Source organism: Novosphingobium sp. B 225, assembly GCF_002198665.1.
Taxonomy (GTDB): domain Bacteria; phylum Pseudomonadota; class Alphaproteobacteria; order Sphingomonadales; family Sphingomonadaceae; genus Novosphingobium.
Window position 1 is genome coordinate 1 of the sequence record NZ_MWLM01000055.1, and the last position, 49,875, is coordinate 49,875.

At 64.1% G+C, this 49,875-nt stretch carries 50 protein-coding genes and 1 tRNA gene; 22 read left to right on the top strand and 29 right to left on the bottom strand.

What is annotated here, in order from left to right:
• On the top strand, positions 1-390 hold a 390-nt coding region (locus MNBBLIKP_RS09570), incomplete at its 5' end, for a TrmH family RNA methyltransferase (protein WP_140420570.1).
• Between the two features lie 12 nt (positions 391-402).
• On the opposite strand, the gene MNBBLIKP_RS09575 is transcribed toward MNBBLIKP_RS09570, so the two are convergent.
• Positions 403-786, bottom strand: a complete 384-nt coding sequence (locus MNBBLIKP_RS09575; protein ID WP_140420571.1) for a hypothetical protein — start codon at positions 784-786, stop codon at positions 403-405.
• A 307-nt stretch (positions 787-1,093) separates the two neighbouring features.
• On the opposite strand from MNBBLIKP_RS09575, the gene MNBBLIKP_RS09580 reads away from it, so the two are divergent.
• Both MNBBLIKP_RS09580 and MNBBLIKP_RS09585 read left to right on the top strand, forming a co-directional pair.
• Entirely contained in the window at positions 1,094-1,480 is a 387-nt protein-coding gene (locus MNBBLIKP_RS09580; RefSeq protein ID WP_088309881.1) for a BlaI/MecI/CopY family transcriptional regulator, read from the top strand.
• Positions 1,477-3,042 carry a M56 family metallopeptidase gene (locus MNBBLIKP_RS09585; RefSeq protein WP_088309883.1) on the top strand — a complete coding sequence of 522 codons (1,566 nt, stop codon included), beginning with the start codon at positions 1,477-1,479 and terminating at the stop codon, positions 3,040-3,042. The genes MNBBLIKP_RS09580 and MNBBLIKP_RS09585 overlap by 4 nt, the downstream gene beginning before the upstream one ends.
• Before the next feature lie 64 nt (positions 3,043-3,106).
• On the opposite strand, the gene MNBBLIKP_RS09590 is transcribed toward MNBBLIKP_RS09585, so the two are convergent.
• Together MNBBLIKP_RS09590 and ypfJ are read right to left on the bottom strand one after the other, a co-directional pair.
• Complete coding sequence (locus tag MNBBLIKP_RS09590) at positions 3,107-4,255, bottom strand: alpha-hydroxy acid oxidase (RefSeq protein ID WP_088309884.1); 1,149 nt, start codon at positions 4,253-4,255, stop codon at positions 3,107-3,109.
• 40 nt (positions 4,256-4,295) lie between these two features.
• Entirely contained in the window at positions 4,296-5,180 is an 885-nt protein-coding gene (gene ypfJ, locus MNBBLIKP_RS09595) for a KPN_02809 family neutral zinc metallopeptidase (RefSeq protein WP_088309886.1), read from the bottom strand.
• Between the two features lie 88 nt (positions 5,181-5,268).
• Here ypfJ and MNBBLIKP_RS09600 point away from each other — a divergent pair, with 88 nt between their 5' ends.
• The 3 genes from MNBBLIKP_RS09600 (at position 5,269) to guaB (ending at position 9,161) form a co-directional block, all read left to right on the top strand.
• On the top strand, positions 5,269-6,024 hold the full coding sequence (locus MNBBLIKP_RS09600; protein ID WP_088309973.1) for a 3-hydroxybutyrate dehydrogenase: 756 nt from the start codon (positions 5,269-5,271) through the stop codon (positions 6,022-6,024).
• Positions 6,025-6,152: 128 nt separating this feature from the next.
• Complete coding sequence (locus MNBBLIKP_RS09605) at positions 6,153-7,628, top strand: M28 family peptidase (protein ID WP_369678914.1); 1,476 nt, start codon at positions 6,153-6,155, stop codon at positions 7,626-7,628.
• A 75-nt stretch (positions 7,629-7,703) separates the two neighbouring features.
• Entirely contained in the window at positions 7,704-9,161 is a 1,458-nt protein-coding gene (guaB, locus tag MNBBLIKP_RS09610; RefSeq protein WP_088309888.1) for an IMP dehydrogenase, read from the top strand.
• On the opposite strand, the gene MNBBLIKP_RS09615 is transcribed toward guaB, so the two are convergent.
• Genes MNBBLIKP_RS09615 through MNBBLIKP_RS09625 form a run of 3 tightly spaced genes read right to left on the bottom strand, consistent with a single transcriptional unit; the run spans position 9,158 to position 10,835 of the window.
• The gene (locus MNBBLIKP_RS09615; protein ID WP_088309890.1) at positions 9,158-9,706 is read right to left on the bottom strand and encodes a phage tail protein; all 549 of its coding nucleotides are present in this window, start codon (positions 9,704-9,706) and stop codon (positions 9,158-9,160) included. The two genes, guaB and MNBBLIKP_RS09615, sit on opposite strands and share 4 nt — an antisense overlap.
• 28 nt (positions 9,707-9,734) lie before the next feature.
• Entirely contained in the window at positions 9,735-10,271 is a 537-nt protein-coding gene (locus tag MNBBLIKP_RS09620; RefSeq protein ID WP_088309892.1) for a phage tail protein, read from the bottom strand.
• 24 nt (positions 10,272-10,295) lie between these two features.
• Complete coding sequence (locus MNBBLIKP_RS09625; RefSeq protein ID WP_088309894.1) at positions 10,296-10,835, bottom strand: phage tail protein; 540 nt, start codon at positions 10,833-10,835, stop codon at positions 10,296-10,298.
• A 131-nt stretch (positions 10,836-10,966) separates the two neighbouring features.
• Here MNBBLIKP_RS09625 and MNBBLIKP_RS09630 point away from each other — a divergent pair, with 131 nt between their 5' ends.
• Complete coding sequence (locus tag MNBBLIKP_RS09630; protein ID WP_088309896.1) at positions 10,967-12,145, top strand: RsmB/NOP family class I SAM-dependent RNA methyltransferase; 1,179 nt, start codon at positions 10,967-10,969, stop codon at positions 12,143-12,145.
• Between the two features lie 38 nt (positions 12,146-12,183).
• The gene (locus tag MNBBLIKP_RS09635; protein ID WP_140420572.1) at positions 12,184-12,690 is read left to right on the top strand and encodes a tetratricopeptide repeat protein; all 507 of its coding nucleotides are present in this window, start codon (positions 12,184-12,186) and stop codon (positions 12,688-12,690) included.
• A gap of 35 nt (positions 12,691-12,725) precedes the next feature.
• Here MNBBLIKP_RS09635 and MNBBLIKP_RS09640 read toward each other — a convergent pair whose 3' ends face one another.
• Positions 12,726-13,226, bottom strand: coding sequence for an RNA pyrophosphohydrolase (locus MNBBLIKP_RS09640; protein ID WP_088309900.1), 501 nt, complete (start codon positions 13,224-13,226; stop codon positions 12,726-12,728).
• Positions 13,227-13,296: 70 nt separating this feature from the next.
• A complete protein-coding gene (locus MNBBLIKP_RS09645) occupies positions 13,297-14,232 on the bottom strand; it encodes an alpha/beta hydrolase (RefSeq protein ID WP_088309902.1) in 936 nt (311 codons plus the stop codon).
• A 180-nt stretch (positions 14,233-14,412) separates the two neighbouring features.
• Here MNBBLIKP_RS09645 and MNBBLIKP_RS09650 point away from each other — a divergent pair, with 180 nt between their 5' ends.
• Genes MNBBLIKP_RS09650 through MNBBLIKP_RS09660 form a run of 3 tightly spaced genes read left to right on the top strand, consistent with a single transcriptional unit; the run spans position 14,413 to position 18,689 of the window.
• The gene (locus MNBBLIKP_RS09650) at positions 14,413-16,284 is read left to right on the top strand and encodes a 2-oxoacid:acceptor oxidoreductase subunit alpha (protein WP_088309904.1); all 1,872 of its coding nucleotides are present in this window, start codon (positions 14,413-14,415) and stop codon (positions 16,282-16,284) included.
• On the top strand, positions 16,281-17,297 hold the full coding sequence (locus tag MNBBLIKP_RS09655) for a 2-oxoacid:ferredoxin oxidoreductase subunit beta (RefSeq protein ID WP_088309906.1): 1,017 nt from the start codon (positions 16,281-16,283) through the stop codon (positions 17,295-17,297). Before MNBBLIKP_RS09650 ends, MNBBLIKP_RS09655 begins: the two co-directional genes overlap by 4 nt.
• A gap of 24 nt (positions 17,298-17,321) precedes the next feature.
• Positions 17,322-18,689 (top strand): cryptochrome/photolyase family protein, encoded by a 1,368-nt coding sequence (locus MNBBLIKP_RS09660; RefSeq protein ID WP_088309908.1) that lies wholly within the window; start codon positions 17,322-17,324, stop codon positions 18,687-18,689.
• On the opposite strand, the gene MNBBLIKP_RS09665 is transcribed toward MNBBLIKP_RS09660, so the two are convergent.
• From MNBBLIKP_RS09665 to infA, 7 genes are all read right to left on the bottom strand, one after another.
• Positions 18,678-19,775, bottom strand: coding sequence for a YeiH family protein (locus tag MNBBLIKP_RS09665; RefSeq protein WP_088309910.1), 1,098 nt, complete (start codon positions 19,773-19,775; stop codon positions 18,678-18,680). The genes MNBBLIKP_RS09660 and MNBBLIKP_RS09665 overlap by 12 nt on opposite strands.
• Before the next feature lie 3 nt (positions 19,776-19,778).
• Complete coding sequence (locus MNBBLIKP_RS09670) at positions 19,779-20,774, bottom strand: MBL fold metallo-hydrolase (protein ID WP_088309912.1); 996 nt, start codon at positions 20,772-20,774, stop codon at positions 19,779-19,781.
• 41 nt (positions 20,775-20,815) lie between these two features.
• Positions 20,816-20,891: transfer RNA gene (locus MNBBLIKP_RS09675), tRNA-Phe, on the bottom strand.
• Between the two features lie 86 nt (positions 20,892-20,977).
• A complete protein-coding gene (gene yacG / locus MNBBLIKP_RS18425) occupies positions 20,978-21,244 on the bottom strand; it encodes a DNA gyrase inhibitor YacG (RefSeq protein ID WP_441339271.1) in 267 nt (88 codons plus the stop codon).
• Positions 21,142-22,101 carry a ribonuclease gene (locus tag MNBBLIKP_RS09685; protein ID WP_088309916.1) on the bottom strand — a complete coding sequence of 320 codons (960 nt, stop codon included), beginning with the start codon at positions 22,099-22,101 and terminating at the stop codon, positions 21,142-21,144. Before MNBBLIKP_RS09685 ends, yacG begins: the two co-directional genes overlap by 103 nt.
• The gene (locus tag MNBBLIKP_RS09690) at positions 22,094-22,669 is read right to left on the bottom strand and encodes a Maf family protein (RefSeq protein ID WP_088309918.1); all 576 of its coding nucleotides are present in this window, start codon (positions 22,667-22,669) and stop codon (positions 22,094-22,096) included. The genes MNBBLIKP_RS09685 and MNBBLIKP_RS09690 overlap by 8 nt, the downstream gene beginning before the upstream one ends.
• Before the next feature lie 9 nt (positions 22,670-22,678).
• Positions 22,679-22,927, bottom strand: a complete 249-nt coding sequence (gene infA, locus MNBBLIKP_RS09695; RefSeq protein ID WP_088309920.1) for a translation initiation factor IF-1 — start codon at positions 22,925-22,927, stop codon at positions 22,679-22,681.
• 216 nt (positions 22,928-23,143) lie between these two features.
• On the opposite strand from infA, the gene MNBBLIKP_RS09700 reads away from it, so the two are divergent.
• On the top strand, positions 23,144-25,618 hold the full coding sequence (locus tag MNBBLIKP_RS09700; RefSeq protein ID WP_088309922.1) for a TonB-dependent receptor: 2,475 nt from the start codon (positions 23,144-23,146) through the stop codon (positions 25,616-25,618).
• Positions 25,619-25,749: 131 nt separating this feature from the next.
• Here the strand turns inward: MNBBLIKP_RS09700 and MNBBLIKP_RS09705 are convergent, their stop codons facing one another.
• The 3 genes from MNBBLIKP_RS09705 to MNBBLIKP_RS09715 form a co-directional block, all read right to left on the bottom strand.
• The gene (locus MNBBLIKP_RS09705; RefSeq protein ID WP_088309924.1) at positions 25,750-26,184 is read right to left on the bottom strand and encodes an MAPEG family protein; all 435 of its coding nucleotides are present in this window, start codon (positions 26,182-26,184) and stop codon (positions 25,750-25,752) included.
• Positions 26,181-26,627, bottom strand: coding sequence for an MAPEG family protein (locus tag MNBBLIKP_RS09710; RefSeq protein ID WP_088309926.1), 447 nt, complete (start codon positions 26,625-26,627; stop codon positions 26,181-26,183). Before MNBBLIKP_RS09710 ends, MNBBLIKP_RS09705 begins: the two co-directional genes overlap by 4 nt.
• 161 nt (positions 26,628-26,788) lie before the next feature.
• The gene (locus tag MNBBLIKP_RS09715; protein ID WP_088309928.1) at positions 26,789-27,766 is read right to left on the bottom strand and encodes a threonine ammonia-lyase; all 978 of its coding nucleotides are present in this window, start codon (positions 27,764-27,766) and stop codon (positions 26,789-26,791) included.
• A gap of 47 nt (positions 27,767-27,813) precedes the next feature.
• On the opposite strand from MNBBLIKP_RS09715, the gene MNBBLIKP_RS09720 reads away from it, so the two are divergent.
• The 5 genes from MNBBLIKP_RS09720 to MNBBLIKP_RS09740 all read left to right on the top strand — a co-directional run bounded on the left by MNBBLIKP_RS09720 (position 27,814) and on the right by MNBBLIKP_RS09740 (position 33,371).
• A complete protein-coding gene (locus tag MNBBLIKP_RS09720) occupies positions 27,814-29,025 on the top strand; it encodes a saccharopine dehydrogenase family protein (RefSeq protein WP_088309930.1) in 1,212 nt (403 codons plus the stop codon).
• Entirely contained in the window at positions 29,025-29,555 is a 531-nt protein-coding gene (locus MNBBLIKP_RS09725) for an O-acetyl-ADP-ribose deacetylase (protein ID WP_088309932.1), read from the top strand. The genes MNBBLIKP_RS09720 and MNBBLIKP_RS09725 overlap by 1 nt, the downstream gene beginning before the upstream one ends.
• A 2-nt stretch (positions 29,556-29,557) precedes the next feature.
• The gene (locus MNBBLIKP_RS09730; RefSeq protein WP_088309934.1) at positions 29,558-30,757 is read left to right on the top strand and encodes a carboxynorspermidine decarboxylase; all 1,200 of its coding nucleotides are present in this window, start codon (positions 29,558-29,560) and stop codon (positions 30,755-30,757) included.
• Between the two features lie 31 nt (positions 30,758-30,788).
• Complete coding sequence (locus tag MNBBLIKP_RS09735; protein WP_088309935.1) at positions 30,789-32,030, top strand: serine hydrolase domain-containing protein; 1,242 nt, start codon at positions 30,789-30,791, stop codon at positions 32,028-32,030.
• Between the two features lie 150 nt (positions 32,031-32,180).
• On the top strand, positions 32,181-33,371 hold the full coding sequence (locus tag MNBBLIKP_RS09740) for a type III PLP-dependent enzyme (protein WP_088309937.1): 1,191 nt from the start codon (positions 32,181-32,183) through the stop codon (positions 33,369-33,371).
• A gap of 45 nt (positions 33,372-33,416) precedes the next feature.
• On the opposite strand, the gene MNBBLIKP_RS09745 is transcribed toward MNBBLIKP_RS09740, so the two are convergent.
• From MNBBLIKP_RS09745 to murI, 6 genes are all read right to left on the bottom strand, one after another.
• A complete protein-coding gene (locus MNBBLIKP_RS09745; protein WP_088309939.1) occupies positions 33,417-34,049 on the bottom strand; it encodes a response regulator in 633 nt (210 codons plus the stop codon).
• Positions 34,046-35,695: a sensor histidine kinase gene (locus MNBBLIKP_RS09750; protein ID WP_088309941.1), complete on the bottom strand. Its 1,650-nt coding sequence runs from the start codon at positions 35,693-35,695 to the stop codon at positions 34,046-34,048. Before MNBBLIKP_RS09750 ends, MNBBLIKP_RS09745 begins: the two co-directional genes overlap by 4 nt.
• A gap of 75 nt (positions 35,696-35,770) precedes the next feature.
• Positions 35,771-37,381 (bottom strand): DUF2853 family protein, encoded by a 1,611-nt coding sequence (locus MNBBLIKP_RS09755; protein WP_088309943.1) that lies wholly within the window; start codon positions 37,379-37,381, stop codon positions 35,771-35,773.
• 134 nt (positions 37,382-37,515) lie between these two features.
• The gene (gene hemA / locus MNBBLIKP_RS09760; protein ID WP_088309945.1) at positions 37,516-38,736 is read right to left on the bottom strand and encodes a 5-aminolevulinate synthase; all 1,221 of its coding nucleotides are present in this window, start codon (positions 38,734-38,736) and stop codon (positions 37,516-37,518) included.
• A 76-nt stretch (positions 38,737-38,812) separates the two neighbouring features.
• A complete protein-coding gene (locus MNBBLIKP_RS09765) occupies positions 38,813-39,736 on the bottom strand; it encodes an MBL fold metallo-hydrolase (RefSeq protein WP_088309947.1) in 924 nt (307 codons plus the stop codon).
• Positions 39,736-40,530 carry a glutamate racemase gene (gene murI, locus MNBBLIKP_RS09770; protein ID WP_088309949.1) on the bottom strand — a complete coding sequence of 265 codons (795 nt, stop codon included), beginning with the start codon at positions 40,528-40,530 and terminating at the stop codon, positions 39,736-39,738. Before murI ends, MNBBLIKP_RS09765 begins: the two co-directional genes overlap by 1 nt.
• 80 nt (positions 40,531-40,610) lie before the next feature.
• On the opposite strand from murI, the gene plsY reads away from it, so the two are divergent.
• The 5 genes from plsY to MNBBLIKP_RS09795 all read left to right on the top strand — a co-directional run bounded on the left by plsY (position 40,611) and on the right by MNBBLIKP_RS09795 (position 45,434).
• The gene (plsY, locus tag MNBBLIKP_RS09775; RefSeq protein ID WP_088309951.1) at positions 40,611-41,192 is read left to right on the top strand and encodes a glycerol-3-phosphate 1-O-acyltransferase PlsY; all 582 of its coding nucleotides are present in this window, start codon (positions 40,611-40,613) and stop codon (positions 41,190-41,192) included.
• Between the two features lie 4 nt (positions 41,193-41,196).
• Positions 41,197-42,291 (top strand): DNA-processing protein DprA, encoded by a 1,095-nt coding sequence (gene dprA / locus MNBBLIKP_RS09780; RefSeq protein ID WP_088309953.1) that lies wholly within the window; start codon positions 41,197-41,199, stop codon positions 42,289-42,291.
• Positions 42,292-42,310: 19 nt separating this feature from the next.
• On the top strand, positions 42,311-42,658 hold the full coding sequence (locus tag MNBBLIKP_RS09785) for a hypothetical protein (RefSeq protein ID WP_088309955.1): 348 nt from the start codon (positions 42,311-42,313) through the stop codon (positions 42,656-42,658).
• 65 nt (positions 42,659-42,723) lie between these two features.
• Positions 42,724-45,255 carry a type I DNA topoisomerase gene (gene topA / locus MNBBLIKP_RS09790; protein ID WP_088309957.1) on the top strand — a complete coding sequence of 844 codons (2,532 nt, stop codon included), beginning with the start codon at positions 42,724-42,726 and terminating at the stop codon, positions 45,253-45,255.
• On the top strand, positions 45,255-45,434 hold the full coding sequence (locus tag MNBBLIKP_RS09795) for a hypothetical protein (RefSeq protein WP_088309959.1): 180 nt from the start codon (positions 45,255-45,257) through the stop codon (positions 45,432-45,434). Before topA ends, MNBBLIKP_RS09795 begins: the two co-directional genes overlap by 1 nt.
• Before the next feature lie 408 nt (positions 45,435-45,842).
• Here MNBBLIKP_RS09795 and MNBBLIKP_RS09800 read toward each other — a convergent pair whose 3' ends face one another.
• The 5 genes from MNBBLIKP_RS09800 to lepB form a co-directional block, all read right to left on the bottom strand.
• The gene (locus tag MNBBLIKP_RS09800) at positions 45,843-46,514 is read right to left on the bottom strand and encodes a spermidine synthase (protein ID WP_088309961.1); all 672 of its coding nucleotides are present in this window, start codon (positions 46,512-46,514) and stop codon (positions 45,843-45,845) included.
• The gene (locus MNBBLIKP_RS09805; RefSeq protein WP_176399729.1) at positions 46,511-47,296 is read right to left on the bottom strand and encodes an SGNH/GDSL hydrolase family protein; all 786 of its coding nucleotides are present in this window, start codon (positions 47,294-47,296) and stop codon (positions 46,511-46,513) included. Before MNBBLIKP_RS09805 ends, MNBBLIKP_RS09800 begins: the two co-directional genes overlap by 4 nt.
• Before the next feature lie 50 nt (positions 47,297-47,346).
• A complete protein-coding gene (gene era, locus MNBBLIKP_RS09810) occupies positions 47,347-48,243 on the bottom strand; it encodes a GTPase Era (protein ID WP_088309965.1) in 897 nt (298 codons plus the stop codon).
• A gap of 115 nt (positions 48,244-48,358) precedes the next feature.
• Complete coding sequence (rnc, locus tag MNBBLIKP_RS09815; protein WP_088309967.1) at positions 48,359-49,027, bottom strand: ribonuclease III; 669 nt, start codon at positions 49,025-49,027, stop codon at positions 48,359-48,361.
• Between the two features lie 4 nt (positions 49,028-49,031).
• A partial coding sequence (gene lepB, locus MNBBLIKP_RS09820) for a signal peptidase I (protein ID WP_441339272.1) occupies positions 49,032-49,875 on the bottom strand: 844 nt, incomplete at its 5' end.

Here is a 49,875-nt window from a genome sequence, read left to right on the forward strand (position 1 = left end):
GCCTGCATGGGGGTGGGGGTGGACCTGATCGAGCCGCTGGGCTTCCCCTGGGATGACAAGCGCGTGCGGCGCGCGGCGATGGACTATATCGACCATGTCGAAGTGGCGCGCCACGCCAGCTTTGCCGCGTTTCAGGCGCAATTGGGCACCGCGCGGCTGGTGCTGTTCACCACCAAGGCACAGCAATCGCCCTATGACTTTGCCTTTCAGCCTGACGATGTGCTGCTGTTTGGCAAGGAAAGTGCGGGCGTGCCTGCGCCTGTGGCGGCGGCCTGCGAAGTCCACTTGCGCCTGCCGATCCGGCGCGCGGTGCGATCGATGAATCTGGCCATGGCCGCCGGACTCGCGCTGGGTGAAGCGCTGCGGCAGACCGGCGGGCTGCCTGATTGATAGCGCCGGGGCCTATTCCTCGGCCGCGGCGCGATCGGCAAAGCAACGGGCGATGCGCGGCGGCGCGCCGATATTCCTGGCCCAGCTGCGCACATCGGCTTGCTCGCCCGGCGCAACCACGCCGCCCCAGGTGCCTTTCAGCCGCCAACCCTTGGCCTGACGCTGGAAAAAGAAGATGCCGTTTTCCGCTGCTTGCGGGGTAGCCCAGATCACGCGCCATTTGCCGTCAGTGATCGCCTGACCGATCCCGCTGGCGCGCACGTCCTGCCGGGCATGCTGGCGGATCAGCGCCGCGTCGGCCTTGCGGCTGAGGGGAGTGGCGCGGCTTTCCAGCCCGGTGCAGCTGTTGGCCTGGGCCGGTGTGGCGGCAAGCAGTGCCGCCGCAATCAGGATCATCCGCATCATCATTCTCCCAGGGATTTCGCGCGAAGATGCCGGGTGCGGGCGGGGCGCGCAAGGCGCATTTTCCTACATCGCCGCAGTGTGTCATGCTGCCGTCCGCTCTTTGACATTGTTGGATTCGCGCCGCCGTTGTGGCTGGCAGGCCCGGTGCCGGAAAACATTTTCCGTCACCCCGCGCCCAGGATGTGTTTCATCAACTAACTCCCGGCTTGGGCAAAGTTCAGAATGCCCCTTGCGTTCATCCGGGAGAAAGGATTACACCTGTAGTCGATTACTCACGTAGTTGGAGAGGGACCGAACCATGGCCGCAACGCCGCAGCCCGGAGAACGGATTACCGATGCCGAACAGGCCGTGATGGAAGCCCTGTGGGCGCGCTATCCGCTGACCGCAAACGAAGTGGCCGATGCGGTTGGCCCGGCGCGGGGGTGGTCCTTGCCAACGGTCAAGACCCTGCTCTCGCGGCTGGTTGCCAAGCAGGCCGTGGCGACCGAGCCGCAGGGCAAGCGGTTCCTTTATCGCCCGCTGGTGGCCCGCGCTGACTATGCCGCCGGAGAATCGCGGCGGCTGGTGGACCGGCTGTTCGGAGGAAGCGCGGCCGGACTGTTTGCCCATTTGGCCGAGGCTGAGGCGCTGTCTGACAGCGACCTTACCGAGATTGAGCAGTTGCTGAAGGAGCTCAGGAAATGAGCTGGCTGATCGATACCCTGTTCGCCACCGGCGCGCTGATTGCTCTGGTGCTGGTGTTGCGCCGCCCGGTTGCGCGGCTGTTCGGACCGGGCATGGCCTATGCGCTTTGGGCCTTGCCCTTGCTGCGGATGGTGCTGCCCCCGCTGTTGCTGCCCGCGCCGGAAGCCGTGGAAGTGCCGGTGGAGCAAGTGGTGCAAATAGCCGCAGAGGCAAGCCTGCCGGTGCCGTCGCCCATGGTGCAAGCCGTTCCGGTTGGGCCCGACTGGGGCATGCTGGCGCTGGCGCTGTGGCTGGCCGGTGTGGCGGTTTTCGCGCTGTGGCGGGTCTGGAGCTATCTGGCGATGCGCCGTCTGCTGCTGACAGACGCGGTGCCGGTCGGGCAGGTCGAATCGGTGCGGCTGGTGGAAAGCGCTGCAACCGCGGCGCCCGTCGCCTTCGGGGTGCGGGACAAGGTTGTCGCGCTGCCGCTGGGCTTCATGAACCGCGCCGACCGGCTGGGCCGCGACCTTGCCATCGCGCACGAGCTGGAACATCACGCCGCGCGTGATCTGGCCGTCAATCTTGCCATGCAGCCGCTGTTGGCGCTGCACTGGTTCAATCCGCTGGCCTGGCTGGGTTGGCGTGCGCTCCGCCGCGATCAGGAAGCGGCCTGCGATGCGCGCGTCATAGCCGGAGCCGGACCGGAATTACGGGCAGCCTATGGTCGCCTTATTGCCGCATTCGCTCAATCACCCCGTCTTGCGCTCGCCGCGCCCATGGCCTGTCCGGTCCTGGGGGAAGCCAGCGTGATCCACCGTTTGAGGAGCCTGACCATGTCAGACCTGAGTCCCCGCCGCCGCCTGGCCGGCCGCACCATGATTGCCGCCGCCTTGCTTGCCCTGCCGCTGACTGCCTCGGTCACTTATGCCGCTGCCGATCAGTCAGAGCCGCCCGCGCCGCCCGCCGCGCCCGAAGCTCCTGCCGCACCGACCCCGCCTGCCGCACCCTCGGCGTCTGAGGGGCCCCACCACCGGATTGTCATCGTGGAAAAGGAAGGCGGCGCATATCCTGATGACCCCAGCCTCAAGACCCGGATCATCCAGCGTGGCGGCAAGACCATCGTCTTCAAGTCCGACAAAGTGCTGACCGACGCTGAAATCGAAACCAAGATCGATCAGGCCTTCGCCAGCATTCCCGATGTGCCCGATGTGCCGCCGCCGCCTGCTCCGCCTGCCATGGCTGATTGGCCCAGCCCGAAATCGCCCCGCGTGGTGATTGTGAACCGGGACAGCAAACACCCCGCTGATCTCGCCAAGCTCAGCTTCCTTGAAGGCCGCAAGATTGACTGCGGCGGTGACCGGATGGTCAGCAAGGTTGAACGCGCGGACGGAGGCAAGGCTGAAACGATTGCGATCTGCGTCGACAAGATCGAACAGCGCGCCCTCGCTCAGGCGGCAGATGGTTTGAAGAAAGCGCGGGATCGCATCGCCGCCGACAGCAAGTTGTCCGACGAGATCCGCGAGGAAATCCTCGGAGACCTCGATCGCGAAATCGAACGGCTTTCCAGGCAAGGCAAGAGTTAGTCCCTCTGGTTCCTGGAGCGGCGGCGGGCAGGTTTTGAGCGATCCTGTCCGCCGTTTGCCGTGTTCAGCGCCAGCGCAGCCGGTCGCCGGTCAGTTCATCGACACCGTGAACGCCCATCAGTTGCATGCCGCGGCGGATTTCATCCTCAAGGATGCCGATCGCGCGTTCGACTCCATCCTGCCCGGCGGCGGCCAGGGCATAGAGGTAGAGCCGCCCGCCCGAAGCAGCCGTAGCCCCGGCGCACAGGCTTTTGAGCACATGGGTGCCGCGCCGCACGCCGCCATCGCAGACGATTTCGATCTGTCCGCCGACCGCGTCGACAATCTCACGCAGCTGGTCAAACGGCGCGCGGCTGCCGTCAAGCTGGCGGCCGCCGTGGTTGCTGATCATGATCGCGTCCGCACCGATTTCCACCGCGCGGCGGGCGTCGGCCACGCTCATCACGCCTTTGAGGCAGAACTTGCCGCCCCAGTCCTCACGCAGCTGATCGGCCATTTTCCAGTCGAGCGTCTGGTCGAGCATGGTGTTGAAATAGCCCGCAATCGAAACCGCCTCGCCGGTGCCTTCCTTCACGTGAGTGTCGAGGTTAGGCAGGGCGAATTTCTCACGCAGCAGATAATCCAGCCCCCACTTGGGCTTCATCGCATAAGACAGGAACGAGCTGAGCGTGAACTTCGGCGGCGAGGTGAAGCCGCTGCGGGCGCAGCGTTCGCGCTTGCCCGCGACGATAGTGTCCACGGTCAGCGCGATCGCATCGAACTTCGCCGCCTGGCAGCGCTCAATCATCGAGCGGTTTAGCCCGCGGTCCTTGTGGTAATAGAACTGGAACAGCTTCGGCGTCGAAATCATCGCCCCGATCTCTTCGATCGAGACCGTTGCCAGGCTGGAAATTCCGCACCACAGCCCGAACTTTTCCGCTGCGCGGGCCACGGCGCGCTCACCCTGCCAGTGGAACACGCGTTGCAGCGCGGTGGGGGAGAGGATCAGGGGCAGGGCGCTTTTGCGGCCCATGATTGTGCAGCTGGGATCGGTGTCAGAGACCCCGGCCAGCACATCGGGCACCAGATCTGCCGAAGCGAATGCGGCGGTGTTGCGGGCCTTGGTCGCCTCGTCATCGGCGCCGCCGTCGATATAGTCGAACACCGGCCAGGGCAGGCGCTGCTTGGCGAGCAGGCGGAAATCGTCGATGTTGTGGCAGTCAGTCAGGCGCATGGCCGGGGCCTAGCGCGGGTGCGCTGCCCCGGCAATATGCTTACCGGCTGCGGCGGATGTCGGCAAAGGTATCGCAGTCATCCTCATTGCCGGTTTCCATCCCCTTGCGCAGCCACTGCATGCGTTGCTGGCTGCTGCCGTGGGTAAAGGCCGCTTCCACCGGACGCCGACCTGCGGCCTTCATCAAGGTATCGTCGCCGATCTGGTGCGCCGCGTTCAGGCCGCTTTCCATGTCGCCCGGTTCAAGCCGGTCCCGGTTCTTCGCCGCCCATACCCCGGCATAGCAATCCGCCTGCAGTTCAAGCCGCACCGATAGCTGGTTGGCCTGCCGGGGGTTCTGTTCCTGCAGGGAATGTACCTGATCCGACATCCCCAGCAGGTTCTGGATGTGATGGCCATATTCATGGGCGATCACGTAATCGCGGGCGAACTGGCCGGTCGCGCCGATCTGCTGATCCATTTGCTGATAGAAATCGGTGTCGAGGTAGATCCCCCTATCGCTGGGGCAATAGAATGGCCCCATCGCGCTCTGCGCCGATCCGCAGCCGGAACTGCCGCGCTGGGAATAGAACACCAGCTTGGGCCGCTGGAACTGGATATTGGCTTGCTGGAACAGCGGCGCCCAGGTCTTGTTGAGCGAGGAGAGCGCCTTGCAGCTTTCGCGGCTGGCAGCGTCCACGGTGCAGCTTTCCGCAGCACCTCCGCCCCCGGCGGCCTCGCCACCCGGCACTTGTTCAATCTGTCCTGGCTGGCTCAGTCCGCCCAGCATCTGTGAAGGATCGACCCCGAAAACCACTGCCGCGATCAGTGCAATGACCAGCGTTCCGCAGCCCACCTGGCCCCCGCGACCGACCGAAAAGCCGCCACCTCCGCCGCGCTGATCCTCTACATCGATGGCATTGGGATCGAAATCGTCAAGACGCATGCGGCAACCCTCCGTCATGGCTGGACAAGCGGGCGCCCAGCAGCAATGGCCGCACCATAGCCACTTTTGCAACATGTTGGAGTCGGGAATGTTTCTTTCGGGCAAGCGCGCGCTGGTAACGGGTTCCACTTCGGGCATTGGCCTGGCCATCGCTCAGGCCTTGCGCGCGGAAGGCGCGGAAGTAGTCCTATCCGGGTTTGGCGATGACGCAGCGATCGCGCAGCTCTGCGCGGAATTGCAGGCGGTGCATGTTCCCGCCGATCTGTCCAACCGGGCCGGGGTGGAAACCCTGATGGCCGGGGCAGGGCCGATTGACATTCTGGTCAACAATGCGGGGATGCAACACGTGGCCCCGGTCGAGGAATTTCCGGTCGACAAATGGGACACGATCATCGCGCTGAACCTGACGGCGGCGTTCGATGCCTGCCGGTTGGCGATCCCGCATATGAAGACCGCCGGGTGGGGCCGGATCATCAACACCGCCAGCGCGCATTCGCTGACCGCCTCTCCTTTCAAGGCGGCCTATGTTTCGGCCAAGCATGGCCTTGCCGGGCTGACCAAGACGCTGGCGCTGGAACTGGCAACGTTCAACGTCACCGCAAATTGCATCAGCCCGGGCTATGTCTGGACGCCGCTTGTCGAAAACCAGATCCCCGACACTATGGCCGCGCGCGGGATGACGCGCGAACAGGTGATCCAGGATGTAATGCTGGTGCGACAGCCGACCCGCAAATTCGTGCAACCCAGCGATGTTGGTGAAATGGCCGTTTTCCTGTGCCGCGATGCCGCCGCAAACATCACCGGAACCAATATCAGCATGGACGGCGGCTGGACGGCGGAGTGACCCGGCTGCTCGCAGACTGTAACTTTCCTGCCACCACTGCAATTTAACTCGTGCGGTTCACCGCAAAGTCGCTTGTCGCGAGTCCCGCTTGCTGTAGTCATCGCGGGATGAAACGTGCGGGACGAGCGGTGAGCCGAGGAGTGCTGCGACTGGCAGCCGCGCTTGCCTTGTTCACACCCGTTGCCAGCCTGGCCAAGCCCAGCAAGGCCGATCTGGCACTGCAGGCGCAACTGCTCACCCATATCAAGGAACTGGCCAGCGACGCCTATGAAGGGCGCGAACCGGGCACTGAAGGTGAAGCCAAGACCCTGCGTTATATCGGCAAGCAGTGGTTCGATCTGGGGCTCGAATCCGGCACCAATGACCCCGGTCACAGCTGGTTCGCCCCGGTTACTCTGGTCGCAAGGGAACCCGATGGCAGCCGGGTGGCCTTCAGTCGCAAAGGGCGCCGGGTCCACATCGCGCCGGTGGCCGTGCAGGCCTTTACTTCTGGCAAGCGCAGCCTGATCGAGAATGCCCCGGTGCTGTTTGTCGGTTCGGGCAAGACCATGCCGAATCGGGCGGAACTGGCCGGAAGAGTCGCACTGTTGCTGGATGGCGGGCTGGATGGCTCTGACCGGCAAAGCGCCCTGCTGCGCGCGGGGGCATCGGCGGTGTTGACCGTGCTGGATGGGGAACGCAGCCTGGACAACGTGACAGCCCGGCGCGGCCGTTCAGGATATGCCTTGGCCAGCGATGATCTGGGCGGCGATCTTGAAGCGTTCATCAGCCGCGAAGGACTGGACGGAGTGCTGGCGGGTACGGGACAGAACGTAGCCAGCCTGCAGACCATGGCCCAGGCGGCGGATTTCGCCGCAAAGCCGGTCGATCTTGCGGTTTCGCTGGAAGCGAGCACCCGGGAAACCCGGATCAACACGCACAACCTGATCGGCAAGCTGCCGGGTAAGCGGCCTGAATCGGGCGCTGTTCTGTTGCTGTCGCACTGGGACCATTTCGGTCAGTGCGCCGAGCCTCCTGCCGAACATCTGATCTGCAACGGGGCGATCGACAATGCCAGCGGTATCGGTGTGCTGACCGAAGCCGCACGGCGGCTGCGCGGTGTGCAGCAGTTGGACCGCGACGTCTATTTCCTCGCCACAACTGGCGAGGAACTGGGCCTGCTTGGCGCCCATGCCTTTGCCGAAAACCCGCCAATCCCGCTGAAGCAGATCGTCGCCGCGTTCAACATCGATACGGTGGCAATTTCGCCTGCCGGTTCACCTTTTGCGGTGATCGGAAAGGGGATGACTCCGCTCGATGCAGGGATCGCGGCAGTGGCCAAGGCCCAAAAGAAGAAGCTGGTCGAAGGCGATGCGGCCAATGCCTATGTTCGGCGGCAGGATGGCTGGGCCTTGCTTAAACATGACGTGCCGACCGTGCTGGTTTCGACCGCCTGGTCAGATCTGGCGCGGATGGAACGCTTCATGGACAAGGACTATCACCGCCCGACCGATGTGGTGAAGCCGGGGATCGAACTGGGCGGGGCGGCCGACGACGTGAATTTCCTGGTCGCTCTGACCCGGCATTTCGCCGACGCAAAAAAGGTTCCCGGCGCAGCCAAATAGCCCTCTAGCCCAATTTGGCCACTGCGTTTACATGGGCCGCCACGAATCGATCCGCGCAAAGGCATAGTGGCACTCATGGATATCCCTCTCGGCTTGACCTTCGACGACGTTCTGCTGCGGCCGGCCGAAAGCGATATCGTGCCGTCCATGGCCGATACCCGGACCCGCCTCTCGCGTGAGATCTCGCTCAATATCCCGGTTGTCTCTTCCGCGATGGACACCGTTACCGAAGCCGACATGGCAATTGTCATGGCGCAGCTGGGCGGGATCGGGGTGCTTCATCGCAATCTGACAGTTGAAGAGCAGGTCGCTGCGGTGCGCGCGGTCAAACGGTTTGAAAGCGGCATGGTGGTCAATCCGATCACGATTACCCCGGATGCGACGCTGGGTGAAGCGCGCAGCCTGATGGAAACGAACCGGATCAGCGGGATCCCCGTGGTCGAAGCCGGTGGCAAGCTGGTCGGCATCCTGACCAACCGCGACGTGCGCTTTGCAGCCAATCCGGCGCAGCCCGTGCGCGAACTGATGACGCACGAGAACCTTGCCACGGTGCGGGTTGGGGTCAATCAGGAAGAGGCACGGCGCACGCTGCACCAGCGCCGGATCGAAAAGCTGCTGGTGGTCGACGATGCGTTCCACTGCGTTGGCCTGATCACGGTCAAGGACATCGAAAAAGCGGTCAACTATCCCGCTGCAACCAAGGACGCAGCGGGGCGGCTGCGCGTGGCAGCAGCAACCACGGTAGGCGACAAGGGCTTTGAACGCACCGAAGCGCTGCTGGCGGCGGAATGCGATGTGGTGATCATCGATACCGCCCACGGCCACAACAAGGACGTCGCGCGCTCGGTCGAACGGGTCAAGAAGCTGTCCAATTCGGCGCAAGTGATCGCGGGCAATGTCGCGACCTATGAAGCGACCCGCGCTTTGATCGATGCCGGGGCCGATGCGGTCAAGGTCGGGATCGGGCCGGGCTCGATCTGCACCACCCGCGTGGTTGCGGGCGTCGGCGTGCCCCAGCTGACCGCGATCATGGACGCAGCGCGCGCGGCGCGGGATTCGGGCGTGCCGATCATTGCTGACGGCGGCCTGCGCACCAGCGGCGATGCCGCCAAGGCGCTGGCAGCGGGCGCAAGCACGATCATGGTCGGATCACTGCTGGCCGGTACCGAGGAAGCGCCAGGCGAGACGTTCCTGTACCAGGGCCGCGCCTACAAGAGCTATCGCGGGATGGGCTCGGTCGGGGCGATGGGCAGTGGCAGCGCGGACCGCTATTTCCAGGGCGACATCAAGGACCAGATGAAGCTGGTACCCGAAGGGATCGAAGGCCAGGTGCCGTTCAAGGGCCCGGCCAAGGATGTGATCCACCAGTTGGTCGGCGGGATCAAGGCGGCGATGGGCTATACCGGCAGCGCGACGATCGAAGACCTGCGCACCAAGGCACAATTCGTCCAGATCACCAATGCCGGGCTCAAGGAAAGCCACGTCCACGACGTGACCATCACCCGCGAGGCACCGAACTACCCGACGCGTTAGGGAAACGTCGGGAACATTCCATCAGTGCAGATTGCATAGATCAACACCAGGAACGGCTGGCGGTTTTCATGGCCGCCGCCCAGACCGTTGGGGGATAGTGCGCTGCTGCTGAGCTGCGTGTCGGGCGTGCCGTTCTGGACCAGGTTGGACGTTACCACCACCCCGCCGCTGGCCGGCAGGACGTGAATTTGCCCATAATTGGTCTGTATCCCCGGGGATGACAGCTTGCTGCCGATCGCAACCGCAGCCTTGCGCTGCAAGGTGTGGCGATGGGCCGGCATCTGCTGGTAGTTCAGCGTCACCTGATCCTGTCCTTCGTGGGTGCCGATCGCGGCATCGGCATTGGCCCCCATCACAGCGCGGCAGTTGAGATCCGGCAAGGCAAAGTTATCAATCCCGTCTCCGCCCCAGGCCTTGCCGATAACCGCGTATAGCGCGGTATGGCCCGAAATCTTGATCAGACTGCCATCGCAGGCCAACCATCCGCGTGGAACGAAGTCAAAGGGAAACAGGCGGATTTCGCCGATCAGGTCGCTGTCTGACATGCAAGTGGCTCCTTGGCCGAACGGTCCGTCAGGTGGAAGGGAACAACCCGCTCACGCAGATGATATAGTTCAGCGCGGCGCTGGGCATCGTGTTGTCATGCGGCTGGTTCTGGCCGGGCCCTGGGTCGATCGCATTGGGATGGAACGCAGCGATCGCGCCAAGGGGCTGGGTCAAATCGACATAAGGCCGAACATTGCTGGCGGTACTGCCCATCAGCTTGCTCGGTCCAGGCACGGTATCTGTGGCCGGGGCGTGCGATGCCATCGGTACATGCGAATGCGCGGGTAGCTCGGCCTCGGTCAAAGCGACCTGGCGATCGCCGCCGCTTTCACCCAGGTTGCGCGGCGTCAACCCCACACCCTGACCCGCGCCCACGGACAGGCGGCCAAGCAGGTTGGGCAGGGCGAAAGTAGTCGCACCGTCGCCGCCATAGGTCGTGCCCAATACGGTAAACAGCACATCATCGTTCTGAACGCTGCGCATGCTCCCGTCGCACAGGGCCCACCCCTCCGGAATCCGGGACGAAGCCCACATCCTGATTTCGCCGATATAGGCGTTTGACATCGCGTTCTCCTGCGTGGCCCTTGTTCAGGGATGGCTGGGGTACAGGCCCTGAGTGGCGATCATGAAATTCACCACCAGATAGGGCTGCATATTGGGATGCGGGGCAGAGCTTCCGGTATTGACGACCGAGGCTGGTTCCATCGACACACGCTGACCGCCAATGCTATCTTCCGCATAGACGTTCTGTGCCGGTGTTGCCCCATTGGGCGCCACCGCGGAAAAGATTGCGTTGGGCACGCCGCCAGTGGTGCCGGGACTGGTGGTGGCCATCAGATTGTGGGTGTGGGCCGGCATTTCCCGCACCGTCAACGCGACACTTTCCTGCCCGCCTTGCGTCCCGACCGAGTTGGTGTGGCTCTGCCAATCGAGCCCCAGCGGAGTGCGCCCGCGCAAGTCGGGCAGACAGAACGTGTCTGTGCCGTTCCCGCCGAATCTGGCACCCAGCAGGCTGAACAGGGCCTTATTGCTCTCCACAGCGAGCGACCGCCCGTCACACGGCAGCCAGCCCTTTGGCGGTGTGGTTCCGGCATAGGTTCTGATTTCGCCGAGATAGCAATCGGCCATGGCCCTTCTCCCCCATTGGGCTGTCTGTGAGCATCGGGTCGCATGGGGCGGCGGGCCTGTCAACAACCCCCCTCGACCTTGCGAGCGCGCCGCCCTAAGGCGCGAACCATGCTCCCCATTGGAACCCATGCATGACCCCCCAGGCGCGCGTTCAGGCGGCGATCGAGGTGCTTGACCTAATCGTCACGGCGGCCCTTGGCAAAGGTGCTCCGGCCGACCGGATCTTGTCAGATTGGTTCCGCACGCGCCGTTTTGCCGGCAGCAAGGACCGCCGTGCGGTCCGCGAACTGGTCTATCGCGCGATCCGCGCCTGCGGCGAAATTCCAGCCAGTGGCCGTGCAGCCATGCTGCGACTTGTGCTGGATGATCCCGCTATCGCGGCGCTGTTCACTGGCGAAGGTCATGCCCCCGCGCCGATTGAGCCCGATGAGCCGGCGGCCAGCGCAGGCGTTGCGCCGCTCTGGCTGGAACGCAGGCTGGCTGACAGCGACATTACCGGCGAGACCGCGCAGGCCCTGCTGGCCCGCGCGCCGCTCGACATCCGGATCAACGGGTTAAAGGCAGAGCGCGGGCATATCGAGCTGCCAGTGCCGGGGGAGCCCTTGCTTGCGCCGCACGCACTGCGGTTGCCGCCAGATACACAGGTCGAAACCTGGGAACTTTACCAGCAGGGCCAGATTGAAGTGCAGGATCACGGTTCGCAGCTGGTCTGCCTGGCTGCTTGCGCGCAGCCGGGGGAGACCGTGGTGGACCTGTGCGCCGGTGCCGGGGGCAAGACGCTGGGACTGGCCGCGGCGATGGCCAATCGCGGGCGGTTGATCGCCTGCGATGTCGATCGTGCGCGTCTGTCCCGTCTTGCCCCGCGCGCCGCTCGGGCAGGAGCGACGATTATCGCGGAACGGCTGCTCGATCCCGGGCGTGAAGCAGACAAGCTGGCCGATCTGACGGGCCGGGCTGACGCAGTCCTGATTGACGCACCATGCTCTGGCACGGGCACCTGGAGGCGTAATCCCGAAGCGCGCTGGCGGCTTAGCGAGGCTGAACTGGCACGGCTGACCGCGATTCAGATGCGCTTGCTCGATCTGGCCGCGCCGCTGGTGCAGCGCGGCGGGCGGCTGATTTATGTCACATGCTCACTGCTCGATGCCGAGGGCGCAGATCAGATAGCGGGCTTTCTGACCCGCCATCCCGATTGGCGCGCCGTACCGCTGGCGCTTGGCGCTGGGAGACCACGCGGGCAGGGCACCCGGCTCGATCCACATCACGACCAGACCGACGGCTTTTTCGTCGCGCGGCTGGAACCCATGTGATAGCAAAGCTGCAAATGGCTACGCTCAAGGAGCAGATCATGCGTTACACTCCGGCCGCATTGGCGCTTGCATTGCTGGCGGGCGTCACCTCTTCGATTGGACAGGGCGCCACCCCGACGCCGCTCGATCCGCGCGCGGCCGCGTTGATCCAGCAAGGCCGCGCCGCGCTGGGGGCAGGCAATATCGATGGCGCGATCGATGCCTATGAAAGCGCGCTGGCTGTGCAACCTGGACACGTCGCGATCTATCTCAACCTCGCTGAGGCGACCCGTAAGCAAGGTATGCAAGGCAAGGCGCTGCATTACTATCGCCAGGCGCTGATGATCGATCCCGGTAACCAGTATGCCATCGCCGGAGAGGGTGAAGCGCTGGTGGAAAAAGGCGCGGTGGAAAAGGCCCGCCGCAATCTGGCTCGACTGCGACAGTTGTGTGGGGGCGATTGCCCACCGTCACTGACCCTTGCAGCCGCAATCCAGAAAGGCCCCGCACCCCGCGTGGTGACGGCTGATCAGGTCAAGCCGCAGCCGGTGGTTTCGCAGAACTAAGTTGTGTTAGCGGTGAGGTAGCCCGCGTGTGACCCTCAGATCAAATCCCGGAATTCATCCAGCACCGCGCGGTAAACCCGCTTCTTGAACGGAACGATCGCTTCGGGAAGTTCTACCGGGTCGATCCATCTCCATTCACTGAACTCGGGATGATCATGCCGGTCGAGCACGATGTCTTCGTCCGCGCCGGAAAACCGCGCGAGCACCCAGTGCTGACGCTGGCCCCGGTACTGGCCTTTCCACAGCTTGCCGATCAGTTCCTCTGGCAAGTCATAAAGCAGCTCCTCGCGGGTTTGGGCGATCACGGTCAGGTGGCGTTCTTCCACCCCGGTTTCCTCCCACAATTCGCGTAGTGCGGCCTGATGCAGATCTTCGCCATCGTCGATCCCGCCTTGCGGCATCTGCCAGTAAACCCCGCCTTCATCCGGCTGTCCGCGCGTATCGATGCGTTTGCCGACAAAGGCATGGCCGTGCTGGTTGACCAGCATGATCCCAACGCAAGGGCGATAGGGGAGGTGGGAAAAAGGGTCAGTCATGGCTGCCCCATAAGCCCAACTTGCCGAAATGCGAAGCCCCTCCTCCGATGAGGAGGGGGAGTGACTTCACTCAGACCTTGGTAAGCATCAACTTCATCACCGCGATTACCTTGGCGGTTGCCGCCGCCGCGCTGGGCAGGGCCTTGCGGGTGGATGAGAAATCATGGGTCATGCCGGCGATATGGAGGTAGGTGGTATCAACCCCGGCTTCGACGAGCTTGGCTGCCATCCGGCGGCCCTGGTCCTGCAGCGGATCGAGCCCCGCCGTGGCGACGATCGAAGGGCACATGCCCTGAGCACTCGCGTGAAGCGGGAACGCGCGCGGATCCCCGCTTTTGGGCAGATACAGCGAATAAAACCAATCCATCGCAAGTTTGGTCAGCAGGTGTCCTTCGGCGAAGCGCTCCATCGATCCATCCTGCGATTCGTCGGTCGCAGGATAGAGCAAGACCTGCAGCAGCATGGGTGCCGCCGCCGGCTTGTCACACAATGCGCGGGCGGTAACCGTGGCAAGATTGCCCCCGGCGCTGCCGCCAATGGTGACAAGCCCGGTCACCGCGCGGCCCAATTCTGCCGGGCTGCCCGCCAGCCACCGCGCCGCCGCTTCGCAATCATCGGGCGCGGCGGGGAAAGGGTGTTCCGGGGCGAGCCGGTAGTGCACTGCAAGCACGGGCAGATCGAGCTCTGCCGACAGTTCGGTGCAAAGCGAATGGTGCGTATCGAGATCACCGATCACAAAGCCGCCGCCGTGGAAGAACAGCACCACTGGCGAAGGATCGCGACTTTCGCGCACATCATAGAACCGCACTGGAATGTCGCCTGCCGGACCGGGGCAGGTCAGGTCTTTGATCACCGCCATTTCACGGGGATCGGCTTCGGTCATCGCTTTTAGTCCCAGATAACCTTCGCGCTGTTCCGCCGCGATCAGCGCTTCGGGAGCGGGCAAGCTGTTCACCAGTGCCAGGAACCCGGCCACATCTTCGCGGATCAGGGGGGAATCGGTCATAAGAAATCCTCTCGGGCTATCGGTTAATCGACAGGTTAAATTGCCGAATGGCTCTTGACTAGCCGCCTTGCCGCTCCTTTGGTGAAATTGGCGACGCAACACATTTTCTTGATTGCCCGCCGCGCAGGGAGGGGACTAGGCGCCAGCACAAGGCTCCAGACCGCCTGACAAGGAAGAAGCATGGCCACGCAACTCGCCGAACCTGAAGTCCGTACCAGCAATGCCCCCGAAGCCGTTGTAGTCCGATTTGCCGGGGATTCCGGCGATGGGATGCAGTTGACCGGCGGGCAGTTTACTCTCTCCACCGCATTGTCCGGCAATGATCTCGCCACTTTCCCGGACTTTCCGGCAGAAATTCGCGCACCGCAGGGCACGCTGTTCGGCGTCTCCGCGTTCCAGATCAACTTCGGTTCGACCGAGATCGATACTGCGGGCGACGCTCCGGATGTGCTGGTGGCGATGAACCCGGCGGCGCTGAAAACCAACGTCCAGGCGCTGAAGCCGGGCGGGCTGATCATCGCCGACACGGGTGAATTTACCAAGCGCAACCTGGAAAAGGCCAAGTATGAGGTCAGTCCGATTGACGACGGCAGCCTGGCCAAATGGAATGTGCTGGCCTTTGACATCAGCGCGCTGACACTCGAATCGGTCAAGCCGTTCGGCCTGGGCAACAAGGAAGCCTTGCGCTGCAAGAACATGTGGACGCTGGGTCTGGCGCTGTGGATGTTCGACCGCGACCGCGCGCCGCTGATCGAATGGCTGCAGAACAAGTTCAAGAAGAACCCCGTTCTGGCCGAAGCCAACATTGCCGCGCTGAATGCTGGCCATGCCTATGGCGAAACCGCTGAAATCGGTGGGCAGTTGCACAAGACCCACCTTGATCCGGTGCCGAGCCCGGCGGGCCTGTATCGCACGGTCACCGGCGCGGAAGCCGTCGCGCTGGGGCTGGTGGTCGGCACGCAGCTGACCGGGCTGAAGATGTTCTTCGGCGGTTATCCGATTACCCCGGCCAGTTCGATCCTGCACTATCTGGCGGGGATGAAGGAATACGGCGTCACCACTTTCCAGGCGGAAGACGAAATCGCAGCGATTGCTTCGGCAATCGGCGCGTCTTACGCCGGGCACCTGGGGGTAACCTCCTCGTCCGGCCCGGGCATCGCGCTCAAGGGTGAAGCGATGGGCCTGGCGGTGATGACCGAGCTTCCGCTGGTGATCATCAACTCGCAGCGCGGCGGGCCGTCGACAGGTCTGCCGACCAAGACCGAGCAGAGCGACCTCTATCAGGCCGTCTATGGCCGCAATGGCGATACGCCGATGCCGGTGATCGCCGCGCGCAGCCCCAGCGACGCGTTTGAATGCGCGATCGAGGCCTGCCGCATCGCGACGCAATACATGACCCCGGTGATACTGCTGACCGATGGTTATATCGCCAATGCAGCTGAACCGTGGAAGGTGCCAGACGTGACGGCCTATAAGCCGTTCCCGGTCCAGTTCCTGCAGCAGCCCAATGGCCCGGACGGCACGCTGCTGCCCTATGCCCGCGATGAAAAGGGTGCGCGGCCGTGGATCAAACCCGGCACTCCTGGTCTGATGCACCGCATCGGCGGGATCGAGAAGAACCCGGGCACCGGCAACCTCGATTACAGCCCCGCCGCGCACCAGGCGATGACTGACGCCCGCCATGACAAGGTCAATGGCGTGGCCAAGGGCATACCTGCGCAGGAAGTGACGCTGGGCGACACCAAAGGGAAGCTGGCCGTTGTGGGCTGGGGCAGTTCCTATGGCCCCATCCTCCAGGCCGTTCGCCGCGCGCGGGCCAAGGGACTGGACGTCAGCCATGTGCACGTCCGCCACATCTGGCCGTTGCCGGAAAACCTTGGCGATCTGCTGAGGGGTTATGAGAAGATCATCGTTCCTGAAATGAACACCGGCCAGTTCAAGACCGTGCTGCGTGACCAGTTCCTGGTCGATGCTCGCCCGCTCAACAAGACCAGCGGGCAGCCGTTCACCATTGCCGAAATTGAAGCCGCGATCGAAGGAGCGCTGGCATGAACGCGATTACCCCCATCACCACCACCCTCAAGGACTGGGAATCGGATCAGGAAGTCCGCTGGTGCCCCGGCTGCGGGGACTATGCGATTCTAAAGGCGGTGCAGCGCACCTTGCCGGACCTTGGCCTCGATCCGGCGAAGACCGTATTCGTCAGCGGGATCGGTTGCTCAAGCCGCTTCCCCTATTACATGGCGACCTATGGCTTCCACACCATCCACGGCCGCGCGCCAGCCTTTGCGACCGGGATCAAGCTGTCGAACCCTGAACTCGACGTCTGGCTTGTGACCGGTGATGGTGATGGCATGTCGATCGGCGGCAACCACACGTTCCACCTGATCCGTCGCAACGTGAACCTGCAGATCATGCTGTTCAACAACGAGATCTACGGGCTGACCAAGGGGCAGTATTCCCCGACCAGCCGGGTTGGCACCAACAGCCCGACCTCGCCGCTGGGATCGGTCGATCGTCCGGCCAGCCCTTGTGCTTTTGCGCTGGGCGCAGGCGGGCGGTTCATTGCGCGCGGGTTTGACGTATCGAAGAACCTGCCCGATGTGCTCAAGGCAGCGCATGCCCATCAGGGCGCGGCCTTTGTTGAGATCTTCCAGAATTGCATCGTCTATAACAAGGACGTGTTCGAAGATTTCGCCGCCCCCAAGGGTGCTGAGGATCGGCAACTTTGGCTGGCCAATGGTGAACCGATGCTATTCGCCAAGGGCACGCAGGGCATCGCGCTCGATTCCGAAAAGCTGACGCTGAAAGTGGTCGATGTGGTCGATGGCGACTGGCAGGGCGCCGGCGTTATCGTTCACGACGTTACCAACCGTTCGGTTGCGCACATGCTGGTCGAAATGCCGTTCGGTCCGTTCCCGATGGCGCTGGGTGTGATTTATGACGATCCGCGTCCGACCTATGAAGGCGAACTGCTAAGCCAGGACGAAAAGGCCCGCGAAGGCAAGAACACGGACCTCGCCCGGTTGCTGGCCAAGGGGCAGACCTGGACGGTTGAAGCTTAAGCGCCAGAACGGGAGGGTTTGCGCGTGACAGCGCCTGTCCTCCTGTGGCTCCGTCGTGATTTGCGCCTGCGGGACCAGGCCGCCTTGCTGGCGGCCTGTGCCCATGGGCCGGTGGTGCCGGTCTATGTCCTTGACGATGAAACGCCCCGCCACCGCCGCATGGGCGGCGCGGCGCGGTGGTGGCTGCATCATTCGCTCGCCAGCCTTGATGCCGAACTGCGCGAAAAGGGATCGCGGCTGGTGCTGCGGCGCGGCAAATGCGATCACGTTCTGGCCGATCTGGCCCAGCAATGCGGGGCAGTGGCGGTCCACGCCTTGCATCACTTTGAGCCTTGGTGGCGCAATGCCGAACGCGCGGTTGGCCAGCGGCTGAAGCTGTGCCTGCACCACGGCAACTACCTTGCCCCGCCAGGATCGGTACTGACCGGGGCGGGTACGCCGTTCAAGATCTACACGCCGTTCTGGCGTGCGCTGAGTGAACGGATGCCGCCCCATCCGCCGCACCCTGCACCTGAGCGCATACCCGCTCCGGTGCAGTGGCCAGAGAGCGAGCGGCTTGAGGATTGGGACCTGTTGCCGACCAAGCCTGACTGGGCGAGCGGCTTTCGGAGTGAATGGACCCCAGGCGAAGTCGGAGCGCTGACCCGGCTCGCAACGTTCACCAATCACGCAGCCCAATACGAACAGCGCCGCAACTTCCCAGCGCAGGAAGGCACGTCGCGCCTGTCCGCCCATCTCCATTTCGGTGAGATTTCACCAGCGACCGTGTGGCATGCTGCCGCTGGGGCCGGAGGTTCGGTGGGTACTTTTCTGGGCGAGCTGGGTTGGCGTGATTATGCCCAAAACGTCATCGTGCAATTCCCCGATTACGGCAGCCGCAATGGCCGCCCTGCTTACGATGCCTTGCCCTGGCGCCATGGGCCAGAGGCCGAGACTGACCTGCAGGCCTGGCAACAAGGTCGCACCGGCTATCCCATCGTCGATGCCGGAATGCGGCAGCTGTGGCAAACAGGGTGGATGCACAACCGCGTGCGGATGATCGCCGCCAGCTTCCTGATCAAGCATCTGCTGATCGACTGGCGGCGAGGCGAGGAATGGTTCTGGGACACGCTGGTCGATGCCGACTATGCCCAGAACGCAGTCAACTGGCAGTGGAGCGCCGGGACCGGGGTAGACAGCAACATGTTCGTCCGGATCATGGCCCCGCTGACGCAGAGCCCAAAGTTCGATGCAGCGGAATATATCCGCCAATGGGTGCCCGAACTTGCGCATTTGCCCGAAGCCGCGATCCACGATCCGCCACTGCCGGTACGCGGATATCCGCGCAAGCTGGTCGATCATGCCGCGGCCCGGGCGCGCGCTTTGGCAGCTCACACCGCTTTAAAGCAATAGCACCACAAACCCCAGCGCGGCGGCAAAGCTGACCACGGTAGCCCCCAGAACCGGCACCGTTGCGCGCCAGCCCATTTCCATCAGCAGGTCCATCCGGCTGCGCATCGCAGTCGCGGTTACAGCCAGCAGCAGCAGCGCCTTAGAACCCACCAGCGCGGCGTGCGAGACCGGCTGCGGGACACTGATCAGGCTGTTGAGCACCACGGTGGCGAGGAAGGCAGTGATGAACCAGGGCAGGGCAAGCCGCTTCCACATCGGCTGCCCCGCTGCTTCGCCCGCCGGACCAATCGCCAGAGTCACCAAGGCCACCACCGGCGCCAGCAAGGCCACGCGGGCCAGCTTGACGATCGTGGCATAGGAACCGGCAGCGTCGGAAAAGGCATAGCCTCCGCCAATCGCTTGCGCCACATCATGGATCGAAGCGCCGATCAGGAACCCGGCCTGTTGATGGTTAAGCGCAAATTCCGCCGCCAATACCGGATAGACCGACATCGCCATTGCACTCGCCAGCGATACGCCCACCAGGGTCAACGCGAACTGCGCCTGGCTCAACCGATCCTTGCCGATCACACCGTAGAGCGCCAGCGCCGCGCTGGCCCCGCAGATTGCCACCGCGCCGCCAGCCAGGATCCCTGCAAAGTTCGATTGCCCGGCCAGACGCGCCCCCAGCACGCCTGCAAAAAACGTTGCCCCCATGACCACCAGCAAGGCCCCGAACGGGGCCGGGCCCAGCGCCGTGATCTGGCCGATCGTCACTTGCAGGCCCAGCACGACGATGCCGATCCGCAAGCAGGTCCGGCTGGCGAAATCGAGGCCTTTGTGCGTTCGTGGATCGCGCGCGATGAAATTCAGCGAGAGGCCGATCAGCAGCCCCAGCAGGATGATCGGAAATCCATAGTGATCCGAAAGCCAGGCCGCCGCCGCCGCCGCGACACCGCAGATGGCAAGACCGGGGAAGTAACTATCTTTTTCCGGTTCCGGCGCAGGTGCCGTTTCGGCCAGATGAATCTCACCGAACAGATCGCCGCCATAGGGCATGGTTTCCCAATCGATCTTGCCCGTAGTGGACCTGGTGCTCGCTTGCATCGGTCAGTGCGCCTCAAGATCCTTGGCCAGAGTGACCGGCCCTTTGAATTTGGCGATGACGCCGGCTGTATAGGGTGATGGATCGGCCGAAGGATCCTGGCCGGGGACCAGATGGGTCAGGACCACTTCCTTAACCCCAGCTGCCGCCGCCATGGTCCCGATTGCATCGGGCTGCATATGTTCCTGCAATTGGTGGAACAAATAGGCCTGCTGATCAGCCGGGGGCTTCCTTTTCGCTGCTGCCTGGATTGCTACCGGATCGACCACTTCACTGATCAACAAGTCAGCCCCTGTGGCCAGCGCCGTCACGGCCGGCGAAATACCGGTATCCCCGGTATAGACATAGACCCGCCCCGGAGTTTCAATCCGGTAGGAATATGACCGCGCGATCTTTGCTTCCGGGCTACCGGGAGTGAAGTTGAAATGGGTGTTGATCACCGCCAGGACGCGGATCGTTTCATCCTTGTAAACTTCAACCGGCGTCGGTGTGGTCAGCGGCAGGTCGGATCCGGTGGCTGAATTGGCCAGCACTGGCTTAGGCGGCCCGTCACCCAGCACCGGACTAAGCTCGGTGATTCGATTTCCGGTCAGGATGCCTTTGACCATATCGGCTGTGCCGGGCGGGCCATAGACGGTCACCGGGTCGGCTTGCTGGTTCCAGCGGTACATCAGCAATTCCGCCAGGCCTGCATTGTGATCAAGGTGGTGGTGCGAAATGAACACCGCCCGGTATTGCGATGCCTGCTGCCTGGCAGCCAGGACCTGCCGCAGCACGGCTTCGCCCGCATCGAACAGGTACAGGCTGCCGTTCACTTCCAGAGCATTGGCCGGCTGGGCCCGTCGTGGCTTGAGCACAGGACCGCCTCCGGTGCCAAGCGTATGCCACAGGTTGACGCTGGGCGGCGCAGCCTTCGCCGGATCGGCAAGCGACGGGCTGGCGTGGACCACGGCCAGCGCGGCCAGAGTAAGGGCGAACTTGCGGGGACGGATTGTTTTCATTCCGTGATGCTAGGTGCACTGCGCCGCAGGAGCAAGCACAGTGGTGCCCGGGGACGGAATCGAACCGCCGACACCATGATTTTCAGTCATGTGCTCTACCAACTGAGCTACCCGGGCAGCGCTGCGGCGACAGTCCGTTTCGGGACCGGCGAGCGGTTGGAAGCGCGCCTATGGCGAAGCCGCGCGCGCTTGGCAAGAGGCTATTATGCCTTTCCTTCTTCTTCATCGATCACCGGGGCGCCAGGCACGGCGTAACCTTGGTCCAACCAGCGCACAAGGTCACGGTCCTTGCAGCGGGTTGAACAAAACGGGCTGTGCTCGGCCGCACGGGGTTTGCCGCAGATCGGGCACTTGCGCATCGAAGAGGTCATAGTGGCACCGCCTGCGCGAAAGCAGCGTCCAGTGCAAGACCGGGTTTTTCGTCCCAACGCAGCAGTCGCCCGGTGCGCTTGGCCAGTTCGCTTTCCCATTCCGTCAGCATTTTCGTGCGTACTGCGGGATGCGCGGTTAGTAGCAGTGCGCCGGGTTCGCGCACCGCCTCGGCCCGGCGCAGCAGCAAGCGCGCGGCGGCTCCGGCCCGGTCATGCGCCATCAGTGAAAGCAGCGAAGGGTGCTCGAGCCGGGCGACCAGCTGAACAAAGCCGAACCCGTTCATCGCTGTGCGTTCATGCGGCCAGTCCATCAATGCGCCATCCAGCGCATGATCGACCATGCGGCGATCACCCTTGTCGGACAGGGTCGGAAAATCGATCCCGATCGATCCGGCCAGATCGAGCCGCGCAACCGCTCCGGCAATCGCGGGGATCGCGGCCATGGCCAGTTCACGCGGGGGCAGGGTGCCATCCACATCGATCAGAGTCATCGCCGGGGTTGGCGATACGGTCAGGCTGCCGCCGGTGAAAGTGAACTGGCCGGACCAGGCATCGCTGACAACCTCTTCCCACAGGCCGTGAGGCAGGGCGGGGACGACCCGCCCGCCGGTTCGCTCCGCAAGGCCCGGGGCCGGACGTTCTGCCTCGCTGGTCGGCCGGGCCTGGGCCAGCTTGAACCGTCCTCGCTCGGCCAGGGCAGCACGGGATACTTTCAGGCGCAGCGACGTGCCTTCACTTGCTTCGGGCGGCAGGCCGTCGACCAGTGCTTCTTCACCGCTGGCAAAGCGCGCGCTGCCGCGTCTGGCGCCTTTGCGGCGCGCGATCAGCACGGCGGTTTCGATCTGGCCACTGACCAGCGAGCCCGGCCACCACAACCGCGCGGCGCGCACTTCATCGCGTTCGACCAGCAAGGCCCGCTCTTCGCCGATCCCCCGCTCGATCAGCCACTCAGCCAAGCGGAAAGCCCGCCGATTTGAGCAAGGCGCGGGTTTCGAACAAGGGCAAACCGACCACGCCTGAATGGCTGCCCGAAATCCATGCAATCAAGCCTTCGGCACTGCCCTGGATCGCATAGCCACCAGCCTTGCCGTGCCATTCGCCTCCGGCAAGGTAAGCCTCGATTTCATCTTTGGACAATTGCTTGAAGCGCACCACGGTTTCGCTCAACCGTTCACGCAGGGTGCCATCGGGGCTTTTGAGCGCGATGGCGGAAAGGACCACGTGGCGGCGGCCGCTGAGCAGTTCGAGGCAGCGCCGGGCGGTGGCCTCATTTTCGGCCTTGGGCAAGATCCGGCGCCCCAGCGCCACGACCGTATCGCCCGCAAGGACATGGGCTGATCTGCCGGGGACCGCTTCGGCCTTTTCACGGGCCATGCGCCGGGCATAGGCGCGCGGCAGTTCTGCCTTGCCGGGGTCTTCGTTGATATCAGCAGCCGCAACCGCGCTCAGCTCAACGCCAAGCCGCGCGATCAGTTCGCGGCGGCGCGGGCTGGCAGATGCAAGGATCAGGGCAGGCGCAGTCACCCGCCGGGCTTAGCCAAACTGGCCGGGGCCGCCGCGACCGGGCATGAAGCGGTAGGTGATCCGGCCCTTGGTCAGATCATATGGGGTCAGTTCGACCAGCACTTCATCGCCCACCAGCACGCGGATGCGGTTCTTGCGCATCTTGCCGGCGGTGTGGCCCAGAATTTCGTGGTCGTTTTCCAGCCGGACGCGGAACATGGCGTTGGGCAGCAGTTCCACCACCTGGCCACGCATTTCTAGCAGTTCTTCCTTCGCCATCCGCGCTCAGTTTCCGTTAGTGTTCAGCTTCATTGCGGCGCGCCATAGCGGCGAAGCGCGCAAAAGGGAAGCCTTTGGCGCAATGGTGCCGTGCAGCACTTGCGACAATCTGTTACCGGGTCCGCTCTTGCCATGGCCTGCACATTGGGCCACCCACCGCGCGGAGGTTGGGAGGGGCGGCCAAAGGCCGGAATACCAGCTGTTTGACGGAGCACAATGTCAACCCAATCCCCCGTTTCCCTGCTTGCCCTGATCGCCGCGCTGGCCGCGTCGCCTGTGCTTGCCCAGGACCAGTCTGCGGCTGACCCGCCTGCTGAACAAGATCTGCGTTCGCAGCCGAATGAGATCCTGGTCGTGGCAGAGCGTATCAGAGGACAGGTCGATGCCCCGCAGCCCCCGGTTGCCGTCTATGACGAAACAGCCGTGGCAGCGCTGGGCGCCTCTTCGATCAACGATGTGCTGGCCGCCATTGCCCCCCAGACCGGCAGCGGCCGGGGTCGGGGCGGGGGCGGCCATCCGGCGATGCTGGTCAACGGCCAGCGGATCACCAATTTCCGCGAAATGCGCAATTTTCCGCCCGAAGCGATCCGGCGGATCGAGGTTCTGCCCGAGGAAGTCGGCCTGCGCTATGGCTTTCCGCCCGATACGCGGGTGGTCAACCTGATCCTCAAGGATGACTTTTCCAGCAAGCGGATCGAGGCAGAATTCGCTGTGCCCACCCGCGGCAACTGGTCGAGCGGCGAGCTTGAGGCGACCGCGATGAAGCTCAAGGGGCCGCAGCGCTTTTCGCTGACTCTCACCGCCGACCGGGCCAGCACGCTGACCGAAGCCGAACGCCCGCTGGTGCAATCAGTGGTCCGCACCGTGCCCAGCGATCCGGACCCGGCCGCCAACCGCACGCTGATTGCCGAGACTCGCAACCTGGGCGTCAACCTCACCTGGTCGCGCGGCCTGGGCAATGGCGGCACAGGCGGCCAGATCAGCGCCAATGCGGCCTTCGCGCGGGCCACCAGCAATGGCTACTCCGGGCTCGACACGGTGCAGCTGAACGGTCCCGGTGGGGCCAGCGCGCTGCGCACTTTGCCAGATCCGCTCCAGCGCCGCAGCCGCACCTCCACGGCCGAGGGCGGGGCGGGGATCAACACCTTCCTGGGCATGTGGCAACTTGCAGCAACCCTGGATGCGACCCACGCAGAGGGAACCAGCTGGATTGACCGCCGTGCTGACACTGCGGCCCTGGTTACAGCGGCGGCGGCGGGAACGCTTGCGGTGACTGGTCCTTTGCCCGCCTTGAGCCCGGCGGGGCAAGACCTGACCAGAACCAACAGCGACCGGATCGACACCCTGATCACCCTGACCGGACGTCCGCTGCGCCTGCCTGCCGGGCAGGTCAATCTGACGGTCAAGGGCGGCTATACCTGGCTGAGCTATGACAGCATGGACCAGCGCGCGGGCGGCACCACTACTGCGCTGCTGCGCAAACGCCTGATCGGCGGGTTCAACCTGGCCCTGCCGCTGACCAGCCGGCGCGAACGGGTTTTGCAGCAAGTGGGCGATCTTGCGCTGAATTTCAGTGCGGACTGGACCGATCTGTCCGACTTTGGCGGAACCAGCAGCTGGAGCGCAGGCTTGACCTGGGCTCCGCTGGAGGGGCTGGGACTTCAGGCGAGCTACATCGTCAACCAGTCTGCCCCGGCGATCAGCCAGCTGGGCAATCCGCAAACACAGACTTTCAACGTTCCGCTGTTTGACTTCACGCGCGGGGTAACATCGCTGGTTACGGTGATCGGCGGGGGCAATCCGCTGCTCAGGAAGGAACGTCAGCGCGACCTCAAGCTGGCAGGCAACTGGGATCTGCCGTTCATGGCGGGATCAAACCTGGTGGTGGAATATTTCCGCAACCGCTCAAACGACGTAACCGCCAGCTTTCCACTGCTGACCCCGGAAATCGAGGCCGCATTTGCCGGGCGGGTTGTGCGCGATGCAGCGGGGCGGATCGTCTCGGTTGATCAGCGTCCGGTAACTCTGGCCCGGCAGGATGGTTCGCGGCTGCGTTGGGGGCTGAACCTGTCTGGCAAGCTTGGCAAGCCCGACCCGGCCGCCGCGCGCGGTGGGGGAATGATGGGCGGCGGCGCAGGAGCACCCGCTCCGCGCGGCATGGGCCGCGGTCCGGGCGGCGGCGGAGGCCCCGGCGGCATGATGGGCCGGATGATGGGCGGCGGCGATGGCCAGGGCCGCTGGTCGCTTGGCCTGTTCCACACTGCGCAGTTCACCAGCACCGTGCTGGTTGCGCCGGGTGGGCCGGTTCTGGACTTGCTGAACGGTGATGCCCTGACCAATGGCGGAACTCCGCGCCATTCGGTCGATCTGAACGGCGGAGCCTTTTACAAGGGCTTTGGGATGTTCATGAACGGCACCTGGGCGGCTCCGACGCGGGTGCGTTCCGGCACCAGCGATTTGCGGTTTGGCAGCGTTACCAAATTGAATATCAACCTTTTTTCGGATTTAAGCCAACGCTTCAAGCAGAGTAAGTTGATGAAAGGCATCCGCGTGTCGGTGCGGGTGGAAAATGTTTTCGATTCGCGCCAGAAAGTCACAGACGCAGCCGGGACGGTGCCGCTGAGTTATCAGCCGGACTATCTGGACCCGCGCGGCCGGGTGGTAGAGCTGGAGCTGCGCAAGATGTTCTGATCAGGCCCATTTGGCCTGCCAGTGCGCAGCACGGGATCAACGATGGGAAAGAGCGGAAATGGCTATCCCAAAACCCGGCCATGTAGGAAAGTTGAAAATGCGCCCCCCGCCGCAACGGGGGGCGCAAGGTATTAGCTGTGGAACACCGCCAGAGCCAAGTGCAGGCACAGCGCCATCAGGCACAGACTGGACAGCGCGAACAGCAGGAACCGCACCATCACGCGGTTCGAAATCGCCTGCACCAGCGAGTGCAGAATGCGCAGGCCGACATAGGCCCAGGCGATCGTGGCGTTCAGCCCGTCACCCTGGCCAATCAGCGCCAGCGCCAGCGCGACGGCATAGAACACCGTCGGCGCTTCATGCAGGTGGTTGTAATTGTGAGCGATCCACTGGATCTGCGGCGGCAGCACATCATCCAGGTTCTTGCCGGTCCCGCCGACCAGCCCCTTGCTGTCGATCCCGGCCTTGCTCATCGCCGGGATGCGCGTGATGTACATCCACAGCCACATGACCATGGTCCAGCCGGCCAATACGGCCAGCGGCTTGAGCACTTCCATTCCAATCATGCGGCAACTCCCTTGGCCAAAACGGTCAGTTCAAATGCGTGGATGGCCAGCAGCAGCAGGCACACGGTGGACAAAATGAACAGGGTGAAGCGCACCGGGATGGTGTTCACCGTGGCTTGCCAGATCGAATGGACCACCCGCAGGCCGACATAACCCCAGGCAATCGCGACATCGCCCGGATTAGGGCCCATCAGCGCCAGGATCACCACCACCGGGTAGAAGATCGTCGGCTGTTCCATCAGGTGGGTATAGTTGTGGCTTTTCCACTGCACGGAATCGGGCAGAACCCCTTCCAGATCGACTCCGCGACCGCCCGGCTTGGCCGAGCCAATTCCGCCGGGCTGCTTGAACAGCGGCGGCAGGCGGGTCGCGGCCATCCATATCAGGACGATCAGCGACCACAGCACCAGCGCAGCAGCTGGCGCGAGCATTTGCGCTTGCATGATTGTTCTCCCCCTCGTTTTTGCGATCCGAGTGGTCGGAAGGTGTGCGGAATGAAACTGATTGTCAATTGCGGCCCATTCCTGCCCGAAACGGGGCGGGGGAGTACACTTGACCAAGCATAGCGAGACAGAGCGTCGCCCTCCCGCAGGCGGGAGAGGGGTTAGTTGGTGCCTTGCAGCACCTTGGCGAAGCTCTCCGGATCGGTGTTGCCGCCGCTGAGTATGATCGCGGTGCGGCCATCAACCGGCACCATGCCCGCCAGCACCGCTGCCAAGGCCGCCGCGCCGCCGGGTTCGACCACCAGATGCAGCTTGCTGAAGGCAAAGCGCTGCGCTGCGCGGACCTCTGCCGGGCTGACCGCCAGGCCATAGGCACAGCGCTGCTTCAGCACGGCAAAGTTGATCGGCCAGGTGGCGGGGGTCTGCAAGGCATCGCAGGCGGTAGGGGGAGCATCGGCAGCGACCCGCTGGATCTCTCCGCTCGCCAGGCTGAGCCGCACGTCATCCCAGCCTTCGGGTTCAACCGGCACGATCTCGGCATCGGGCAGGGCAAGCGCGAGGCCCGCCGTCAGCCCGCCGCCGCCGCAGGGCGCAATCACCCGGGTCGGTGGGGCGAACCCGCGCGCGGCCAACTGCGCAGCAATTTCCAGCCCGGCGCTGCCTTGTCCTTCGATCACCCACGGATCGGCATAGGCGTGGACCAGCGTCGCTCCACGTTCGCTGCAAAGCTTTGCGGCCAAGGCATCGCGGTCTTCGCCGCCGGGCCGGTCATACAGCACCACTTCGGCCCCCATCGCGCGGGTAGCCTCCAGCTTAACCTGCGGGGCATCGACCGGCATGACGATGGTCGCCGCGATCCCCAATCGCCGCGCGGCCCAGGCCACGCCTTGCGCATGGTTGCCGCTGGAAACGCCAACCACCCCGGCCGCGCGCTCTGCATCCGACAGGTCGCTCAGCCGATGCCAGGCGCCGCGAATCTTGAACGCGCCGATTGGTTGCAGGCATTCGGCCTTGCACCATACGGTGTGGCCATTGATCTCCACTTCCAAAAGGGGTGTCTGCGGCAAAAGCTGTGCTATCTTGGCCGCGGCAATGCCGACGGCTTCCGCCGTAGGGCTGCGCATTTGTTGTGCTGTCATGAAACAATCCTATATGCGGCGCCCAAGACGGCAAGGAGATTCGAGCGGTGAGCAAGGTTCTGGTGATTGGTGCGGGCGGGGTCAGCTCGGTCTGCGTGCACAAGATGGCAATGAACATCGGCATCTTCGGCGAGATTCACCTCGCCAGCCGGACCCGCACCAAGTGCGATGCGATCGCCGCTTCGGTGCTGGAACGCACCGGGGTGACCGTCCAGACCTATGAGATCGATGCCGAGGAAGTGCCCGCGCTGACCCGGCTGATCCAGCAGATCGGCCCCAAGCTGGTGGTCAATCTGGCGCTGCCGTATCAGGACCTGCCGATCATGGACGCGTGCCTCGCCGCCGGGGTCCACTACCTGGACACCGCGAATTACGAGCCCAAGGACGAGGCGAAGTTCGAATATTCGTGGCAGTGGGCCTATCAGGACAAGTTCAAGGCTGCCGGGCTGATGGCGCTGCTGGGTTCGGGTTTTGATCCGGGCGTGACCAGCGTGTTCGCGATGTGGCTCAAGAAGCACAAGCTGAAGACGATCCGCAGCCTCGACATTCTGGACTGCAACGGCGGCGATCACGGGCAGGCCTTTGCCACCAATTTCAACCCTGAAATCAACATCCGCGAAGTGACCGCCCCGGCGCGCCACTGGCTGAACGGCGAATGGGTGGAAACCCCGGCGATGACGATCCGCCAGAACTTCGAATTCGAAGCGGTCGGACCGAAGAACATGTACCTGATGTACCACGAGGAGCTGGAAAGCCTGGCCCGGTTCATCCCCGAACTGGAACGCGGCCGATTCTGGATGACCTTTGGCGATGCCTATATCCAGCACCTGACCGTGCTGCAGAACGTGGGCATGACCCGGATCGATCCGGTGATGTATCAGGGCAAGGAAATCATCCCGCTCCAGTTCCTCGCTGCCGTGCTGCCCAAACCCGAAACGCTGGGCCCGACCACCACCGGCAAAACCAACATCGGCGATATCGCCACCGGCCAGGCGCTGGACGGCAGCGGCGAAAAGACCTTCTACATCTACAATATCTGCGACCACGAAGACGCATTCCACGAAACCGGCAACCAGGCGATTTCGTACACCACAGGCGTTCCGGCAATGATCGGCGCAGCGCTGGTGATGACAGGCGCTTGGAGCGGCGAGGGCGTGTTCAACATGGAACAGATGGACCCCGATCCGTTCATGGACATGCTGAACCAGCACGGCCTGCCGTGGCACGTGAAGGAACTGGCCGGGCCGGTGGAGTTTTGATGCAGCTTGGAAAGACCCGCATCACAATCCATCGCGGAAACATTACAAAGCTTGAAGTTGATGCGATAGTGAATGCCGCCAACACCTCATTGCTGGGTGGTGGTGGCGTCGATGGTGCGATTCATCGCGCTGCGGGGCCGGACCTTGTTCATGAATGCCGATTACTGGGCGGGTGCAAGCCAGGTCAGGCGAAGCTGACGAAAGGTTATCGCCTGCCCGCTCGGCATATAATTCACACCGTTGGTCCCGTGTGGCGTGGCGGACTAAACGGAGAGGCTGACATCCTCGCAAATTGCTATCGCAACAGCTTGGTCGTAGCGGCGGCTGCAAAGCTGAAGTCAGTCGCTTTTTCAGCCATTTCAACCGGCATCTACGGATATCCGGCGAACGAAGCTGCATTGGTTGCAATCACGACAATATCCGGGTTTCTGGTAAGCAATAACGTGTCGATCGAAGAGATTTTGCTGGTCTGCTTCGATGAAAAGGTTGCGCTGTCCTATACAAACCAATTTCCTGATTTGGAGCACTGAGCATGGAAACCAGAGCCGGCGATCCGGGTGCCTTTGCCCATTTTGACCTGTCGCGCGTCGACAGCCCCAGCTTCGTGGTTGATGCCGCGCGGTTGCGGCAGAATCTGGCGATTCTGGCCGATGTCCGCGACCGGGCGGGGATCAAATTGCTGTCCGCGCTCAAGGCATTTTCGATGTGGTCGACCGCGCCGATCATTGGCGAATACCTTGACGGGGTCTGCACTTCGGGCCTGTGGGAAGCGCGGCTGGCTGGCGAGTTTTACGACGGCGAAATCGCGACCTATTGCGCGGCCTACAAGCCGGAAGATCTGGACGAGATCCTGCAGATTTCGGACCACGTGATCTTCAATTCTCCGCAGCAGATCGTGCGGTGCTCTGCAATCATCGAAGCGGCGCGGGCGCGGGGGGAACGGTTTGACATCGGGCTGCGCGTCAACCCGATGCATGCCGAAGGCGAAGTGCCGCGTTATGATCCCTGCGCGCCGCATTCACGGTTGGGCTTTCCGATCGACCAGCTGACCGATGACCATGTGGCCCTGATCGATGGGATCCACATGCACACCCTGTGCGAGCAGGATTTCGAGCCGCTCCAGCGCACCTGGGACGTGGCATTTGATTACCTTGAACCGTGGTTCGGGCAGTTCAAATGGATCAATCTGGGTGGCGGCCACCACATCACCCGCGCCGATTACCAGCGCGATGAACTGGTCGATTTCCTGCGCGATCTGGCCGAGGACACCGGGGCCGAAGTCTATCTGGAACCGGGTGAGGCGGTGGCGCTCGATGCCGGAATTCTCGTCGGCACCGTGCTCGATATTGGCCACAACGGGATGCCGGTGGCGATCACGGATGTTTCCGCGACCTGCCACATGCCCGACGTGATCGAGGCGCCCTATCGCCCGGCGATGCTGGGTGAACTGCCACCAGTCGATACCGATATCGATGAAGGCGCGGGCGGGGCAGTGCGGCTGGGCGGGCCTTCGTGCCTGGCGGGCGACGTGATCGGCGATTACCGCTTCGCGACCGGACCGCAAGTCGGCCAGCGCTTTGCCTTCCTCGATCAGGCGCACTATTCGATGGTCAAGACCACGACTTTCAACGGGGTGCCGCTCCCTTCGATCTGGTTGTGGGACAGCGAGACTGACAACCTCGAATGTATCAAGCGGTTTGGTTACGAGGACTTCCGTGATCGGCTGAGCTGAGGCATGGTCCTCCCCAAGCAGGGAGAGCCAGATGCCGGACCAGATACTCGACGCCCATACCAGCGATCCGCTCCAGATGGGCTGGATGCAGGGCTTGCCGCCCGCCCCGGACAAGCGGCTCAGCTGGACGCGGGCGGATCACATGCGGTTTCCGACCCACCGCCACGCCTTCTCGCGGATGCGCGAATTCCTGCCCACGGCGCGGGTCGGGCGCGGAGCGGCGGTGTGGCGCTTTCCGGTGGCGCTGCGCGATGATCTTGACGCGGTGCGCTTTACCACGCTGGATGATCGCCGCGAGCTGACCTGGGCGCAGTCCTTGCCCGCCAATTTTACTGACGCGATTGTGGTGCTGCACCGGGGCACGGTGATCTATGAGCGCTATTTCGGCACCACCCGCCGCGACACGCCGCATATCGCCTTTTCGGTGACCAAGAGCTTCGTCGGCACACTGGCCGAGATGCTGATCCACGAAGGGCGGCTCGATCCGCAGGCTCCGATTGCGGACCTGCTGCCCGAACTCAGCGCTAGCGGCTTTGCCGATGCGACCTTGCGGCAAGTGCTGGACATGACCACCGCGCTGGCGTTCAGCGAGGATTACACCGATGCCAGATCCGGGATCGGCGCGTTCTCGATGGCGCTGGGGCTGACCCCGCGCCCGGCGGGCTATGCCGGGGCAGGGGACGTCTATGCCTTCCTCCCCACCATTGCCAAAGCGGGCGAGCACGGCCCGGCGTTCACCTATCGCACCTGCAACACCGAAGTGCTGGGCTGGATCGTCGCCCGGACCGAGGGCAAGCGGCTCGACGCGGTGCTGTCCGAACGGATATGGCAGCCGCTGGGGATGGAACAGGACGCCGATTTCCTGATCGATCCTACCGGCATGCCCTTTGCCGGGGGCGGGCTCAATCCGGTGCTGTGGGATCTCGCCCGGTTTGGCGAGGCGATGCGGCTGGGCGGCGTGGTGAACGGCGCTCAGGTGATCGCCGGCCCGGTGGTCGATTCGATTCGTGCAGGCGGCAGCCGCGATGCTTTTTCCTCGGCCGGTTATGCCTTTTTGCCGGGCAGTTCCTATCGCAGCCAGTGGTGGATGATGCCGGGCAATTCGGGAGCCTTTTCCGCGCGCGGAATCCACGGTCAGGCGATCTATGTAGATCCGGCGGCAGAGCTCGTAATTGCCCGGTTTGGCTCGCATCCGGTGGCTGCCAGCAGCGGCAATGACCCGGTTTCCCTGCCCGCCTTTGCCGCGCTGGCGCAGCATCTGATCCGGGGGTGATTTCCCCCCGCGATGGGGTCCATTTTCACTTGCAGTTAAGGTGCGAATCTCTATAGCGACCCTCCGCTGCCCCATGGGGACTTCCAATAACCGCAAGGCAGCCTCGTCTTCGTGTTACCTGGCCGCAAGGCCTATTGGGGGTCCCTTGAGTTGCACAGCTATCCTGACGCATCGGCAGTAGTTCGCGCCCTTTCGCCCGACGAACCCGTCATTCTCAATCGCCCGCACGCCGCCGCGCGCGCTGCCCGCTTCTTTGTCGAGAAGTTCCCGGGCAAGTCGCTCTATGCGGTAAAGGCCAATCCCTCGCCTGACCTGCTGCAAGTGCTGTGGGCTTCGGGTGTGACTCATTATGATGTCGCCTCGATCGCCGAAGTGCGGCTGGTTCGCGCCACGCTGCCCGAAGCGACGCTGTGCTTCATGCACCCGGTCAAGACCCGCGCCGCAATTGCCGAGGCCTATGCGGTCCACGGCGTGCGCACCTTCAGCCTTGATTGCCGTGAAGAGCTGGACAAGATCGTCACCGCAACAGACGGGGCAGAGGATCTGGCCCTGTGCGTGCGGCTGCGCGTTTCGTCCGACTATTCGGAGCTGAGCCTGGCGTCGAAGTTCGGGGTCGATCTGGCCAATGCTGCGCCCTTGCTGCAAGCGACCCGGCAGGTCGCGGACAGCCTGGGGATATGCTTCCACGTCGGTTCGCAGGCGATGACACCATTTGCCTATGTCCAGGCGATGGAGCGCGTCCGCGCGGCGATTGTCGATGCTTCGGTCACGGTTGACATCATCGATGTCGGCGGGGGCTTTCCCTCGATCTATCCCGGCATGGAACCGCCGCCGCTGGAGGATTATTTCGGCGCGATCTACCGCGCGGCGGAATCGCTGCCGGTGTCCTATTCGTCCGAACTGTGGTGCGAACCCGGCCGGGCGCTGTGCGCGGAATACAATTCGATGGTCGTGCGGGTCGAACGCCGCCGCGGGAATGAGCTGTACATCAACGACGGCGCTTACGGCGCGCTCTATGATGCCGCGCATGTCGGCTGGCGGTTCCCGGTGCGGTGCCTTGGTGATGAGCGGGACAGCGCGCTGGAATCGTTCGCCTTCTATGGCCCGACCTGCGACGATGCCGACTATATGGAAGGCCCCTTCATGCTGCCCGCCGATGTGCAGCCGGGCGACTATATCGAAGTCGGCATGCTGGGTGCCTATGGCGCGGCAATGAAAACCGCGTTCAACGGCTTTGGCCAGGCCCACGCGCTGGAAACCAGCGACGAACCGATGGCCAGCCAATACCGCGGCGACCGGCGCGATCCGCGCCACAGTGACAATGTGGTGTCACTGCGCTGAAGCGGCTGGAATTACGACTGGCGTGACCGGGCAAATGCGCCCCGGTCACCCAGACGGCCGTGCCCCCGCCAGCATCGCGATGGCCAGTTCGGTGCGGTTGCTGACACCCAGCTTTTCGTAAATGCGGTGCAGGTAGACCTTGATCGAACCTTCGGTCATGCCAACCTGCCCGGCGATCTCGCGGTTGCGCAGGCCGACCATTACCCCTTCGGCAATCTGCAGTTCGCGCGGGGTAAGTTCGGAATAAGGCGATGGGGCCGGGCTTGATCCTGCCAGGGCGCGCGCGCGTTCGGTGGTGGCAGGATCGATGAATTGAGCTCCGGCCAGCACCGCAGCAATTGCCTCGGCCAGAGTGGCTTCGGCCCCGGCCTTGAACACGATGCCGTTGACCCCGGCTGCCATTGCCGCCAGCAGCAGATTGTCCTCCACTTCGGCTGCGAGCAGGATCACCGGGCGATGATCGCCTGCGCCGCGCAGCGCCTCCAGCACTGCCACCCCGCCGCGTCCGGGCATGCGCACGTCAAGGATCACAAGGTCGGGATCTTCGCGGGCGATGGCGGCCAGTGCGCTGTCACCATCCACAACAGAAGCGACCACTTCCATGCCGATCGCGCCCAATACGGCTTCCACGCCGGTGCGCACAAACGGGTGATCGTCTGCCAGTACGATTCGGGTCACAGCCGGTCACCGGCAGGCAGAGTGACAGTCACCACAGTGTCCCCCGGGTTTGAACGCACCTCCAGCTGGGCCTGCATTGCGGCTGCCCGCTCTGCAATCGAGCGCGGCTGGAGCACCTGGCCTGCCGGAAAACCCAGGCCATTGTCGGCAATTTCCAGCACTGGCTTGCCGCCGGTTTCGCTCAGGCGCACGGTAACGGCATTGGCCTGGCCATGGCGAACCGCATTGGCAACGGCTTCGCGGGTGATTTGCAAGCAGTGAAACTGCCGGGCCGCAGCCATCGGGCAAGGACCGGAACCGGCCTCAAGTCTGGCGGAAATGCCCCACTGTTCACCCAGCCCGGGCAGCATTCCGGCGAGTGCGGCCACCAGATCAACCTGACTGCGCGGTGCATCGGCCTGGCGCAGGCTGTCAATCATCTGACGCAGCTGAAGCTGTTCATCCCGCAGGTTGGCGGCAAGGGCGTCGATCGCCGCCAGCGGCACTTCACCCCCGGCCACCTGTTTGCGCAAAGCCGCCAACCGAAATCCGGTACCGGCCAGCGACTGGGCCACGCTGTCATGCAGATCGCGGGCAAGATCGGTGCGGATCCTGGCTGCGGCAGCGGCGCGGGCATCCTGCAAGGCTTTGGCGCGATCCAGCATTCGTCCGGTTTCGGCGGCAATCGCCTGGCCCAGCGCAAGGTCATCCTGAGACAGACCGGGAATCCCCACCAGCACCAGTGCGCCGTCACCCTCTGCCCCCCGGATCGGCAGACACAGGCCCTCGCTTAGCCGGAACCTGGTGGCCCAGGCCGGAAGCCGGACAGCCCCGCTGGCTCGCAGCTGTCCGCTCTCTCGCCATTCCAGCGCCCGCTGGCGAGTGAGGTCGAACAGGGCAGGGGGAAGGGGTGCCAGCAGGCGCTCGTCATCCGGTGGCAGCAGTTCGTGACCGTTGCCAAGGATCCCGGCGCTATGCAGCACCGCCCAGGGTTCTTCATCGCTTTGCCACACCAGCGCGCCGCCGCTGGCGCTGGCGCTGGCCATGGCCCAATGCAGGGCATTGCCAGGCGCGAGTTCGGCTGAACCGGCATCGGGCAGATCGGCCACGTCAACCACCACGCCGCCCCGCCGCACCGCCAGCCAGACCACCATCAGCGATACTGCCGCCATATAGGAAGCCCGCCGGATCAGCTTCTGGTATTCCACCGCCAGCCCGCCAAGATCGAGCAGCCAGGTGATCAGGATAAAGCCCAGGCACAGCGCCACGGCGGCAGCAAGCGCGGCCAGCCAGCTCCAGCGCAGCACCGCCGCAAGCATCAGAAAGGCGAAGAACCCGAAATAGGGGCTGAAGAATTCACCCTCGGCGTTTTGGGTAAACAGGATCGCGGACAGAAAGGCCGCACAATCCAGCAGGAAAGCGGGGCGCGACAGTGTGAAGTCCAGCCACCAGTCGCTCCACGCCGCGCGCAGCAGGAAGACGGAAAAGCCGAGATAGGCAGACAACAGGCCATAGCCGATCGGGCTTGGCCAGGCCGGTTGATCGGGCGCGATCCAGACCCACAGCGCGAACATCGCCGCCAGGGCCGCCCGTGCGACCGCGATAACGCGGTTGCTGCGATGAGAAAGCAGCGCCCGCCTGTTCCCCGGTTGGCTAATGACCGGCATGGCGGGCTGGTATCGGTCTGGGCAGGTCAGGCAGGCAAGCTCCGGGAACGGACGATCCGTTCCCGGAGCGCCAGATCACTTCACCACCACTTCAACCCGGCGCGCTGCATCCTGGGCAACGGCGGTGTCGGTGGTGTTTTCCGGTTTGACCAGCACGGCAGCGGCTTGCGGGATCCCGGCCGCAACCAGTGCGGCCTGGACAGCCTGAGCGCGATTCTTGGACAGTTCGGCATTGGCGGCAGCATTACCGCTGGCGTCGTTGTAGCCCGAAATCGCCAGACTGGTCCCGGCATTGGCATCGAGCCAGGCCTTGAGCCCGCCTGCAGTTGCGGTGAAATCAGGGACAACATCGGTCTTGCCGGTGTCGAAATAGACTTTCACCACCGGCTTGCCATCGCGCAGTTCGCTGGTCACCCCGGCGCCGGTCGGGATCGTCACGCTGCCTTCTGCCGGGGCGGCAGTCAGATCAACCGATCCTGCAGCGGTGGCCGCGCTTGCCGCGGCCACACTGGCATCAGCGGCAGGCGCTGTGGCCTGATCCTGTCCGGGGCCGCGGAAGAACAGCCACCAGATCAGGAAAGCAGCCAGCAGCGCCAGAAGCAGCAGCCACAGCCAGCCAAGGCCCGAATCGTCGTCATCACCGCCGGTCAGCCCGCTCGCCACCGCGCCCAGCTTGTCCGCCGCGCCCGATGCCATGCCGGCCGCACCCGCGACCGCCGCTGCACCGGCACCCGCCACTGCTGCTGCGCCTGCGCTGACGGCTTCGACCGTGTTTTCGGCGGCAGAGCCAACCGCGCCAGCAGCCTTGCCCGCCAGATCGGCCGCACCGCTGACCGCAGCACCGGCTGCATCGCTTGCCGCACCGGCGGCGCTGGCTGCCTTGTCACCCAGATTGGCCGCCAACATGGCCGCGCCGCCCGCCGCCGCCGTGGCAGCGCCAGCGGCCTTGGCAGTCACGCTCTTCGATTTGGCGGGAGCGGCTGGCTTTGCCGCCTTGGCAGCGGGAGCAGCCTTTGCCGCAGGTTTTGCCGCCTTTGCAGCAGGAGCAGCCTTGGCAGCCGGAGCAGCCTTGGCCGCTTTCGCCGCCTTGGGGGCAGCATCCGCAGCCTTGGCCGGTTTGGCGGCAGCAGCGGTCTTGGCAGGAGCCTTTGCAGCCGGCTTGGCCGCTGCGCTATCGGCCTTCTTGGCCGCAGGTTTGCTGGCCTTGGTTGCAGCAGCAGCCCCGACCAACGCCGCAGCGGCCCCGGCAGCGGCCTTGCCCTTGGTGGCAGGCTTGTCCTTGGCCGCTGGCTTGTCCTTCGCGGCAGGCTTGTCCTTCGCGGCAGGCTTGTCCTTGGCTTTGGTTGCAGCCTTTTCAGCGGTCTTTTTGGCGAACAGGCCCAGCTTGCCGTGCGCATCGGCCAGCAGGTAATAGACCGTGACACGGTTCTTGGTGCGATCCGCCTTCATCTGTTCACCAACCTTGGCGATCGAGGCGTCCAGTGCATCGTCCGCCAGGGTCAGGCCCAGCTTCTTCTTGAGGAAATTGTTGCGAACCCGGGCCAGTTCGGTGGGATCAGAAAAAGCAACCAGCGATGAATCGACGTTGCGCAGCGCAATCCCGCAATAGCGCACGATGCCTGCAATCACGCCATCATCGGCGTTTGCAGCGTATTTCTTGACGTCTTTTGCCCAATCCGTAGCCATGACCAACTCCCTGCGACCGGCGCAGCCCAGGCTGCGCGAAAACGGTTACGTGCGGATTGCACGATGCGGGGATAGGTATCGAAAAATTCGCCTGCGTCTATGGGGAATTGCGCGCTGGCCCGGCCTTTTCAGACTCAGGCCGCCCGGCGCAGTTCCAGTTCCATCCGTTCCCAGATTTCGACCAGCGCCTTGGTCAGATCGATCATCATCGGCTGAGTGTGGGCCGGACCCGGGGTAAAGCGCAACCGCTCGGTCCCGCGCGGGACGGTGGGATAGTTGATCGGCTGCACATAGACGCCGTATTCGGCCAGCAGAATGTCGCTGATCTTCTTGGCCTTGACCGGATCGCCCACCATCAGCGGAACGATATGCGTGGTCGATTCCATTACCGGCAGCCCGGCATCGCGCAGTTGCTGCTTGAGGAACGCGGCGGCGGCCTGCTGGCCCTCGCGCTCAACCGATGAGCTCTTGAGGTGGCGGACCGATGCCAGCACGCCTGCCACCAGCACCGGCGAGAGGCTGGTGGTGAAGATGAAGCCCGGCGCATAGGAACGGATCACGTCGATGATCCGGCTGTCGGCCGCGATATAGCCGCCCATCACGCCGAACGCCTTGCCCAGCGTGCCTTCGATAATGTCAATCCGGTGCGCGGCTTCATCACGATCGGTGATCCCGCCGCCGCGCGGGCCATACATGCCCACGGCGTGAACCTCGTCGATATAGGTCAGCGCGTTGTACTTTTCCGCAAGGTCGCAGATCGCGTGGATCGGGGCGACATCGCCTTCCATCGAATAGACCGATTCGAAAGCGATCAGCTTGGGCAGGGCGGGATCTTCGGCGGCCAGCAGTTCTTCAAGGTGGGCCAGATCATTGTGCCGCCATACCCGCTTTTCAGCACCGGAATTGCGGATGCCCGCGATCATGCTGGCATGGTTGAGTTCATCCGAAAAGATCACGCAGCCGGGCAGGATCTTGGCAATGGTCGAAAGCGTCGCATCGTTCGAGACATAGCCCGAGGTGAACAGCAGCGCCGCATCCTTGCCGTGCAGGTCCGCCAATTCGCGTTCCAGATCGACGTGATAATGCGTGTTTCCGCCAATATTGCGCGTGCCGCCGCTGCCCGCGCCGACATCGTTCAGCGCTTCTTCCATCGCTGCGATGACTTTGGGGTGCTGGCCCATCGCCAGGTAATCGTTGGAGCACCAGACCGTGATGTCCTTGGGCCCGTTGTGCCCTGCAAAGCAGCGCGCGTTGGGATAGGCACCCTTGTTGCGCAGGATGTCGATGAACACCCGGTAGCGACCTTCGGCGTGCAGACGTTCGATGGCTTGGTCGAAAATATGCTCGTAGTTCACAGGCAACTAGCCCTCCAATGCGGGGGCGGCGATAACGTCGTCCCGGCTGCCGATGCGGCCCTTACTCCACAACGCTCTAGTGTTGCAATTCGAAACGGAATTGATTTCGCGCAATCGGGGCATGGCCCAGCATCGGATAAAGCGAAGTAATGTCATGACCGGGCACCACGTGCAGCCCGGGGGCCTCTTGCTTCAACTGGCGAATCGTCTTGAGCCAGGCATAGACTTCGGCCCGGTTTTCGGGGGCCATGAACTGGGTGACCAGGTGCGAGCGTGCCCGCAGGTCTTGCCAGGAGTGGCGCAAGGTGGCGATATCGCCAGTGAACAGCACTTCCTGACCATCGGCCATGCGGACATAGATCAATTGCGATCCGGGGGTGTGGCTGGCCGGGGCGGGAATCACGACCACGCCCGGCGCAACGGCCTGGGGCGCTGCGGCGGACAGGTTCGCTACCGGAGCCGCGCCCGCCTGCCAGGGCAGCTTGGCGGCAAGCTCGGCCTGCGGCAGCTGTCCGGGATTGAGCCGGGCGCCGGCCGGCAGCCCCCCGGCCATGCGCAGCGCCGCGCCCTGATGATCGGGGTGTTCGTGGGTAAACAGCACCAGCTTCGCCGAGCGCAGCGCGCGTTCGATCCGGGCCTGCCCTTCCGGGTTGATCTTGGTCATGCCCATGGCGGTGGCATCCTGTGCGGCGATGCCCGAATCGATCACCACCGATGACCCGTCTGCAGCATGGAGCTGCCAGGCCAGCACGGCGATCGGTTCCCGCTTCAGACCGGCCCCGGCAGCAAACAGGTTGCGCGGCAAGCTGCGATAGGCCGCCACTTCGCCGTCCATCACCCCCGGGCGCGGCCCCGGCATGGCATCGGCCAGCGCGCGCAGATCTGCGATGCGGATCGGCTTGGCTGGTCCGCTGCCCGGCCGGTTATCCAGCAGCAGCCAATAATACGGCACCGCGATCAGCAGGAACAACACCAGCAGGATCACATTCAACCGCCGCATCACAGCACTCCTATCCGGTCCAGCCTATAACGGCGCAGCGCCGGGGCCAGGGCAGGCAATTCTGCACCGTCACGTGTGAACAAGGCAAGGTCCGGTTCGCGCCGCTGCACCGGCTGCCCATCAAGCAAGTGCGCCACCCGCCGCGCGATCCCTTGCGCCCCGTGGACGAAGCGGACCGTCGGGCCAAAGGCAGCGGTCAGTTCCTCTTCCACCAGCGGAAAGTGGGTGCAGGCCAGCACCACCATATCGATTTCGGCACCGCCCGGCTGATCCCGCAGCGATGCGGCGGCGCGGTGATAGACGGCCGGATCAACCGCTTCGCCGCGCAGCTTCGCTTCGGCCGCACCGACCAGTTCCGGCGCGGCGGCGCGCAGCAGTCGCTTGCCCTGGGCGAATTCCGCCTCAAGCCGGTCAACATAGCCCTGCCGGATCGTTGCCGCAGTGCCCAGCAGCCCGATCGTGCCGCTTTGGCTCTGCTCCGCTGCGGGCTTGATCGCCGGGACCGTGCCGACGATCGGCACGTTCAGCACATCGCGGACCATGGCCAGCGCAATCGTTGAAGCGGTGTTGCAAGCGATGCAGATCAGGCGCGGATGATAGCGTTCGGCCAGTCGCCCCAACAGGCCACATACCCGCGCGGCCACTTCCGCTTCCGTCTTGGTGCCATAGGGCAGCCCGGCATTGTCCGCACAATAGATCACGGGCACGTCCGGGCACGACCGGCGCACCTCGGCCAGCACCGAAAGCCCTCCGACCCCCGAATCAAACATGATCAGCGGCGCATGCGCATCCATTTCCGGTGCATTCCTCCCTCTCGCCCTTGCGGGGTGCGGGCCCTTGTAGCTACGAGTGCGGGGGAAAGGGAAGGGACGGGATGGACAACTTCACTGCGCTGGCCTTGGGCTATCTGCTGGGATCGGTGCCGTTCGGCCTGATCCTGACCCGGCTGTTCGATGCCGGGGACCTGCGCCAGATCGGGTCTGGCAATATCGGCGCCACCAATGTGCTGCGCACCGGGCGCAAGGGGCTGGCCGCGGGCACGCTGCTGCTCGATGCGGGCAAAGGGTTCCTCGCGATCTGGCTGGCCTGGCGCTGGTTTCCAGTGGGTGCGCCGCTGGCTGCGCTGGGGGCGGTGCTCGGTCACTGCTTTCCGGTGTGGCTGGGGTTCAAGGGGGGCAAGGGCGTGGCAACCACGCTCGGCGTCGCGTTCGGCCTCGCCTGGCCGATCGGGCTGGCCTATGCGCTGACCTGGCTGGTGATGCTGGCGCTGACCCGGATTTCCTCGCTTTCGGGCATGACTGCCGCACTTGCCGCGCCGCTTGCCGCCGCGGTGCTGGGGCGGGCGGATCTGGTGCCGGTGCTGCTGGCTATCGCCGCACTGGTGATCGTGCTGCACCGCGCCAACATCGCCCGGCTGCGCGCCGGAACCGAACCGCGCGTGGGGCAAAAGGGGTAGGGCCATGACCGCGCTGTCGCAGGAGGAAGCCTTTGCGCGAATCCGCCTGCTGCGTTCACCCAATGTCGGCCCGGTCAGCTACCGGCAATTGCTGCGCCGGTTCGGCACGGCTGTTCTCGCGCTTGAAGCATTGCCCGATCTCGCCGGGCGGGGCGGCGCACCCTATCGCCCGGCTGCGGAGCAGCGCGTAGCGGATGAAATCGCCCGGGTCCGGCAGACCGGCGCGCGCTATCTATTCCACGATTCACCAGACTATCCCGCCCTGCTGGCCGAACTGGACAGCGCCCCGCCGATCCTGACTGCGCGCGGCGATGCTGCTTTGGCGGCGCGGCCCTGTGTGGCGATCGTCGGCGCGCGCAATGCTTCGGCAGCGGCGGTCAAGCTGGCGCGGCAGTTTGCGGGCGAATTGGCAGAAGCCGGCTTTGTCATCGCATCGGGGCTGGCGCGCGGGATCGATGGCGCGGCGCATCAGGCCAGCCTGGCGGGCGGGACGATCGGCGTGATCGCCAGCGGGATCGACGTGGCCTATCCCCCGGAACACGCCGACTTGCAGGAAGCCATCGCTACGCAAGGCCTGCTGCTGGCCGAACAGCCGGTGGGGACCGAGCCGCTGGCGCGGCACTTCCCCTCGCGCAACCGGATCATCGCCGGGCTGGCCGCCGGAACCCTGGTGGTCGAAGCCGCGCCCAAAAGCGGATCGCTGATCACCGCACGGCTTGCGGCAGAGGCTGGGCGTGAAGTGATGGCCATTCCCGGATCCCCACTCGATAGCCGCGCCCAGGGCTGCAACCAGTTGATCCGCGACGGCGCGGTGCTGGTGCAATGCGCGGCGGATGTTGTGGAGCTGCTGTCCGGCTTTGACGGTACGCCGCGCTCCACCTTTCGCGACAGTGCGCCGCTCCAGTCCTATGTGGCAGAGGAACTGGGCGACGAACCGGCCGACATTGCGGCCTTACTTACCGTCGCCCCGGTCGCGGTCGATGAACTGATCCGGCAAAGCGGCGCGGCCCCTGCGGCGGTGCAACTGGCGCTGCTGGAACTGGAACTGGCGGGTCAGCTCGTCCGTCATGCGGGCGGGCGGGTCAGCCGGGCTGGTTAGATTGATGGGAGAAGCAAGGATGGACAAGTTTCCCGCACGGATGTTCCGCTGGGCCGCGATCTATGGCGTGATCGTGCTGCTGCCGCTGTACTTCACGCCGCTGCCGCCGCTCGGGGCCGAAACCTTTCTGGGCTTTGTCGGTCTGGCGCTGGTGTTCCAGTCGGTGTTCTGGATCATCGGCAGCGATCCGGTGAAGTACCGCGCGCTGATGTTACCGGCTGTGGCTGAAAAGTTGGTGTTCGGCCTGCCCGCGCTCATGCTCTATGCCCGGGGTTATCCCGTTCCGCCGCCGGTTGCCGTGTTCGCGGCAATCGACGTGGCGCTGGGAATCGGGTTCTATCTCGCCTGGCGGCGCACCCCCTCTTGACGGGACCGCATCCGGGCTTCCACCCTCGCGCGTACACATACACGTGAGGAACCGCGCAAGCCATCATGCAACTTGTCATCGTAGAATCCCCCGCCAAGGCCAAGACCATCGAGAAGTATCTGGGCAAGGACTACAAGGTTCTCGCCAGCTATGGCCACGTCCGCGATCTGCCGCCCAAGGACGGTTCGGTCCGCCCCGACGAAGGCTTTGCGATGGACTGGGAGCTGTATGGCGACAAGGCGCGGCAGGTGAAGGCGATCACCGATGCCGCCAAGGGCGCCGACCGCCTGATCCTTGCCACCGACCCTGACCGCGAGGGCGAGGCGATCAGCTGGCACGTGCGCGAGCTTCTGGCCAAGAAAAAGGCGCTACCCAAGGAGGTGGAGCGGGTCACCTTCAACGCGATCACCAAGGACGTGATCCTGGCCGCGATGAAACAGCCGCGCGAGCTGGATCAGGACCTGATCGACGCCTACCTCGCCCGCCGCGCGCTCGATTACCTGTTCGGCTTCACGCTTTCGCCGGTGCTGTGGCGCAAGTTGCCCGGGGCGAAGAGCGCGGGCCGGGTCCAGTCGGTCGCGCTGCGGCTGATCGTTGAGCGCGAGCGCGAGATCGAGGCGTTCCGGCCGCAGGAATACTGGTCGGTGATCGCCAGCCTCGAACATCTCGGCACGCAGTTCGCGGCGCGGCTGGTCAAGTTCGACGGCGAAAAGCTCGACAAGCTGACGCTGGGGGACGCGGGCAGCGCGGCGCGGGCCAAGGCCGTGGTCGAGGCGGGGAGCTTCCGGGTCGAGGAGGTCGATGTCCGCCCCACCCGGCGCAATCCCTGGCCGCCGTTCACCACCAGTACCTTGCAGATGGAAGCCGCGCGCAAGCTGGGCTTTTCCGCCAGCCACACCATGCGCGTGGCGCAGAACCTGTATGAAGCCGGCGCGATCACCTATATGCGGACCGACGGAGTCCAGATGGACTCCAGCGCGATTTCCGCAGCGCGCAAGGCGATCAGCGATCGTTACAACAACGGCCACTATCTGCCGGAAAAGCCCCGGCATTACGAAACCAAGGCCAAGAACGCCCAGGAAGCGCACGAGGCGATCCGGCCGACCGATTTCGGCAAGGACCACTATGGCAGCGGCGACGAAGCGCGGCTTTACGAACTGATCTGGAAGCGCGCGATCGCCAGCCAGATGGCCTCCGCAGCAATCGAGCGCACCAGCGTCACCCTGCGCGACGGCACCGGCAAGCATGAACTGCGCGCCACCGGGCAGGTGATCAAGTTCCCCGGCTTCCTCGCGGTTTACGACGAAACGCTCGACCAGAAACCGGGCGATGACGAGGACGAGAGCGGCATGCTGCCGGTGCTTAACACCGGCGACACCCCGGCCAAGCGCGGGGTCGATGCCAGCCAGCACTTCACCCAGCCGCCGCCGCGCTACAGCGAGGCGACGCTGGTCAAGCGGCTGGAAGAACTCGGCATCGGCCGCCCCTCGACCTACGCCGCGACGATCCAGGTGCTGAAGGACCGCAATTACGTACGGACCGAGAAAAACCGTTTCTTCGCAGAGGAATCGGGCCGCCTGCTGACCGCGTTCCTCGAACGGTTTTTCGAACGCTATGTCGCCTATCAGTTCACCGCCGGGATGGAGGACGAACTGGACGAAGTGTCCGGTGGCCGCGCCGGGTGGAAGCCCTTGCTCGAAGCCTTCTGGAAGGACTTCAAGCCCAAGAGCGACGAAGTGATGGAGAAGAAGCCCTCGGAAGTGACCGAGGCGCTGGATGAATTCCTCTCCGATTACCTGTTCCCGCCGAGCGAGGACGGCAAGGATCCGCGCAAATGCCCGAAATGCGAGGCCGGACGGCTGTCCTTGCGCGGGGGCAAGTACGGGGCCTTCGTGGCCTGCTCGAACTATCCCGAGTGCAAATTCACCCGTAAATTCGCCCAGCCTGGCGGCGCGGATGGGGGCGAGGACGGGGAACTGGGCAACCATCCCGAAACCGGCCTGCCGATCACCCGCAAGGTCGGGCGGTTCGGCCCCTACCTCGAAATGGGCAGCGGCAAGGATGCCAAGCGCGGCAACATCCCCAAGGATGTCGGCGAACTGACGCTTGACTGGGCGGTCAAGCTGATCGATCTGCCACGCGTGCTGGGCAATCACCCCGAAACCGGGGAGCCGATTGTTGCGAGCATCGGGAAGTACGGGCCTTATCTGCTGCATGACGGCAAATACGCCAAGCTGCGCGGCACCGCCGAGGTGTTCGAAGTGGGCATGAATGCGGCCGTGGTGCGCCTGGCCGAAGCGGCCGCTGGCGGGGGCAGGGGCACCCGCACCGCCGCCGAACCGCTCAAGACCTTTGGCCCGCACCCCGAAAGCGGCGGGGAAATGAAGCTGATGGCGGGGCGTTATGGACCCTACGTCACCGACGGCACCACCAACGCCACCCTGCCTCGCGACAAGCAGCCCGAGGCTTTGACCGCCGAAGAAGCGATCGTGCTGATCACCGAAAAGGCCGCCAAGGGCCCAGCCAAGAAGGGCGGGCGCAAGAAGGCTCCGGCCAAGAAGGCCGCGCCGAAGAAGAAAGCGGCGGCGAAGAAGTAATGGCTGAACAGTTCACCAAGCACCGTCAACCGTGGAAGGCCGATGAAGTGGCCAAATTGCGGGTGCTGGCGGGCAAGGGCAAGGGCCTGAAAGAGATCGCCAAAGCGTTAAATCGCAGTGAGGAATCGACCAAGGAGCGGGCCAAGATCGACGGGATCGGGATCGCCAAATTGCGGTGACATGCCGCCGGACAAGGTGACAACAAGGTTACACTGCGTCCGGGCAGAATATGCCGTTAGTTCAATTGGTTACGTGAAATAAAGTGACACGTGGCCTGATTCCGGAAAAATATTCCGGAACCGGGGATTTCGCGGGGTCTCAACGATGTCAAAGAACCTGTACGGCATGACAGATTCGAGGCTTGTAGGAAAGTTTTGCGTGGTGGGTTGAGGTGGTGAGGGGGGGTGCTGTTTCGCAGGCGTCCAAAACCCCTCCGTCTCGTCCTGCGGACGATCCACCTCCCCATTTGTGGCATTCGCCAAAAATGGGGAGGATCTATGCCCGCCGCAACGATCCTTCCCATTTTCACGTAGTGCAAATGGGGAGGTGGCAGCCCGAAGGGCTGACGGAGGGGTCCTTCTTCTTCCTTACCCCAACGTCGCAAACCAGATCACATGCTTCGGCCCCTTGCCGTTGCTGCGCGCCCGGACGGTCACTTCGTCCACGGCAAAGCCGCTTTTGGCCAGCCGCCGCGCGAAGACTTCGTCCTTGGCGGCGGACCAGATCGCCAGCACCCCGCCGGGGCGCAAGGCGGCCTGGGCGGCGCGCAGGCCGCGGGGGGAGTAGAGGCCGTCGTTGGCGGGGCGGGTCAGGCCATCGGGGCCGTTATCGACATCAAGCAGGATCGCGTCGAACCCGCCCGGTTCCTCGGCAATTTCGTCGATCACGTCGCCGTAACGCAGCTCCACGCGCGGATCATCAAGGCACCCGGCTTCCATGTGCGGCATATATTCCCGCGCCCAGAAGATGATTTCGGGCACCAGTTCCGCTACCACCACTTCGGCATCGGCCCCCAGCCGGGCCAGCGCGGCGCGCAAGGTAAAGCCCATACCATAGCCGCCGATCAGCAGCCGCAGACCTTTGCGCTGCCCCAGCCGGTCAAGCGTCTGTTCGGCCAGCGCAATTTCAGAGCCGCTCATCCGGCTGCTCATCAATTCATTGCCGCCCAGCACGATCATGAAATCGCGGTCATGCCGGAACAACCGCAATTCGCCGCCGCCGGGGATCTGGGCCGATCCGAGGAGTTCGCGCTGGATCATCGACCGGCCCCTTGCAGCAGTTTCTCCAAGGCATCTGCAATCGCGGCATGCGCGGCCGCGTTGGGATGCCATGGTGTGTTCGCATCAGGCCCCAGCGGTTTGGGGCCAGCGCTCCATGGCACCGCCGCACAGGGACTGTGATCGCGCGAAAGTTCGTCGGTATCGAGTACCTGTGCCCCCGTTTCGGCGGCGACACGGCGGGTGATGGTTGCCAGGCTTTCCCCCATGCTCCGGGTCAGCAATGCGCCTTCGGGTGACAGGTTAAGTGCCGGGCATGGAGCATCCGGAACCAGTTTGACGTATTGGACGAACACCAGCCTGGCTTTGGGTGCCTGGGCGTGAACCTTGCGCGAAATTGCCCGCAGGTTGCTTTCCAGCCGGGCATAGTCCTGCACTGTTGGCGGTTTCAAAGCCGGGCAGGGGTAAGTCTTGCCGTTATAGGTCAGGCCTTCGGAAGCATTGCAACTGGCCCCGCCAAGGTTCTGCATATAGCCCAGATCGTTCCCGCCAATCGTGATGGTTACCAGCCGGGTTGCGGCGTTGACCGCGGCGATCTGGGGGGCAAGTTCGTTCCACGGCCCCAACACATGGGCCGTCGTCGCTCCTCCGCAGGTTTGATCGTCGAGTTGCAGGCCAAGCCTTCCGGCAAGCAGCGTGGCGTAGTTTTTCGGGCTGCGGCCGCAGCGCTGCGGAGTGTCCGGCTTGATCCCGCCAATCGCTGTGCCAGCCGCATAGGATGACCCCAGCGCGACATAGCGCCCGCCAGAGGGAAGGCTGGTCACATGGGCGCATCCCGCCAATATGGCCAGAAACAGGCCTGCCGCTGCCAGCCTCATTTGACCCAATCCAGCCCGATTTCCTCGTAGATTTCCTTGTTGCTGTCGGCCCAGCCTTCCTCAACCTTGACGTGCAGGAACAAGTGGACCTTGCAGCCCAGCAATTCCGTCAGTTCCTTGCGCGCGGCTTCACCGATGGCTTTCAGCTTGCTGCCGCCCTTGCCCAGCACGATGCCCTTCTGGCTGTCGCGCGCGATCACGATCTGCTGGTGGATTTCAACCGAGCCGTCCTTGCGCGGGGTATAGCTTTCGGGCCGCACCGCGCTGTCATAGGGCAGTTCGTCGTGGAGCTGGCGGTAGAGCTGTTCGCGGGTGATTTCGCAGGCCAGCAAACGCTCGCTGGCGTCGGAAACCTGATCCTCGGGATAGTGCCAGTGGCCTTCGGGCATCAGCGCAGCGAGCCGGGTCTTGAGTTCGCCCACCCCGTCGCCGGTCAGGGCAGAGATGAAGAACACCTCGTCGAACTGGCCGTCCCCGGCAAGCGCCTGCGCCGCGATCAGCATCGGTTCCTTGGCCACTTCATCGACTTTGTTGAGCACCAGGATCTTGCGTTCCTTGCGATCAGCCAGGCTGGTCAGGATCGGTTCAAGGTATTCAAGCTTCTTCTTGCGGCCATCGACCACCAGCAGGATCGCATCAGCTTCCTGCGCGCCTTCCCAGGCGGCGGAAACCATCGCGCGGTCAAGCCTGCGTTTGGGTTCGAACAGGCCGGGGGTGTCGGCCAGGATGATCTGGGTCTCCCCTTCCAGCGCGATCCCCATCAGCCGCGCGCGGGTGGTCTGCGCCTTGGCCGAAACGATCGCCACTTTCTGCCCGACCAGCGCATTGACCAGGGTACTCTTGCCCGCATTGGGCGCGCCGAGCACGGCGATGAGGCCGCAATGTTGGGTCATGAAATTCGGCTCCGTCGTGCGGGGGCTTCGTCAAGCTCAGCCTGAGCGGGGATGGGGAATTGGATGAAGCACATTGCCCGTTCGGCCTGCGCTTGTCGAAGGCCCTGCGCCAGCATCACCCAAACCTCTGCATGAAGAGTTCTGCTGCCATGGTCTCGGCCTCGCGCATCGACGTGCCGGTGGCTTCGACTTCGCCAACACCCTTGACGCTGACTTCGACGAGGAAGCGGGCGGCATGGTCTGGCCCGCTGCGTTCGATCAAACGGTATTCGGGGACCTTGCGGCGGTTGCCGGCGGCCCATTCCTGCAGCGCGCTTTTGGGGTGCTTGGCCTGACCGGTCTTGCCGCCGACCTGATCGGCCCACAATTCGCGCACCATGTCGCGGGTGGCTTCAAAGCCATGAGTAACAAAACTTGCGCCGATCAGGGCTTCCATCACGTCGCCCAGGATATTGTCGCTGTCCTGCCCGCCATCGTCACGCGCCTGCTTGCCCAGCTGCATGTGTGCGCCAAGCCCGATGGAACGGGCGACCGTAGCGCAAGTGGTGCGGCTGACCAGCGCGTTGAGCCGCTGCGAAAGACGGCCTTCATTGCCCTGTTCCAAGGCATAGAGCCAATCGGCGATCACCATGCCCAGCACCCGGTCCCCCAGGAATTCCAGCCGCTGATAATCCCGCGGTGCGCCGGTGCTGCCATGGGTCAGGGCTTCCACCCACAGCGCTTCATCGATCGGCGGGCGTCCGGCGATACGGCTCAGGAAGGCGTGGGTTTCGGGGTTCAGCACGGGATCAGAAGGTCCCTCCCAACCGGCTCCAGCGCGCGGCGGAGAACCAGGTCCACGGCTTGAGCCATTCGGCGCTGCCATCGGTGGACCACCACATCACCGTCGCACGGCCGACCAGATTGTCCATCGGCACCAGCCCGATCCCGCGGCCCGGTTCGGCGGGGAAGCGGCTGTCTTCGGAATTGTCGCGGTTGTCGCCCATCAGGAACAGCGTGCCTTCGGGCACCAGTTTCGGCGGGTAATCATCCTGCGGGCGCGGACCCAGATCGAGCACTTCATAAGTGCGGCCGCCGGGCAGCGTTTCCTGATAACGCGGATAGATGCACACGTCCGTGCCATCTGACTGCTTCGAGGCGAATTGCGGGGAAGTGCAAGGATCACGGTTGTCCCGCTTGGCGGCGTCGATCATGTTCTGCGTCACCGGCAACACGAAATCGGCGATCCGCTGCTTGGGGATGGGGGTGCCATTCAGCACTACCTGGCCGGCCCGCATTTCCACGGTATCACCCGGCAGGCCGACAACCCGCTTGATATATTCCACATCGTTGAGCGGCGGCTGCTTGAAAATCACCACATCGCCGCGTTCCGGCGTGCGGGCGAAAATGCGGTGTTCGGGCAGCAAGGGCGCCGACCAGGGCAGCGAATAATGTGAATAGCCATAGGCCCACTTCGCCGCGACCAGATAGTCCCCGTTGAGCAGCCGGGGCAGCATCGATTCGCTGGGGATGTTGAACGGCGAAAAGATGAAACTGCGGAAAACCGCCACCATCACTACCAGCTTGAGCAGGAAGACGGGAAAACTGTCTTCCTTCTTCACCGGCTTGGCTGGGGTCGTTTCGGGGGCAGGG

Excerpts from the sequence above, each read along its gene's own strand:
- MNBBLIKP_RS09705 (WP_088309924.1), bottom strand. The coding sequence starts at position 26,184 with ATGATTGGAATGGAAGTGCTCAAGCCGCTGGCCGTATTGGCCGGCTGG.
- MNBBLIKP_RS09735 (WP_088309935.1), top strand. The coding sequence starts at position 30,789 with ATGCCGGACCAGATACTCGACGCCCATACCAGCGATCCGCTCCAGATG.
- MNBBLIKP_RS09755 (WP_088309943.1), bottom strand. The coding sequence starts at position 37,381 with ATGGCTACGGATTGGGCAAAAGACGTCAAGAAATACGCTGCAAACGCC.
- MNBBLIKP_RS09765 (WP_088309947.1), bottom strand. The coding sequence starts at position 39,736 with ATGCGGCGGTTGAATGTGATCCTGCTGGTGTTGTTCCTGCTGATCGCG.
- MNBBLIKP_RS09785 (WP_088309955.1), top strand. The coding sequence starts at position 42,311 with ATGGACAAGTTTCCCGCACGGATGTTCCGCTGGGCCGCGATCTATGGC.
- topA (WP_088309957.1), top strand. The coding sequence starts at position 42,724 with ATGCAACTTGTCATCGTAGAATCCCCCGCCAAGGCCAAGACCATCGAG.
- murI (WP_088309949.1), bottom strand. The coding sequence starts at position 40,530 with ATGGATGCGCATGCGCCGCTGATCATGTTTGATTCGGGGGTCGGAGGG.
- plsY (WP_088309951.1), top strand. The coding sequence starts at position 40,611 with ATGGACAACTTCACTGCGCTGGCCTTGGGCTATCTGCTGGGATCGGTG.
- MNBBLIKP_RS09645 (WP_088309902.1), bottom strand. The coding sequence starts at position 14,232 with ATGACCGATTCCCCCCTGATCCGCGAAGATGTGGCCGGGTTCCTGGCA.
- guaB (WP_088309888.1), top strand. The coding sequence starts at position 7,704 with ATGGATATCCCTCTCGGCTTGACCTTCGACGACGTTCTGCTGCGGCCG.
- MNBBLIKP_RS09575 (WP_140420571.1), bottom strand. The coding sequence starts at position 786 with ATGATCCTGATTGCGGCGGCACTGCTTGCCGCCACACCGGCCCAGGCC.
- MNBBLIKP_RS09665 (WP_088309910.1), bottom strand. The coding sequence starts at position 19,775 with ATGCAAGCGAGCACCAGGTCCACTACGGGCAAGATCGATTGGGAAACC.
- MNBBLIKP_RS09630 (WP_088309896.1), top strand. The coding sequence starts at position 10,967 with ATGACCCCCCAGGCGCGCGTTCAGGCGGCGATCGAGGTGCTTGACCTA.
- MNBBLIKP_RS09600 (WP_088309973.1), top strand. The coding sequence starts at position 5,269 with ATGTTTCTTTCGGGCAAGCGCGCGCTGGTAACGGGTTCCACTTCGGGC.
- MNBBLIKP_RS09655 (WP_088309906.1), top strand. The coding sequence starts at position 16,281 with ATGAACGCGATTACCCCCATCACCACCACCCTCAAGGACTGGGAATCG.
- MNBBLIKP_RS09700 (WP_088309922.1), top strand. The coding sequence starts at position 23,144 with ATGTCAACCCAATCCCCCGTTTCCCTGCTTGCCCTGATCGCCGCGCTG.
- MNBBLIKP_RS09800 (WP_088309961.1), bottom strand. The coding sequence starts at position 46,514 with ATGATCCAGCGCGAACTCCTCGGATCGGCCCAGATCCCCGGCGGCGGC.
- MNBBLIKP_RS09615 (WP_088309890.1), bottom strand. The coding sequence starts at position 9,706 with ATGTCAGACAGCGACCTGATCGGCGAAATCCGCCTGTTTCCCTTTGAC.
- yacG (WP_441339271.1), bottom strand. The coding sequence starts at position 21,244 with ATGGGAAAGCGAACTGGCCAAGCGCACCGGGCGACTGCTGCGTTGGGA.
- infA (WP_088309920.1), bottom strand. The coding sequence starts at position 22,927 with ATGGCGAAGGAAGAACTGCTAGAAATGCGTGGCCAGGTGGTGGAACTG.
- MNBBLIKP_RS09650 (WP_088309904.1), top strand. The coding sequence starts at position 14,413 with ATGGCCACGCAACTCGCCGAACCTGAAGTCCGTACCAGCAATGCCCCC.
- MNBBLIKP_RS09670 (WP_088309912.1), bottom strand. The coding sequence starts at position 20,774 with ATGAAAACAATCCGTCCCCGCAAGTTCGCCCTTACTCTGGCCGCGCTG.
- dprA (WP_088309953.1), top strand. The coding sequence starts at position 41,197 with ATGACCGCGCTGTCGCAGGAGGAAGCCTTTGCGCGAATCCGCCTGCTG.
- era (WP_088309965.1), bottom strand. The coding sequence starts at position 48,243 with ATGACCCAACATTGCGGCCTCATCGCCGTGCTCGGCGCGCCCAATGCG.
- MNBBLIKP_RS09580 (WP_088309881.1), top strand. The coding sequence starts at position 1,094 with ATGGCCGCAACGCCGCAGCCCGGAGAACGGATTACCGATGCCGAACAG.
- MNBBLIKP_RS09590 (WP_088309884.1), bottom strand. The coding sequence starts at position 4,255 with ATGCGCCTGACTGACTGCCACAACATCGACGATTTCCGCCTGCTCGCC.
- MNBBLIKP_RS09730 (WP_088309934.1), top strand. The coding sequence starts at position 29,558 with ATGGAAACCAGAGCCGGCGATCCGGGTGCCTTTGCCCATTTTGACCTG.
- ypfJ (WP_088309886.1), bottom strand. The coding sequence starts at position 5,180 with ATGCGTCTTGACGATTTCGATCCCAATGCCATCGATGTAGAGGATCAG.
- MNBBLIKP_RS09715 (WP_088309928.1), bottom strand. The coding sequence starts at position 27,766 with ATGACAGCACAACAAATGCGCAGCCCTACGGCGGAAGCCGTCGGCATT.
- MNBBLIKP_RS09635 (WP_140420572.1), top strand. The coding sequence starts at position 12,184 with ATGCGTTACACTCCGGCCGCATTGGCGCTTGCATTGCTGGCGGGCGTC.
- MNBBLIKP_RS09625 (WP_088309894.1), bottom strand. The coding sequence starts at position 10,835 with ATGGCCGATTGCTATCTCGGCGAAATCAGAACCTATGCCGGAACCACA.
- MNBBLIKP_RS09725 (WP_088309932.1), top strand. The coding sequence starts at position 29,025 with ATGCAGCTTGGAAAGACCCGCATCACAATCCATCGCGGAAACATTACA.
- MNBBLIKP_RS09750 (WP_088309941.1), bottom strand. The coding sequence starts at position 35,695 with ATGCCGGTCATTAGCCAACCGGGGAACAGGCGGGCGCTGCTTTCTCAT.
- MNBBLIKP_RS09710 (WP_088309926.1), bottom strand. The coding sequence starts at position 26,627 with ATGCAAGCGCAAATGCTCGCGCCAGCTGCTGCGCTGGTGCTGTGGTCG.
- MNBBLIKP_RS09620 (WP_088309892.1), bottom strand. The coding sequence starts at position 10,271 with ATGTCAAACGCCTATATCGGCGAAATCAGGATGTGGGCTTCGTCCCGG.
- MNBBLIKP_RS09640 (WP_088309900.1), bottom strand. The coding sequence starts at position 13,226 with ATGACTGACCCTTTTTCCCACCTCCCCTATCGCCCTTGCGTTGGGATC.
- MNBBLIKP_RS09795 (WP_088309959.1), top strand. The coding sequence starts at position 45,255 with ATGGCTGAACAGTTCACCAAGCACCGTCAACCGTGGAAGGCCGATGAA.
- MNBBLIKP_RS09585 (WP_088309883.1), top strand. The coding sequence starts at position 1,477 with ATGAGCTGGCTGATCGATACCCTGTTCGCCACCGGCGCGCTGATTGCT.